Below are 57,110 nucleotides of genomic sequence, written 5' to 3'. Positions count from 1 at the left end.
TCCTCACCATTGGCGACCAGTTCCCCGCCTACAACATGACCGCCCTCATCGGCGGCGACCTCTCCGAGGTCGACGCCCAGCAGCCCGATGACTACTTCACCACCATCACCAGCGACGACTACGCTGGCAAGTGGCGCGTCGTGTTCTTCTGGCCGAAGGACTTCACCTTCGTGTGCCCCACCGAGATCGCCGCGTTCGGCAAGCTGAACGAGGAGTTCGCGGACCGCGACGCGCAGGTCCTGGGCGCCTCGGTCGACAACGAGTTCGTGCACTTCCAGTGGCGTGCGCAGCACGAGGAGCTCAAGACCCTCCCCTTCCCGATGCTCTCGGACCTCAAGCGCGAGCTGGCCACGGCCACCGGCGTGCTCAACGCCGACGGTGTCGCGGACCGCGCGACGTTCATCATCGACCCGAACAACGAGGTCCAGTTCGTGTCCGTCACCGCCGGCTCCGTGGGCCGCAACGTCGATGAGGTCCTCCGGGTCCTCGACGCGCTGCAGTCCGACGAGCTGTGCGCCTGCAACTGGAAGAAGGGCGACCCGACGATCAACGCCGGCGAGCTCCTCACCGCGGCGGTCTAAACATGAGCATCGAGAACCTGAAGAATTCTGTTCCCGAGTTCGCCAAGGACCTCAAGCTCAACCTGAGCACGCTCTCCCGGACCACCGAGCTCAACGAGCAGCAGCTGTGGGGCACGCTCCTCGCCTCCGCCGCCGCCACGAAGTCGGCCACCGTGCTGCGTGAGATCGCCGAGGAGGCCGCCGACACCCTGTCGGCCGAGGCCTACAACGCCGCGCTCGGCGCGGCCGCGATCATGGGCATGAACAATGTGTCCTACCGCGCGAAGAGCTACCTCGGCGACGAGTACACCCCGGTGCGCATGGGGCTGCGGATGAACATCATCGGCAACCCTGGCGTCGAGAAGGCGGACTTCGAGCTGTGGAGCCTGGCCGTGTCGACCATCAACGGTTGCCACGACTGCACCGCCGCGCACGACGCCGTCGTCCGCAAGGAGGGGCTCACCAAGGAGCAGGTGTGGGAGGCCGTCAAGGTCGCCGCCACCGTCCAGGGTGTGGCCCAGGCAATCTTCGCCGCCGAGACGCTGGCTGGCGCCAACGTCTAAGGCCGCGAGCCTGAAAACAATGCCGTGTGCGGGCACCGATTCGGTGCCCGCACACGGCATTTCGCCGTTCTGAGGGCGGCAGCTACTCCCCCAGCCGCACCGCGATCTCCGCGCCCAGCTCCACGCCATCTGCCAGCGGCAGCCGATCGCCACTCCAAAAGCGGCCTGGGTCATACCAATTGGGTTTGCGGGCGCCGTCGATCAGCCCCATCGACTCATACGTGACGCCGACGACCTCCGCGCAGTACGCGCTCTCGATGCCCGGCGCCGCCCGGTCCCCACCTCCTCGGCGCAGCCGCGGAACACGGCCGCCAAACCAGCGCGCCGTGAGCTTGGCCGTCGACGGGAACGGCGTGCCGTCGAGGCGGGCGATAGTGCGCAGCACCGCGTCCTCTTGCTCCGGGGTCACCGGCTCCGCCAGTTGCCGCAGCCACGCCCGCTGGCCATATTTGGCGCCCCACACCAGCACCGCGTCGCGCAGATCATGCAGCTGCACGCCGCGTTGGAAGCGCCCAGTCCACATGTCCTGCAGGGAATGCCCCAGCTCGGCATGCCACATCAGCGGCGGCAAGTCCTCGAGGACCACCGCCATGCCGACGTGGTTGACCGGGCTGTTGGTGAGGGTCTGGATCGCGCGATCTGGCCCGGACTGTCCGCGGAAGATCCAGATGTCGCCGGTTCGGGTGGTCTCGACGGCGCGGGCCAAGGTGATCTCAGACTCATGCGTGCGTGGACTCATCCGTCTACCCTAGAGCGATGCCCATCAACGCGAGCACCGTCTGGAAGCTTCTCGGCCTCGCCGGCGTCGTCGGCGTCGCGGCCACCGGCGCCGTCGCCGTGCGGGCGGAGCGCCAGCGCCGCGCGTACACCCCAGACGAGGTCCGCGACCGCCTGCATGAGCGCCATGCGCGGGCCGCGGCGGCCTCGGACCGGACAGTGGTGCCGCTCCAGCCGGAGCCGCGCACTGCCCGTGAGCGGGTAGGCCGCCAGCTACGGCGTCGGGTCCGGTCCCCACGCCGCTGAGGCCGGCTGCTCGTCGCGCTAGCGGCCGCGGCGCTTACTTCTCCGCCGAAGAGTCCGTGCCCAGTGCGAAGGCGACCGCTTCCTGAAGGTCGAGGTGATTTCCCTTTCGCAGAAGAGTCTCGAACTCTCTGTCTCCCAGCGCCTTCCGGGTCAACTGTTTGCATTTGTCGTGGTACTTCTGCAGATTGTGGAACAGGACCGACGAGGAGCTGCCCACTGCGCGTCCCAGCCCTTCGGCGGCGCCAGCCAACACCGCCGCACGGCTCATGCGGTTATCAGTGGCGGCTATCCACGCCAGGGCCTCCAGGCAAACAGAGGCAGCCAGCGGTTCATCCGCGATCCAGGTCAGTTGCAACCCCTGCTCGAGCAGCTGTCCGGCCTTGCTGGTGTTTCCCTGAACCAGCAAGGCCGGACAGACCTCACAGCGAATACGACCGGAAGACAGACTCGCCCCGCGATTCGGTCAGCGCGAGGACACGCTCGTGGCAGTCCATCGCTCGCGAGCTGTCGCCCTGCAACTCGTAAGCCAATCCGAGCATGACGAGGATCCAGGTCTGCTCGGTCAGATCATCGCAGGCCTCGAACGCGGAGAACGCGTGCTCGAGTTCGACCACAGCGACGGGCAGGTCGCCGCTGCAGAGTGCCAGCAGGCCCGCAGCATGAGCGATGCGCGCAGACACCACGGGATCGCCCCCGCCCCCGCCAATCTCGCGCGCCTCGTCCACTAATTCTCGTCCGCGCGCCAGGTCACCCTGAATTTCCGCGAGCACGCTGTCCGCGTACAGAGCTTTGACCCGATCCGCCAGCGGCTGGTCGCCGCGGCGCCGCAATGCGCGATCAAGCCGGTACCGGCCCTCGTTGAGCAAGCCGCGGGACAGCCAGAACGGAAATTGCGTGGACGCGATGCGCAGCGCCTGTCCAGATGCGTCATCGGGCGCGTCATCGGGCGCGTCGCGCAGGTTTGGTTGTTCGCGTGTCAAGCGCGCTGTCCACTCCAGCTGCCGCGCACTGATCCAGTCCGATTCCGCGTGCGCCACCAGTCGTTCGAACCAATCCGCATGACGTCGACGGAGACCGCGGTAGTTCTCGGAACGCTGCGCCTTCTCCTTGCCATAGTCCCGGATGGTCTCCAGCAGGCGAAATCGCACGACCCCCGCGTATTCGTCCCGGATCAGGATGGATTTGTCGACCAGGGATGTCAGCAGGTCCAGCACGTTGTGTGTCCCGGGCACCTCGCAGATGTCCTCCGCCGCGTCGAGCTCGAAACTGCCCGCGAAGACACACAGCTGGTGCCACATGAGCTTTTTCTGGTCGGTGCACAAGTCGTAGCTCCAGTCGATGCACAGGCGCAGAGTCTGCTGGCGTGACGGGGCTTCCCGGCTTCCCGTCGTCAGCAGCAGGTACCGATCGGCGAGCCTTTGCCGGATCTGTTCCGCGCTCAGCACGCGCATCCGGGCGGCGGCCAACTCGATTGCGAGGGGTAGCCCGTCGAGCTGGCGGCAGATACCCCGGTTTGACGTCGCGGTGCAGGATGACCATTCGGTGGGCAGTCTCCAGCGCGCCCGCCATCTTCACACCAAGCCGGAGGGTCTGCTCCACCGAGAGCGGTCCGCGCGTGCGGATCCAGGCGTCGAGCGAGTCCTGCGGGTGGTATCCCATCACGATGTAGGGACGGCCGCCGACGGTCTCCCCCACTTGGAAGATGTGGACTATATTCGGGTGCCCGGTGAGCCTGCCCATGGCGCGCTGTTCCCGAAAGAACCGGGCGCTGTTCTCCGGGTCCATATCGGCGGTGAGGACCTTCACCGCCACGGCGCGGTCCAATGCGGGCTGCCTGCAGCGATACACGACGCCGAACCCACCACGCCCAATCTCCTGCGGATCCTCGAAACCGGCCGCCTCGAGCTCCAACCGGACATCTTCGCCCACGTCACGCTGTGTCTGGAACGGGTCGACGTCAACCATGGGACAGCGGCAAACTAGTCGGGGGGTCGGCCATTCCACCCGACCCCAGGGACACGGACGAATCAACATGCCTCACTCCTAGCATGCCACCTCAGGATATCGCGGCCGATCACCGGAGCGCTCGGAAAGTTATCCACCCAGGAGCCGCGACGGCGCGGGACGGCCATAGCGCCACCGCGCCGCGATCCGCCCGGCCACGTTCACGGCCAGCGACATGAACACCATCGCGATAAGCAACACCACTAGCCCAATCGCCAGCTGCAGATAGCCGTCCTCCCGCGGATCGAGGAACGGGTATGGGTACCAATCCACGATGGGGCCGCGGACCAGCGTGTACGCGCCGTACAGCAGCGGGAACGCGAGGAAGGCCAGGCTCGATTTGTCGTCGATGGGCCGTCGGGGAGGTGCGATGAGCCAGTCCGCTAGGAGCACCAGCGGCAGGATTCGGTGCAGCAGCGCGTTGATCCACTCATCCTGGAGCATCACATCGACGTTGGCGAGCAGCACCGCGTAGATGATCCCGGTGATCACCATGTAGACCGTCGTCGCGCCTCGCAGCAGCTGCCAGGCCGTGGATCGGGGGTCCGCCAGCGCCCCGCCCGCCAGCACGATCACAGCCAGCACGTTGCTTAGTATCGTGAAGTAGCTGAAGTAGTTAGCCGTCGAGAACGCGTCCACGTCAAGGTTGCGCACGGGGATCCACGCGAGCGCCAGGATACCGAGCGCCGCGAACGCCAGCCGCAAGGCTCGGAGGACTATTCCCGCCCCGGGCGGCGCCGCGGGCTCCGTGATCTGGGTCATCGCAATATCGTCACACAGCACCGCTGGCGGTATCGGGAAAACAGGCAAGGGTTCGCAGATGTGCGGTCCGGGCCCGCCGTTGGATACCCTGGGGGAAGCATGTCGACCTCACCCTCCGCCGCCGCGGACTCCTCCGCCGCCCAGTCTCGCCCCCGGAACCAGTCCGGTCCCCGGCGCAGCGACCTCGCCCGGTCGCTCTCGGACCTGACCCTGCGCGACGAGTCCCGGCTGGGCCGACGCCTGGACAAGGCCCGCACGCCGGACGCGCTGACCGCGATCGCCGCCGAGATCGAGCGCGCGCAGTCGGCCGTGCAGGTCCGCCGCGCGAGCGTCCCACCGATCACCTACCCGGAATCGCTGCCCGTCACGGCGCGGCGCGAGGACATCGCCGCCGCGATCGACAAGCACCAGGTCGTGATCGTGGCCGGCGAGACCGGCTCCGGCAAGACCACCCAGATCCCCAAGATCTGCCTCGAGTTGGGCCGGGGCGTGCGCGGGCTGATCGGGCACACCCAGCCCCGCCGCCTCGCCGCCCGCACGGTCGCGGAGCGCATCGCCGAGGAGCTGGACCGCCCCCTGGGCGAGACCATCGGCTACACGGTGCGGTTCACGGACCACGTCTCGGACAAAACTCTCGTCAAGGTCATGACCGACGGCATCCTCCTCAACGAGATCCAGCGCGACCGCATGCTGTGGCGCTACGACACGCTGATCATCGACGAGGCCCACGAGCGCAGCCTGAACATCGACTTCATCCTGGGCTACCTCAAGCAGCTGCTGCCGCGCCGGCCGGACCTGAAGGTCATCATCACCTCCGCCACCATCGACCCGCAGCGCTTCGCTGAGCACTTCGGTGTCAACGGCGTCCCCGCACCGATCATCGAGGTCTCCGGCCGCACCTTCCCCGTCGAGATGCGGTACCGCCCGCTCACGGTCCAGCAGGGCGAGCAGACAATCGACCGCGACCCACTGGACGCCATCTGCGAGGCGGCCACGGAGCTGCTCAAGGCGGGCGACGGGGACATCCTGGTGTTTCTATCCGGCGAGCGCGAGATCCGCGACGCGGCAGACGCCTTGCGGGAGCGCAACTTCCGCAACACGGAGATCCTCTCGCTGTATGCCCGGCTCTCCGCCGCCGATCAGCACAAGGTCTTCCGCGGCCACGCCGGGCGGCGGATCGTGCTGTCCACCAACGTCGCGGAGACCTCGCTCACGGTCCCCGGCATCCGGTACGTGATCGACACCGGCCTCGCCCGCATCTCCCGGTACTCCGTGCGCACCAAGGTCCAGCGCCTGCCTATCGAGGACATCTCGCAGGCCTCCGCCAACCAGCGCTCCGGCCGGTGCGGCCGCGTCGCCGACGGCATCTGCATCCGCCTGTACTCCGAGGAGGACTACGACTCCAGGCCGGCGTTCACCGAGCCGGAGATCCTGCGCACCAACTTGGCGTCGGTCATCCTGCAGATGACCGCCCTGGGCCTGGGCGATATCGCCGCGTTCCCTTTTGTGGAGCCGCCGGACTCGCGCGCGGTGCGCGACGGCGTCAGCCTGCTCCAGGAGCTCGGGGCGATCGTGGCCGCCACGAAGCCCGGCGAGGTCAACACCCTCACCGACAACGGCAAAGCGCTCGCCCGGCTGCCCGTCGATCCACGCATGGGCCGGATGCTGCTCGAGGCGCACCGCCAGGGCTGCCTGCGGGAGATGCTCGTGATCGTCTCCGCCGTGTCCATGCAGGATGTCCGCGAGCGGCCCGCCGAGCACCAGCAGGCCGCGGACCAGCAGCATGCGCGATTCAATGTCGCGGGCTCGGACTTCCTGGCCTATCTGCGGCTGTGGGAGTACCTCGGCGAGCAGCGGCATGCCTTGTCCTCGAGCCAGTTCCGCAAGATGTGTCGGACCGAGTTTCTGCACTGGATGCGCATCCGCGAGTGGCAGGACCTGCATGGGCAGCTCAAGCAGATCACCCGCGAGCTCAACTGGGACCGCAACACCGTGGACGCCTCCGAGGACGCGATCCACCAGTCCCTGCTGTCCGGGCTGCTCTCCCACATCGGCCTGCGCGAGGGTGACAAAAAGGACTTCCTGGGAGCGCGCGGGGCCCGCTTCGCTGTCTTCCCCGGATCCTCGCTGTTCAAGAAGCCCCCGCGCTGGATCATGGCTGGCGAGCTGGTGGAGACCTCGCGCCTGTGGGCGCGGTCCGTCGCCCAGATCCAGCCGGAGTGGGCCGAGACGTTGGCGCCGCATCTGGTCAAGAGCTCCTACTCCGAGCCTCACTGGTCCAGCAAGCGCGCCGCCGCCATGGCCTACGAGAAGGTCACCCTCTACGGGGTTCCGCTCGTCGCCAGGAGACTGGTCCCGTATGGCCAGATCGACCAGGAGGCGTCCCGCGACCTGTTCATCCGGCATGCGCTGGTGCAGGGCGAGTGGCAGACCAATCACGATTTCTTCCACCACAATCGAGCCTTGCTCGAGTCCATGGAGGAACTCGAGCATCGGGCGCGCCGCCGCGACATCGTGGTCGAGGACGACGACCTATTCGATTTCTATGACAAGCGTGTCGGGGAGTCCGTCGTCTCCGCCCGCCACTTCGACTCGTGGTGGAAGAAGGCGCGCAAGGCCGACCCAGATCTGCTGAGCTTCCAGCAGCAGACCGTCACCAACGATGACGCCAACCGGGTCAACTCCGCCGACTACCCCGACGCCTGGCAGCAGGGCCAGCTCCGCTTCCCGCTGACCTATCATTTCGAGCCCGGCCACCCGGATGACGGAGTGACCGCGCGGATCCCGATCGAGCTCCTAGCCCAGATCCAACCTGTCGGCTTCGACTGGCTGGTCCCGGGGCTGCGTCTCGACCTCGCCACGGCCATGATCAAATCGCTCCCGAAGCCCGCCCGCCGGACCGTCGTGCCCGCACCCGACTTCGCGGCCGCCGCGATGGCCTCGATCAAGCCGCGCACCGAGCCGCTCAACACGGCGCTGGCGCGCGAGCTGTCGCGCCTGGGCAACTGCGCCATCTCGCCGCGGGAATTTGTCCCCGACGCCTTACCGCCGCACCTGCGCATGGGGTTCATCGCGACCGGAGCGGACGGCCACGAGCTGGGACGCTCAAAAGACCTTGCAGCCCTCAAGCACTCGCTGGCGAAGCAGATTCGCGCCGCCAGCGCGGCCCAGGGCCTGGACGCCGCCCGACCCGCCACCCTCGAGTGGACCTCGGAGACGCTGGGCGCAATCCCGGACCAGGTGACGCGGACCGTGGGCGGCCAGAAAGTTATCGGCTACCCCACGCTCGCCGTGGAACCGCAGAAGGCGTCTGCGTCCGGCAAGGCCAGCAAGGCCGGGGCCGCACCCGCTGCCCCAATCGCCGCCGCCGTGGGCGTCCGAGTGGTCGCCACCCAGGCGGAGCAGCGGCAACTCATGCGCGCCGGGACCCGCCAACTTCTGCTCAACGCCCTGCCGGGGCCACCCAAGATGCTGATCTCTGATTTCGACAACCGCTACCGGCTGTTGCTGAGCCAGTACCCGTTTGGCGGCCTGTCGGGGCTGCTCGCAGAGGCCCACGAGTGCGCGATCGACGAGCTGATGGGCATGGGCCCCGCGGTACGGGACGCCGCGGCATTCGAGGCCCTGCGCAAGTCGGTCGCCGCGGACCTCTATCCCCGCACCTCTGCCATTCTGCGCTCGGCAGCGCAGGTGGTCGAGCAGTGGGCACAGGTCCAGCGTCTGCTCCCCGCCGCGGATCCCGCCACCGCCGACGACGTCCGCGACCAGGTGGCGGACCTGGTCCACCAGGGATTCCTACTGGAGACCGGTGCCGCGCGCGTGGCGCATCTTCCCCGATACCTCGCAGCCGCGGCCCAACGATTGGAGGCGGCGCCGAAGGGCCTGGCACCCGCGGCGATGGCCCGCGAGAATTCAGGGATGCACACGTTGAACCGGGTCTACGGCGCCCTGCAGCACTACCTCGACACGTGTCCGCCGGCCAAGGCGAGCAGTCCGCAGGTGCTGGACGTCTACTGGCTGATCGAGGAACTGCGGGTGGGGCTGTTCGCCCAGCGGTTGGGCACGGCGCAACCGGTGAGCGAGAAGCGGATCATCAAGGCGATCGCCGCACTCGGATGATCTAAGCCTGTGGATGCCCCCACTGCGGCACACGACCTCGGCGACGCCGGGTGAACCAACACCCAGGAGTCCACCATGTCTGTACCAGCATTGCTCGCTCACGGTCTCGTCCGCACATTCGGGGCCAGACGAGTGCTCGACGGCGTCTCCCTCACCGCGGCGCCCGGCCACCGGATCGGCCTCATTGGCGAGAATGGCGTCGGTAAATCCACCTTGCTGAGGCTGCTCGCGGGCACGGACGAGCCCGACGCGGGCAGTGTGGAACGACCGAGCGGCCTCGGGTTCCTGCCACAGGAGATTTCCTTCGACCACGCCACCACCATCGGTGATGTCCTCGACGACGCGCTCCGGGACGCACGCGAGGTCCTTGCCGAACTCGACAGGCTCGCACAGGAACTCGGGGATGCTCCCGAGGATCCCCAAGTGCTCGGCGCATACGCGGAACGCCTCGAGCACGCGCAGCGACACGAGGTATGGGATGCGGACCGGCGGGCCGAGATAGTATTCACCGGGCTCGGTCTCGCAAACATTCCGCATCATCGCAATCTCACGTCAATATCTGGTGGGCAACGCAGCCGGCTGGCTCTGGCGGCGTTGTTGGTGCGGCGGCCGTCGACCCTGCTGCTCGACGAGCCGACCAATCATCTCGATGACGAGGCGGCGACATTCCTGTCCGAGCAGTTGCGCAGCCTCCCGGGTGTCGTCGTCGTGGCCAGCCACGACCGCGCCTTCCTCGACGCCGTCTGCACGGACCTGATCGATCTCGATCCGGCGGTGGACGGCCCCACCCGTTATGGCGGCAATTACACCGCCTACCTGGCGCACAAGACCTCTGAGCGGGCCCGCTGGCAGCGCCGTTTCATCGACGAGCAGGAGAAGTTGGAGTTGGCGCGCCACGCCGCGGCGGTGACCGCCTACGAGGTGGCGCCGAACAACATCAAACAGGACAACGAGAAAATGGGATACGGCCATGCCGGCGGCCGCGTGCAGACCCAGATCGCGCGCCGCGTGCGCAATGCCACCCGCCGGCTTGAGAAACTCGAACGCGACCAGGTCGCTGAGCCTCCCCAGCCCCTGCGGTTCAGCCCTGGCGCGTTCACCACCGGCCCGCCGGGCGAGCCAGTCGTGACCATGCGGGGCGTTCGGGTCCGGGGCCGGATGACGATGGACAGTCTCGACATCGGACCCACCGAACGACTTCTCGTCACGGGGACGAACGGCGCGGGCAAGTCCACTCTGCTCGCGGTGCTCGCCGGCGCGCTCAGTCACACGGGCACGATGGTGCGCCGTCCGGGGCTGACGACCGGCCTGTTGGCCCAGGACACCGCCTTTGATCGGAGTGACCGCACCGCACGCGAGATCTACGACCTGGCCCTCGGCACGGAACTCGCCGAATCCGTGCCCCTGCAGTCCCTCGGCCTGCTCTCGACCTGGGATCAAGACCGGGCGGTCGGCGAGTTGTCCGTCGGTCAGCGCCGTCGGCTGGAGTTGGCGCTGCTGATGGCCCAGCCACCCGAACTACTGCTTCTCGACGAGCCCACCAATCACCTCTCGCCGCGGCTGTGCGACGAGCTGGAAGAGGCACTGGGCACCGGCCCGGGGGCGATCGTGGTGGCAAGTCACGATCGGTGGCTGCGATCACGCTGGCAGGGCCGGGAGCTCCGTCTAGACGCGTCGACGGACTCAGCCGGGTAGGCCCCCGCAGTCATGTCGGGGGCAGCTGGCCGCGATTGTTCAGCTCGACGCGGAAACGGCCCCGTCGGCGGCCTTGGCGTTCTGGTACTCGCGCAAGTCGTGGATCTCGCTCTCGAAGTCGGCGGCAGAGCTGTAAGCCCGGTAGACGGACGCGAATCGGAGATAGGCGACCTCGTCAAGGTCACGCAACGGCCCCAGAATCGCGAGGCCGACGTCTTGGCTCGCGATCTCCGCCGAACCGGTCGCGCGTACCGCCTCTTCCACCCTCTGGGCCAGCACGTTCAGTGCATCGTCATCGACATGACGGCCTCGGCAGGCGCTTCGCACGCCCCGGATCACCTTGGACCGGCTGAAGGGCTCCTTGACACCGCTCCGCTTGACCACGGACAGCACTGCGGTCTCGACGGTGGTGAACCGTCGACCGCATTCCGGGCAGGATCGCCTGCGCCGGATCGCCTGCCCCTCCTCCGCCTCCCGCGAATCAACCACACGGGAATCAGGGTGGCGGCAGAACGGACAGTGCATAGCGACTCCTTCGTCGTAGCAGTCCGCATGCGCTAGGGGGTGGCACATCAACTGCTAGTCACAATCTTCTATAAAGAGTACAAGATGTTGTGATCGGACGACTACTCGCTCGGAGCGTCAAACTATGGGGCAACACTGGGAGTCATCGACCTGCGGTGACGGGAACCCGCAGGCTCTGACCGACGCGCACGTCGATGCCAGCAATGTTGTTCAGGGCACGAATCTGCCCCACGGCCTCGCCCACCGCAAGGCCTGGCGCGTTCTGGGCGGCGATGCTTCCCAGGGTGTCACCGGGCTCGACCTGCACGACCGCGATCGTCGTCGACGTGTCGATCACGCCCATGCCGCGCACTGCGACGGCCGCGCCGCCGACCAGGAGCAGCACCGCAATTGCGATGGCCACCACCCAGGTGTTCGACACCGCCGGAGCGGGGGGCGGTTGATGGCCGGCCCTGGAAACTCGAGCCGCAGTGCCGGTATAGCCCCCTCCGACGCCTACCGGCCGCCGCCATTCGACCGTCCGCGCCTCGTGCAGACTGTTGCGGCGAGACTGGTCGATGGATCGCTGGCGATCAACACCCTGCCCGGTCGCCGTTCGGACGTCGCCTCCCTGGCCTGCGGCGACGCGACGTATATTGCCGTTTCGCGAGATAGTGCTAGTACTCATGCTGGTCTCGACTTTCCTGTGTGGGATCGAATGTCCGGCCCGGCTGGCAGGCCAGCCACTCGACCAGCCATTCGATGAACGCCTGTTCGAAAGTTCTACCACACGCCTCTGACAAAGTCTGTAGCTCACGCGACATACGTCGAACAGATGTTTGGCCAACTGGGGTTTTAGCGCTACATTTAGGGCAACGGATTTTCGAGCAGCATCCGCGGCGTTCGATTCACTCCGGGCTCGCCCACCCTGCTGGGTTGTCCCAGAGTCGCCACGGCGGCCCGGCCCGATGGTCCGCATGCTCCACCGGAATGTGTCACCCCATAACGAGTCCCTCAGCGGGGGCTCCAGAGCCAGGAGGCCCACCCCATGTCATCGGCAGCGAAGCAGAACTCCGGCCATGCGAAAACTGAGGGCCGCCAGTCCATCGAGTCGCTCACCGCACGCCAGCGCAGCGTCCTCGAGGTAATTCAGCAGTCCATCGCCTCCCGCGGCTACCCGCCGAGCATTCGGGAGATCGGCGATGCTGTCGGCCTGGCGTCTACATCCTCTGTAGCCCATCAGCTGCAGTCGCTCGAGAAGAAGGGGTTCCTCCGGCGGGACCCGAATCGCCCACGCGCAGTGGATGTCCGCGGACTAGAGCCCATGCCCGGCACCGGCGCCTCCGTGGTCTCAGACCACCCGGGCGAGGTTGAGGAGGAGGAGTCGATGCCGACCCCGGCCTACGTTCCCGTCGTGGGGCGCATCGCCGCCGGCGGTCCGATCTTGGCCGAGCAGAACATCGACGAGATCTTCCCCCTGCCCCGCGAGCTGGTGGGCACGGGCTCGCTGTTCCTGCTCAAAGTCATCGGCGAGTCGATGGTCGACGCGGCGATCTGCGACGGCGACTGGGTTGTCGTGCGCCAGCAGAACGTGGCCGAGAACGGCGATATTGTGGCGGCGATGCTCGACGGCGAGGCCACCGTCAAGACCTTCAAGCGGGAGAAGGGCGAGGTATGGCTGCTGCCGCACAACCCCGTCTTCTCCCCCATTCCAGGCAACGAGGCGACAATCCTCGGCAAGGTCGTCACCGTGATGCGCAAGGTCTGACCCGGCAGGAACTCTCGTGTGGCCGCGCTAGGGGCGCAGGATGCCCAGCGCGGCCGCCCGGGCGGCGGCGGGAGATTCCGTGTCCAGTGCCGCCCGCGCGGCCGCCTGGCACTGGGCCAAGGTTACGGCGGCGAGTGCGGCGCCGACCGGTCTGATCGCCGTCGGGGCGGACGACAACGACGTCACACCCATCCCCACCAGAACACCGGCCAACAGTGGGTCAGCAGCTGCCTCCCCGCACACTCCCACCGGCTTGCCCGCCCGGCCGCCCGCCTCCGCGACCGCGGAGATTAGCGCCAGTACCGCCGGCTGCCACGGATCCGTCAGACTCGCCAACTCAGCGGACATCCGATCCGCGGCCATGGCGTATTGCGCCAGGTCATTCGTGCCGATCGAGACGAAGTCGACCTCCGCCAGGACCTTGTCCGCCAGCAACGCCACTGCCGGCACCTCCACCATGACACCTGCCACCAGGCCGCGTCCGCGCACCTGAGCCGCGAACTCCCGGGCCTCCGCGATGGTGGCGATCATCGGTGCCATCACCCACGGCGCGACGCTCGCGCCCTTAGCCGCCTCCACGATCGCGTCGAGCTGGCGCTCCAAGATGTGTGGCTCGGCAATGGCGATCCGCACCCCTCGAACGCCCAGAGCCGGATTCGCCTCGTCGGGGTGGGTGACGAACCGCAGCGGCTTGTCGGAACCGGCATCCAGGGTTCTGATCACCACCTTGAGACCGTCAAAAGCATGCAGCACCTGACCGTAGATCTCGGCCTGCTCGGCGATGGAGGGCTCGGCTTCCCGGTCAAGGAACGCGAGTTCCGTACGCAGCAACCCCACCCCCTCGGCCGGACTGCTCGTCGATGCCTGCGCCGACGGCCCGTCCTGGACATTGGCCAGCAACTGCACCGGATGCCCATCTGAGGTCCGGCCGGGACCCGTCCAGCCCTCCGCGGCGCGACGGTCTACCTCGGAGGCGGCCACCCGTACCCGCGCGACCTCTGGATCCGGGCCGTCGACGACCTCGCCCGTGTCCCCATCGATCAGCAGCCAGCTGCCCGCGACCACCCCGCCGAGCCCGGGCACCGCCACCACACAGGGAATACCGAGCTGTCGGGCGATGATCGCCGTGTGGCTCGTTGGTCCCCCGCGCTCGGTCGCGAGCCCGATGATCATTCCGGGCGGCAGGCCGGCAGTGTCTGCCGGTGCGAGATCATCCGCGACCAGCACTGAGGGCACCTCGGGCAGCGGCATCCCCGGCTCCGCCTCGCCGAGCAGCTCCGCGAGGACTCGATCCCGCACGTCCAGCAGGTCGGTCACCCGCTCGGCCATCATCCCGCCGAGCTTCTCGAACATGGCGGTGAACTGCGCCGTCGCCGCGACGACGGCATGCGTCGCCGGCATACCGCCTGCGATGCGGGCGGCGGCGGCACCGGCCCAGCCCCGATCCTCCGCCATCGCCGCGTTGGCGGAGAGGACCTCCGCCGCCACCCCGCTGGACCGGCTGGCGCGCTGGCGCAGCCGTTCCGCCACCGCGTTCGCGGCCAGCAGGAACCGCTCGGACTCCGGAGCCCGGTCAACTTCGGCCAGGTCCCCCTCGGCGCCGAGTTCTAGATTCGCCTTGGCTGGCCGGACTGCGGGCGCGTAGACCACGCCGGGCACCACAGGAGTCCCCTGCATTCGTACCGGAACAACTGCCCCTGCGGTGTCCACCATGCTCAGCACTCCTTCTTCTCGCCGTTGGGCGAATCCGTCCCTAGTTGTGACTCAGATTACGGGGATCCATTGACATGTCAACACATCTACGGGTAAAACAATACAAACACATACAAAGTACTGCCCTAACGCAACGAAACACAGAATACCTGCCCGTGCGGGCGCACCAGATCACACGACATGAATGGACGGCCACAGGAATGTACGCGGAGGAACGCCAACAGGCGATCGCGACGTTGATCGGCCGTCGGGTCCGGGTGTCTGTAGCCGAGTTGTCGGTGCTCTACGGCGTCACCACCGAGACCGTCCGGCGTGACCTCGCGGTGCTCGACCGCGCCGGGCTCATCCACCGAGTCCATGGCGGCGCGATGCCGGTAACCCTGCTCCCGGCCCCAGAGCAGGGGCTCGCCGACCGGGAGAAGTCGATGTCCGGCGCAAAGAACTCGATTGCCAAAGCCGCGCTGACTTACCTGCCACCCGTCGGCGGGTCCATCCTCATCGACGCCGGCACCACCACTGCCCGCATGGCCTCGCTGATCCCGCCGGACAGGCGCTTGACCATGATCACCAATAGCGTGCCGATCGCGGCGCGCCTCGCCGCTGCCCCCGAGGCCAATCTCCACCTGCTGGGCGGCCGGATCCGTGGGCTCACCCAGGCCGCGGTGGGGCCGGACGCGCTGAGCGCCGTCGAGCCACTTCTGGTGGACGTCGCGTTCATCGGCACCAACGCCCTGAGCTCAGGCCATGGGCTGTCCACCCCCGACCCCGAGGAGGCCGCCATCAAACGCGCGATGGTCAAACACGCCAACCATGTTGTGGTGCTGGCGGATTCATCCAAGATCGGCCGGGACAACCTGGTCCGTTTCGCCGCGTTGTCCGATATCGACGTGCTGGTGACGGACTCCGGCATCGACCCCGCCGAGGCCGCGGAACTGCTTGAGCGCGGAGTGGAGGTGATCCGGGCATGATCATCACCTTGACCGCCAACCCCAGCCTTGATCGCACCATCACTCTGCCCGGTCCCCTGCAGCGCGGCGGCGTTCTGCGATCCACCGGCACCCGGGTCGATCCTGGCGGCAAGGGCGTCAACGTCGCCCGAGTCGCCCATGCCGCGGGAGCGGCCGTGACGGCGATCCTCCCCGCTGACGCCGGCGACCCACTGCTGGCCGCGCTCGCCCGCACCGGCACGCCGTCCCGCCCCGTCGAGCGCGGCGCGCCCGCCCGCACCAATCTGACGCTCGCCGAGCCCGACGGCACCACCACCAAGATCAACGACGCCGGCTCCGCGGTCTCCGACCAGGTGCTGGCCAGGCTCTTGGCCGAGGTCATCGCAGCGGCCGCAGGCGCGGACTGGGTCGTCATGTCCGGATCGCTGCCCCCGGGCACCGACGACTCCTGGTACGCGGCGGCGGTGCTCGCCCTGCGGGCGCTGCCCTGCAAGATCGCCGTCGACACCTCGGACGGCCCTCTGTTGGGCCTCGCAGCAGGCTTCGGCCGCGCCGCACCGCACCTGATCAAGCCGAATGCCGAGGAGTTGGCCCAGCTCACGGGGCTGGACCCCGAAGGCTTGGAGGCCGCGGCCGCCCGCGGCGACCTCGGGCCCGTCGTCGAGGCCGGATTGCTCTTGCGCGGCCGCGGCGTCGAGCGTGCGCTGATCACCCTCGGTGGGGCCGGGGCGCTGTTGGTCGCGCCGGAGGGCGCCTACTGGGGCAAGGCCCCGCCCGTCGCTGTGCGCAGCACTGTCGGTGCCGGCGACTCCAGCCTGGCTGGCTACCTGCTGGCGGAGGTCCAGGGTTTGGCGCCCGCCGAATGCCTGCGCACCGCCATCGCGTACGGAACCGCCGCCGTCACCCTGCCCGGCACGGAACTGCCGACACCCCAACAAGTCACACCCCTCCGCGAGGCCACCACGGTGACCGCGCTCGATATCCGCCACGTGGAAACGAGGAACAGGCCATGACCGAAACACCGTCGGGCGCAGAGCCCGCCATCATCTCGCCTGAACTGGTGTCGCTCGACATCTCCCTGGGCGAGACACCCGCCGAGGTCATCCGGGCGCTCGCCGCCCGGCTCGCCGAGCACGGCCGCGCCGACGACGCGGACCAGCTCGCCGCCGCCGCACTGGAGCGCGAGGCCAAGTCCGCAACGGGCCTGCCGGGCGGCATCGCGATCCCGCACTGCCGCTCCCGCGCCGTGCGGACCGCCTCCCTCGGCTTCGCGCGCCTGCGCCCCGCCGTGGACTTCGGCGCCCCCGACGCCCCCGCGGACATCGTCTTCCTCATCGCAGCCCCCGAGAGCGGCGGCGCCGAGCACATGAAGCTGCTCTCGAGCCTGGCCCGCGCCCTGGTGCGGCCCGCCTTCGTCGCCTCGCTGCGGGAGGCCACATCGGCCCAGGAGATCGTCGCGCTGGTCACCGAGGTGCTCAACCCGGCCCCCGCGGCCGCCGCCACGGCAGCGCCCGTAGCCCCGCCGACGCCAGAGGCCACCCGCCCCCGCGTTGTCGCGATCACCGCCTGCCCAACTGGCATCGCGCACACCTACATGGCCGCGGACGCGTTGACCGCCGCCGCGGAGCGCGCGGACATCGATCTGCACGTGGAGACGCAGGGCTCCAGCGGCACCACCGCGCTCAGCAAGGAGGTCATCGCGGGCGCGGACGCCGTGATTTTCGCCACCGACGTCGGCGTCAAGGGCCGGGAGCGGTTCGCCGGCAAGCCCGTCATCGCGTCGGGGGTCAAGCGCGCCATCAACGAGCCCGACAAGATGCTGGCCGAGGCCGTCGCCGCGGCTTCCAATCCCCATGCCGCGACCGTCCATGGCGGTGGCGGTGCCCAGCCTGACCAGGAGGAGTCCGGCCAACTAGGCCTGGGCAGCAAGATCAAGCAGGTCCTGCTCACTGGCGTGAGCTACATGATCCCGTTCGTCGCGGCCGGCGGCCTGCTGATCGCGCTCGGCTTCCTCATTGGCGGCTACCAGATCTCAGAGCACGCCCAGGACATCGTCCTGAACAACTCGCTCGCGAACATGCCCGACGGCGGGCTGCGGATCTACTTGGGCTCGGTCCTGTTCACTCTCGGCAGCGTCGCCTTCGGTTTCCTGGTGCCCGCGCTGGCCGGCTATATCGCGTTCGGCATCGCGGACCGCCCTGGTATCGCGCCCGGCTTCACCGTCGGCGCAATCGCCGTGCTCACCGGCGCCGGGTTCATCGGCGGCCTGGTCGGCGGACTCGTCGCCGGCCTGGTCGCGCTGTGGATCAGCAGGTGGCCGGTGCCGGACTTCGTCCGCGGGCTCATGCCGGTGGCGATCATCCCGTTGCTGGCCACGATCGTCTCCGGCGGACTGATGCTGCTGGTCCTCGGCCGTCCCCTGGCCGCCGCGACCTCCGGCATGGAGAATTTCCTCAACGGGCTCACCGGCACGTCCGCCGCGTTGCTCGGCATCCTCCTCGGCCTCATGATGTGCTTCGACCTCGGCGGCCCGGTCAACAAGGCGGCGTATGCGTTCGCCGTCGCCGGGCTCAGCGTCACCGACATCGGCTCGCTGAAGATCATGGCGGCCGTCATGGCCGCGGGCATGGTCCCGCCGCTGGCCATGGCCCTCGCGTCGGCAGTGCGGCCCAAGCTGTTCAGCCCCGCGGAGCGCGAGAACGGCAAGGCGGCATGGCTGCTCGGCGCGTCGTTCATCTCCGAGGGCGCCATCCCGTTCGCCGCCGCCGACCCGCTGCGCGTGATCCCATCGATGATGTTCGGCGGCGCCATCACCGGCGCGCTGACGATGATGCTGGGCGTCACGTTGAAAGCCCCGCACGGCGGGATCTTCGTGCTCTTCGCCGTGGGCAACATCCTGGGCTTCGTCATCGCCCTCGCCGCCGGCACCATCGCCAGCGCGGCCGCGGTGATCGCCGCGAAGCAGTTCATCCACAAGCAGTCGCACGACGCCCCCGCGGACTCCGCCGCGCTCGCCGCCTAAATCTGTTCTGCTAGGCCTAGTCTCAAACCACCCACTGAAGGAGAACCCATGTCCAGCACCACCGCCATCGTCGGCTCGTCGATCGGCCTGCACGCCCGTCCCGCAGGCATCATCGCGGAGGCCGCGGCCGCCGCGGGCGTGCCTGTCACCTTGTCCGTGGACGGCGGCGAGCCGGTGGACGCCGGCTCCGCGCTGATGATCATGACGCTGGGCGCCGCCAATGGCGCTGTCGTCACCATCACGTGCGAGGACGACGCGACACTGTCGAAGATCGCCGCCCTCGTGGCCGAGGACCTCGACGCCTGAGCTGACCGGCCCGCCTCAGCGACGACGACGGGAGATGCCGAGCAGCCCGACGGCGACGACGGAGCCGAGCACGACGGCCGCCGCGACGCCGATCCCCCAGCTACGCGCGCTGGCTCCCGTCGTCTCGGCGCCGGCCGCGATCGGGCCGGCGGGCGGCTCGGCGGCTACGGGGGTGGCGGCAGTGCCGGCGAGATCCACCGCGCCGCGCAGGACCAGGATTGGCGGCAGCGGCCCCCCTGCGGACTCCGAGCCGGCCAGCAGATCGCCGTCCGCGGTGAAGGCGATGGCCTCCCCCTGCACCTGACCGGGCAGGGGCACCCGCACCGGCTCGCCCCGCAGCGCCTCGACGATCCCGCCAGCGCCGACGGGGTAGAGATACAGGTCGGTATAGGTGCGCAGTGCGACGACCTCGCCGGCAGCGGACACCGCGCCGCCGGTGATCGCGGGCAGGTTGACGCCCGCGATCGGGCCCCCTGGGGTGTCGGTGGGGTTGATCTTGACCGAGCCCACCTTGACGAGTGGGCCCGGGCCGGGCTCGGCCAACGTGCTGAGTCCGGCGCTGTCCGCGGGGATGTACACGCCGGCGGAACCGAGGATCTCCTTGGTCACGATCACCGGCACGCCGTCGGCGCCGAGCAGCAGTGCCTCGCCGTCATGCGGGCCGTCCGGATAGGTGAGGCGGTGCAGGGTCCCGTCCTCGCCGCCCAGCCCTAGACCGCCCAGCGCCATACCGATCAGCGCCACGGTCTCGCGCTGCCGGCCGTTGTCGCCCAGGTCGGCCAGCCACAACCGCCCGTCCGGACCCACCGCGAGGTCTTCCACATCGCGGGGGTCGATCGGCACCGGAAGCCACTGTTGGACAGCGCATTGTGCGTCCAATTCCGCGACCTTGTCGTCGTTTCCGCTATCGCCGATGGCGTAGATCAGCCCGTCCGCCACGGCCAGCCCCGACAGCTCGGCCAGCCCGGGGTCCGTGGGCGTGCAGAGCTCCTCGAAGGCCGGCGTGGCCCCGGCGGGGGCCGCCGCCAGCCCGGCCAGCAGCGCGCCCGCCGACGCGCCGGCTACGACCCTTTCCCGCCAGCGCATCTCAAGCGGGGTCGGCGTCACGCACCGGCGCTGGTGCGAAATCCGCGAGTGTCGTCGCCAGGCTGCTGGGTACCTTCGCCACGATCAGTGTGCCGGTCTCCTCGTGCGTCGACTCCAGAATGGTGCCGTCGCTGTGCACCTGTGCCATGAGGTCTCCGCGCGAGTATGGGACCAGCGCGGTGATCTCGACCTCGGGGCTCGGCAGCATCTCGCCGAGCCGCGTGCGCAGCTCGTCCATCCCCTCGCCGGTGTGGGCGGAGATGAAGGAGGCGTTGCGCAGGACGCCCCGGAGCTGGGTGAGCATCACCGGGTCCGCGACATCGATCTTGTTCACGACCAGCAGCTCCGGCGGCGCGTCGGCCTCGTTCTCCCGCAGCACCTCCGCGATGACGTCGTTGACGGCCTTGATCTGCTCAATCGGCGCGGGATCGGCGCCGTCGACCACGTGCAGCAACAGGTCCGCACTGGCAACCTCCTCCAGCGTCGAGCGGAACGCCTCGACCAACTGCGTGGGCAGGTGGCGGACGAAGCCGACGGTGTCGGTGAGGACCAGCTCGCGGCCGTCGTCGAACTCGGTGCGCCTCGTGGTGGGATCGAGAGTGGCGAACAGCGCGTTCTCCACCAGCACGCCCGAGCCGGTCAACGCATTGAGCACGCTGGACTTGCCCGCGTTCGTGTAGCCGACGATGACCACCGATGGCACGCCGGTGCGCAGCCGCTGACCCCGCTTGGTGTCACGCGACTTCTTCATCTCCTTGATCTCGCCCCGCAGCTTCGCCATGCGGTCACGGATCCGGCGACGGTCGGTCTCGATCTTCGTCTCGCCCGGGCCACGGGTGCCCACGCCGCCGCCGGAGCCGCCCGCGCCGCCGCCCTGCCGTGACAGCGACTCGCCCCAGCCGCGCAGCCGCGGCAGCATGTACTGCATCTGCGCGAACTCGACCTGCGCCTTGCCCTCGCGGGAGGACGCGTGCTGGGCGAAGATGTCGAGGATCAGCGCCGTGCGGTCGACGACCTTGACCTTGACGACCTTCTCCAGGGTGTTGAGCTGCGCCGGGCTGAGCTGGCCGTCGCAGATGACGGTGTCCGCGCCGGTGGCAAGGACCACCTCCCGCAATTCCTGCGCCTTGCCGGAGCCGATGTAGGTCGCGGGGTCGGGCTTGTCCCGGCGCTGGATCAGCGCGTCGAGCACGGTGGAACCGGCGGTCTCCGCCAGCGCGGCCAGTTCGGCCATGCTGATCTCGGCCTGCTCGGCGGTGCCGCTGGTCCACACTCCGACCAGGACGACCCGCTCCAGGCGCAGCTGGCGCTGCTCCACCTCGGTGACATCGGTCAGCTCGGTGGACAGCCCGGCGACGCGGCGCAGCGAGGCGCGTTCCTGCAGGGCCATCTCGCCGGAGGTGGGCTCAGCCCTGTCTGCGCCGGTTTGGCCTGCGTCGGGGTCCTCAATGATATTCAGGTCATCAGCCTCATGTGATTTCGTCATACACCTCTAGTCTCCCACGATATCCGCGCTCGCACACCTGCCCTACCTATCTGCCCGTCCACCAGTCGTCGTCGATCTGACCGCGGGCCACCAGGGCCGACGGCCCCCGCAGATAGGTGGTGTCGTCGCCGATCCGCACCCGGACGCGGCCGCCAGGCACGCGCACCTCCACCTCGCCGCTCGCCAACCCCTCGCACCGCAGCGCCGCATAGGCGGCGGCGACGGTGCCCGTGCCACAGGACCGGGTCTCCCCCACCCCGCGCTCGTGCACCCGCATGTCCACGCCTCGTCCGCCATCGAGCCTCGTGACAATCTCCACGTTGACCCCTCGGGGGAACAGCGCCGTGTCGAACTCCGGCAGCCCGGTCAGGTCCCAGCCGGCCAACGTCGCCGCGCCACCGTCCACCACACAGGCCAGGTGCGGATTGCCCACGTCGATGCCGAGGCCCTCGATCTCGCGGCCGCCGACGACGGCCCGCGAGGCGCCCAACTCCGCGACCGGCCCCATGTCCACGGTCACGTCGCCATGGACCGGCCCGGCGGAGTGCACGACGACGGACCGCGCCCCGGCCCGTGAGCCCACTACGAACTCATCGCGCTCCTCCATGCCCGACGCGCGCAGATAGTGCGCGAACACCCGCACGCCGTTCCCGCACATCTCGGCGATGGAGCCATCGGCGTTGCGGTAGTCCATAAACCAGTCGTCCGCGTCGAATCCGCGCACCGCGTCCGACGGCACGGCGCCGGCCGTGACCAACGCCCCGGCCCGCGCGACCCGCAGCACGCCGTCGGCCCCCAGGCCCCGCTGGCGGTCGCACAGCCGGGCCACACGGTCTGTGGACAGCTCGATCCGCGCGGCCAAATCGGGCAGCACGATGAAGTCGTTCTCGGTGCCGTGCCCCTTGCAGAAGTCCATCCGACCAGTGTAATTGCCGTGGTCGGCCACCCTAGTTTCCACTGCCTGTTGTCAGGCTTCAGACCCAATTGCGAGCTCAGCAATTCGGCCCAGATCCGGCCAGTTTGGCGTGTAGCGTTCAGGCGTATGTCACGTCCAGGATTTTTCCGCCGTGCTAACAATCCGCTCTCCGATGCTGACCAATCCGGCGATCCACCTCCGAACGACGCTCACCCCGCGGTCCTGAACAAGACCGTCTTCTTCACCTCGTCGTCGATAATCCTGGCGCTGGCGATCTGGGCGATGGCTGCCCCCACCATGGCCGAGGAGGTCATCGGCACCGTCGTCAGCTGGATCTCCAACGGCTTCGGCTGGTACTACTTCCTCGCCGCGACCATATTCCTGGTGTTCATCGTCTTCATCGCGTCCTCGAGCTTCGGCAAGATCCGACTCGGACCCGAGGAGTCCAAACCCGAGTACAGCCTGTTCACCTGGGGCTCGATGCTGTTCGCCGCCGGGATCGGCATCGACCTAATGTTCTTCTCCGTCGCGGAGCCTGTGACGCAGTACCTGCAGCCGCCAGAGGGCGCCGGCGAGACACACGCCGCGGCCCGCCAGGCGGTGACCTGGACTTTGTTCCACTACGGCATCACCGGGTGGGCCATGTACGCCCTGATGGGCGTGGCGCTCGCGTACTTCGCGTTCCGCCGGAACCTGCCCCTGACCATCCGCTCCGCCCTCTACCCGGTGATCGGCAAGCGGATCAACGGCCGCATCGGCGACGCCGTGGACACCGCCGCGGTGCTCGGCACGATCTTCGGGATCGCCACCTCCCTCGGCATCGGCGTGGTGCAGCTCAACTACGGCCTGAACTTCATGTTCGGCATCGCCCAGGGCACGGCCACCCAGATCGCGCTCATCGCGGTGGCGGTGTTCATGGCGACCGCCTCCGTGGTCTCCGGGGTGGACAAGGGCATCCGCAGACTCTCCGAGCTGAACGTCATACTGGCGATTCTGCTGATGCTGTTCATCCTGTTCGCCGGGGACACAGTGTTCCTGCTCAACGCGATCGTGCTCAATGTTGGCGACTACATCAGCCGCTTCCCCGGCATGACCCTCGACACCTTCGCCTTCGACCGCCCCACCGCCTGGCTCAACGCGTGGACGTTGTTCTTCTGGGCCTGGTGGATCGCGTGGGCGCCGTTCGTCGGGCTGTTCCTCGCGCGGATCTCCCGCGGCCGCACCATCCGCCAGTTCGTGGCCGGCACGATGATCATCCCGTTCCTGTTCATCCTGGTGTGGATCTCGATCTTCGGCAACAGCGCCCTAAAGGTGGTGATGAACGGCAACACGGAGTTCGGCGAGTCCGCGATGAATGCTCCCGAGACCGGGTTCTATTCCCTGCTCGACCAATACCCGTGGGTGCCGGTGACCGCGGGCATCGCGACGATCACGGGGCTGCTGTTCTACGTCACGTCCGCGGACTCCGGTTCGCTTGTCATGGCGAACTTCACCTCGAAGTTGAAAACACCCATGACCGACGCGGCCCCGTGGTTGCGGATCTTCTGGTCGGCGGCCATCGGCCTGCTCACCCTGTCGATGCTCATCGTCGGCGGTGTCCCGACTCTGCAGAACGCCACGATCATCATGGGCCTCCCGTTCTCGTTCGTGATGTTCCTGGTCATGTTCGGGCTGTATAAATCCCTGCGGCAGGAATCGTTCAAGGTCCAGAGCTTCCGGGGCGGACTGGCGGCCTCGCTGTCCAGCCGCACCGGCAGCGAGGCCCGCGGCACGACGCGCAATTGGCGCCAGCGATTGCAGCGGCTCGCCCTGTATCCCGGCCGCGCCCACACCGAGCGCTTCCTCGCGGAGGTCTGCGCTCCCGCGCTCCGGGACGTGTCCGCAGAGATCCGCGGCACCGGCGGGGAGGCCGAGTACGTCGAGGGCGTCATTGAGGAGAGCGGGATGGCCTATCTACACCTGACCGTGCCCTTCGGCGAGCAGCAGAGGTTCACCTACAAGATCTGGCCCACCGAGGCGCCGATGCCGGCGTTCGCCACCCGCTCGCAGCGCGGCACCGACACGTATTTCCGCGTGGAGGTATATCTGAACGAGGGCAGCCAGGGCTACAACGTCACGGGCTACACGAAGGACCAGATAATCGGGGATGTGCTGGACCAATACGAGCGGCACCTGCACTTCCTGCACCTGCAGCGATCCGACACCGAACCCAGCCACCCGCAGGAGACCGGCACGCCGGACATCGTCTCCGACGACACGTAAGGAATAGCAATGACTGCACCAGCCAGCATGTTCATCGATGGCCGATGGGTCCCGTCCAGCTCCGGGAACACCCGCGACATCCACTGCCCCGCCGACGGCAGCTTCGTCGCGACGGTGTCCGAGGGCACCAGCGCCGACGCAGAGGCCGCCATCGCCGCGGCCCGGCGGGCATTCGACGACGGACCATGGCGCGCGGTCCCCACCTCCCAGCGCGGCGACCTGCTGCTCGCCGTGGCCCGCGAGATCCGCGCCCGCAAGGCGGAGTTCGCCCGCGCCGAGACCCTCGACACGGGGAAGCGCCTCGTCGAGAGCGAGATCGACATGGAGGACATCGCGAACTGCTTCGACTACTTCGGCAAGCTCGCCGGGCAGGACGCGGGCCGCATCGTGGACGCCGGCGACCCGAACGTCGTCAGCCGCATCGTCTACGAGCCCATCGGGGTGTGCGGGCTGATCGGGCCCTGGAACTACCCGCTGCTGCAGGTGGCGTGGAAGGTCGCGCCGGCGCTGGCCGCCGGCAACACCTTCGTCCTCAAGCCCAGCGAGCTCAGCCCGCACACGGCCATGCTGCTGATGGACGTGCTGCACTCGCTGGACCTGCCCGCCGGGGTGGGCAACCTGGTCCTGGGCGCCGGCGCGGAGGTCGGCGCGCCGCTGTCCGGGCATCCGGACGTCGACCTGGTGTCCTTCACCGGCGGACTGGAGACGGGGAAGGTCATCGCCGCGTCCGCCGCCGGCACGGTCAAGAAGGTGGCGCTCGAGCTCGGTGGCAAGAACCCCAACATCATCTTCGCCGACGCCGACTTCGACGCGGCCCTCGACAACGCCCTCAACGGCGCGTTCGTGCACTCCGGTCAGGTTTGCTCGGCCGGCGCCCGCCTCATCGTCGAGGAATCCATCCGGGACCGCTTCGTCGACGAGTTGGTGCGCCGGGCCAAGAAGATCCGCCTCGGCGGCCCCTTCGACACGGACGCCGAGACGGGACCACTGATCTCCGCCGCGCACCGGGACAAGGTGCACAAGTACGTGCAGGACGGCATCGCGGAGGGCGCGGTGCTGCGCTGCGGTGGCGCGTTCGGCGCCGGTGACCTCGAGAGCGGCTACTACTACGAGCCCACCGTCCTGGACAACGCCCGCTCCGGCATGTCGATCGTCGTGGAGGAGGCGTTCGGCCCGGTCGTGACTGTCGAGTCGTTCACCACCGAGGACGAGGCCGTCGCGATCGGCAACGACACCCGCTATGGCCTTGCGGGCGGCGTGTGGACCCAGGACGCGGGCAAGGGGCAGCGCGTCGCGGGCCGCCTGCGCCACGGCACCATCTGGATCAACGACTTCCACCCGTATCTGCCGCAGGCGGAGTGGGGCGGATTCGGCCTCTCCGGCGTCGGGCGCGAACTCGGCCCCACCGGACTCGCCGAATACCAGGAGGCCAAGCACATCTACCAAAACCTCACCCCGGCCGTGACCGGCTGGTTCCCCGAACACTGAAAGGCCAGGACATGAGCGAAGACCGTTTTGACTATGTGGTTGTCGGTGGCGGATCGGCGGGCGCGGTAGTCGCCGCCCGACTCAGCGAGGACCCCGAGGTGACGGTGGCGCTGGTGGAGGCCGGCGCCAGCGATGTGGGGGACGACGCGATCCTGCAGTTGGACCGTTGGATGGCGCTGTTGGAGTCCGGCTATGACTGGGACTACCCGATCGAGCCCCAGGCGCACGGCAACTCGTTCATGCGGCATGCCCGCGCCAAGGTCCTCGGCGGCTGCTCCTCCCACAACTCGTGCATCGCGTTCTGGCCCCCGCGGGAGGACCTCGACGAGTGGTCCGCGAAGTTCGGGGCGCGCGGTTGGGAGTCCGCGAACACGTTCCCCCTGCTCACCCGGCTGGAGAACAACTCGGAGGAGGGCCCGCTGCACGGCCACGATGGTCCGGTCCGGATCCGCACCGTGCCGCCCGTGGACCCATGCGGTGTCGCCCTGCTGGACGCGTGCGAGCAGGCTGGCATCCCCCGGGCGAGGTTCAACACCGGCGAGACCGTCGTGAACGGGGCCAATTTCTTCCAGATCAACGCCCGCGAGGACGGCGTCCGGGCGTCCTCCTCCGTGTCCTACGTGCACCCGATCCTGGGGCGCGAGAACTTCACGTTGCTCACCGGTCTCCGCGCGAAGAAACTCAACTTCGACGCGGACAAGCGCTGCACCGGCGTCGACGTCCTCGACGCCGACCTGATCCACACCCGCACCATCCACGCCACCCGCGAAGTCGTCGTCTCCGCCGGCGTCATCGACTCGCCCAAGCTGTTGATGCTCTCCGGGATCGGCCCCACCGCCCACCTCCGCGAGCACAACATCGAGGTGCTCGTCGACTCCGGCGGCGTCGGCTCGTATCTGCAGGACCATCCCGAGGGCGTCATCCAGTGGTCGGCGAAGCAGCCGATGCCGACGACGTCCACGCAGTGGTGGGAGATCGGCATTTTCACCACCACCGAGGAGGGCCTGGACCGGCCGGATCTGATGTTCCACTACGGCTCGGTCCCGTTCGACATGCACACCGCCCGGCAGGGCTACCCCACCACCGAGAACGGCTTCTGCCTCACTCCCAACGTGACCCACGCCCGGTCGCGGGGCACCGTCCGGCTGCGCAGCATGGACTACCGCGACAAGCCCCTCGTCGACCCGCGGTACTTCACCGATCCCCATGACATGCGGGTGATGGTCCACGGCATCAAGCTCGCCCGCGAGATCGCCGCCCAGGACGCGCTGCGCAATTGGGTCGGCGAGGAGCTCTACCCCGGCCCCACCGTGCAGACGGACGCGGAGATCGAGGAGTACATCCGGCGCACGCACAACACGGTGTACCACCCGTCGGGCACGGTCCGCATGGGCCCGGAGGAGGACGCCATGTCACCGCTGGATCCCGAGTTGCGGGTCAAGGGCGTGCGCGGCCTCAGGGTGGCCGACGCGTCCGTGATGCCCGAGTTGACCACGGTCAACCCCAACATCACGACGATGATGATCGGCGAGCGCTGCGCCGACCTGATGAAGGCGGCGCGCGCCCAGGGGTAGACCCCTGATGCGGGTTGCCACACCAACGCGTAGAATTTCGCTAGACAGATCAAAGATTTCACATGGTGGAATCATCCCCGTTTGAGCTCCGGCCCGGCGGGGCGGATTTAGCCGACCCCGAGAGTGAGGAAGCACCGTGAGCGATCGCGAGACCGTCGACGGAATCCAGGTGGACCGGGTTCTCTACGATTTCATCAACAACGAGGCGCTGCCAGCGGCAGGCGTCGACCGCGAGAAGTTCTGGACCGGCGCTTCCGCGCTGTTCACGGACCTCGCGCCGCGCAACCGCGAGCTCCTCGCCAAGCGCCAGGAGCTGGCGGACCAGATCGAGGCGTTCCACACCGCGGCCCCCGGCCCGGTGGACGCCGCCGAATACAAGGCCTTCCTGACCGAGATCGGCTACCTCGTCCCCGAGCCCGCCGACTTCGCCGCCACCACCGAGAACGTCGACACCGAGATCGGCGCGACCGCAGGCCCGCAGCTCGTCGTCCCGGTCCTCAACGCTCGCTTCGCGCTCAACGCCGCGAACGCGCGCTGGGGCTCGCTCTACGACGCCCTCTACGGCACCAACGCCATCTCTGAGGCTGACGGTGCCGAGAAGGGGAAGGGCTACAACAAGGTCCGCGGCGACAAGGTCATCGCCTGGGCGCGTGAGTTCCTCGACGCCGCCGCGCCGCTGGCCGCCGGCAGCCACGCAGACTCCACGAAGTACGCCATCGTCGACGGCGCACTCGCCGTGACCCTGGCTGACGGCACCGTCACCGGACTGCGCGACGCGGACAAGCTCGTCGGCTACCTGGGCGAGCTCGCCGCCCCATCCTCGGTGCTGCTGCTCAACAACGGCCTGCACCTGGAGATCCAGATCGACGCCGCCTCCCCCATCGGCTCGACCGATGCCGCCGGAGTCAAGGATGTCGTGATGGAGTCCGCGATCACCACGATCGTCGACTTCGAGGACTCCGTCGCGGCCGTCGACGCCGAGGACAAGGTGCTCGGCTACCACAACTGGCTGGGCCTGAACGCCGGCACACTGACCGAGTCCGTCGCCAAGGGCGACAAGACCATCACCCGCAAGCTCAACGAGGACCGCGTCTACACCGCCATCGGCGGCGGCGAGCTCGCCCTGCACGGGCGCTCGCTGCTGTTCGTGCGCAACGTCGGCCACCTGATGACCAACCCGGCGGTGCTCGACACCGAGGGCAACGAGCAGCCCGAGGGCATCCTCGACGCGCTGGTCACCGGCCTCGGCGCCATCCCCGGCCTGGCGACGGACAACAAGCTGCGCAACAGCCGCACCGGCTCCATCTACATCGTCAAGCCGAAGCAGCACGGCCCCGAGGAGGTCGCTTTCACGCGCGAGCTGTTCGAGCGCGTCGAGCAGATCCTCGGCCTGCCGGAGAACACGCTCAAGATCGGCATCATGGACGAGGAGCGCCGCACCTCGGTGAACCTCAAGGCCTGCATCAACGAGGCCAGCGAGCGAGTCGTGTTCATCAACACCGGCTTCCTTGACCGCACCGGCGACGAGATCCACACCTCCACCGCCGCGGGCGCGATGATCCGCAAGGCCGAGATGAACCAGGCCCACTGGAAGACCTCCTACGAGGACTTCAACGTCGACGTCGGCCTCGCGACCGGGCTCCCCGGCCGCGCCCAGATCGGCAAGGGCATGTGGGCGATGACCGAGCTCATGGCCGAGATGCTGGAGCAGAAGATCGGCCAGCCTAAGGACGGCGCGAACACCGCGTGGGTGCCCTCGCCCACTGGCGCCACGCTGCACGCGACGCACTACCACCGCGTAGACGTCTTCGAGCGCCAGCGTGAGCTCGCCGCCGCCGGCCCTCGCGCCAGCGTCGACGACATCCTGCAGCTCCCCCTCGCCCCGTCCACCGACTGGACGGACGAGGAGAAGCGCAAGGAGGTCGACAACTCCTGCCAGTCGATCCTCGGCTACGTCGTGCGCTGGATCGATGCGGGTGTCGGCTGCTCGAAGGTGCCGGACATCAACGACATCGACCTGATGGAGGACCGCGCGACGCTGCGCATCTCCAGCCAGCTGCTCGCCAACTGGATCCGCCATGGCGTCGTGACCGCCGACTTCGTCGTCGACTCGCTCAAGCGCATGGCCCCCGTCGTGGACCGCCAGAATGCCGGCGACGCCGACTACCGGCCCCTTGCCCCCAACTTCGACGGCAACATCGCCTTCGAGGCCGCGAAGGAGCTCATCCTCGAGGGCACGGACCCCAACGGCTACACCGAGCCGATCCTGCACCGCCGCCGCCGCGAGTACAAGGCCGCGAACGGGCTGTGACCACCCGCTAGAGACCGGCCGGGCCCCGCACCTTCGACAGGCGCGGGGCCTGGCCCGTCTCTACCGCTTGCCCAGCACTACAGCTCGCCCAGTCCCGCCACGGCGCCGCGCATGAACGGGATCACCGCGTCGCGCTCGTCCGCCGAGAACCGGCTGGCGGGGCCAGAGACCGACAGTGCGATCTTCGCGGAGTCGCCCACCGTGGCCACCGCCGCGCAGCGGACCCCCAACTCCTGCTCCGCCTCATCCGTGGCGAACCCCACCTCGCGGACCAGCGCCAGGTGCGCAATGAACTCATCCGGGTCCACGATCGTGTTCATGGTGTGCCGCGTCATGCCCCGCCGCGATAAAATCCCACGCACGACGGCCTCCGGCAGGCCCGCGACCAGGGCCTTTCCCACCGCCGTGCAGTGCACGTCCACCCGCCGGCCCACCTCGGTGAACATTCGCATCGAGTGCTTCGAGGGCACCTGCGCGAGGTAGACCACCTGGTCGCCGTCGAGCATCGCCATGTTCGCTGTCTCCCCGGTCTCCTCGACGAGTGCGGACAGCGTGGGCTGCACCCACGAGCCGAGCAGCCGCCCGGCGGACTCCCCCAGCCCCACGAGCTTCGCGCCCAGCGCGTACCGACGGGAGCGCTCCTGGCGGACGAAGCCCTGATCCCGCAGCGTCGCCATCAACCGGTGGATGGTCGGCGCAGGCAGCCCGGACCGATCCGCCAGCTCGCTCAGCGTGGCAATGCCGCCCAGCTCCGCGAGCTGCTCCAATAGGCTCAGCGCGCGGTCCACCGATTGCACCCGCGGATGCGGCCTCGCTCCGTCGCCCGTTGACTCTGTGCTCATGGCTAAATGCTAGCGGCGATGACGCGCAGAGCCTGGCCAGCCAGGTCCTGGGCCGCGCCGTCGAGCCAGTGGATCCGGTTGTCCCGACGGAACCAGGAGCGCTGCCTGCGGACATAGCGACGAGTGCCGAAGAAGGTCAGCTCCTCAGCCTGCGCGCGGTCATACTCGCCGTCGAGCAGGCCCAAGACCTGCGCGTAGCCGATGGCCCGCGGCGCGGTGACGCCCTCCCGGAGCCCTTCCTCGACGAGGCGCTCGACCTCCTCGACGAGGCCCCCCTCGAACATCGCGCTGGTCCGGCTGGCGATCCGCTGGTCCAGCACTGCGGTGTCGCGGTCTATGCCGATGAGCCGGGCACCCCACCGAGGCACGCCGACCGTGGGCATCGACGCCGCATAGGGCTGGCCAGTCAACTCCACCACCTCGAGGGCGCGCACGACGCGGCGCCGGTCGGAGTCCAGGATGCTGGCCGCGGCGGCGGGATCGCGGCGGCCAAGCTCCTGGTGCAGCGCCCCGATGCCGATCCGGTCCAACTCTGCCTCCCAGCGTGCGCGGACGTGCGGATCGGTGGCCGGGAACTGCCAATCATCTATGAGCGCCTGCACGTACATCATCGAGCCGCCCACAATGATGGGTGTGCGACCCCGCGCCATGATCGCCTCGACATCGGCGCGCGCCGCGGCCTGATAGGTCGCCACCGTCGCAGTCGTCCGGACGTCGAGCACGTCAAATTGGTGATGCGCGATGCCGCGGCGCTCCGCCACCGGTGTCTTCGCGGTGCCAATATCCATGCCGCGGTAGAGCTGCATGGCGTCGACGTTGATGATCTCGCCCTCGAGGCGCTCCGCCAGATCAAGCGCCAGGTCGGACTTGCCCGTCGCTGTCGGCCCGATCACGGCCACCGGAACACGGCACCCGGCTCTCACGCCAACACCCCCGTCGAATCCTCGCCCGCGGGCAGCCATAGGCAGGCGTAGTAGCCCACCCCATATGGCGCGTCGGCGAACACCACAGCGTCCCGGACAGCACCGTCGCCGACCACGCCGGCGAGCACCTGCCACGGCGCACGACCCTCCACACCCAGCTCGGCGCACAGCACCTCATCCAGCGCTGCGAGGCATGACAGGTCCCCGGCTGCGAATGCTGCCCGCAATGCGGCGTCGAGACCCGCCGCCCGTGGGTCGAACGCGCCGGGGGCCTTCGCGGTCAGGGTCGTTGGGCCGTCTGCGACCACCAGGACTCCCTCGCGCAGCGGCGAGCCCGCGAGCTGGCCGGCCAACGCCCGGCCGGCTGCCGCGCAATCCGACGGATCGGCAGCGCCGTCGACGAGCTCCGCGGCCACCGCGCAGCCGGCGCCGACTGCCCCGCGCAGCCACCCGGCGATGAGCAGGGGCAGCGGCATCGCTGCATCGGTGACCGCCGGGGCGGGCGCGCCATCCAGCGACACCCGGACGTCGACGCCGAACCCGGCGAACGAACCCACCGGACTGCCGGCAAGGGACCGTGCGGCGGGCGTCTCCCGGGCTCCCTGCACGCCGAGCACCGTCCAGCGGTCGCAGCGGTCCGCCAGCCCCGCCGCGACAGCCACTGTGTGCTCGCGCAGGGCCGCCAACTCACCCGCCGCGGCACCCCCTAATTCGGGGACCAGGAGCGGGGTTGCGGGGACAATTCCAATGGCAGTGAGCACATAGACACGGTAGTCGACCCGCCAAAGTGTGCGCGCCACCCGCACTTGGAGCGGTCCGACCCCACGCTATTCCGGGGCCAATTGGGGGGTTTGCCTAGCCGTCGAATGCATCACCGGGTTGAATGGACGGCGGTACACACCTGAGCACCCGCTAAATAGGCAGCCGTGACGCGCGGCAGAGATGAGGAACCATGAGTGAGAACCCGACTCCCCCCAACCAGGAGCAGCCCTCGGACAAGGCACCCGAGGGAGCCGGATCCGCATCTTCGCCCGCCCCCACACCAGCGCCTGCGGCCGCAGCCCCCAGCCCCGCCGCCGCGGCCGCCAAACCCCGCATCCCGGGTCCGCGGCCGTCGCCTGGCAAGCCCGGCCCGGTTGCGGGCGCGCATCCGCCGGCCGCCCTGCACCACACCGCGAACAACCCCGCCAAATTCGGTCGCGTCGACGACGAGGGCAACGTATTCCTCAAGACCGCCGACGGCGAGAGGCAGATCGGGTCCTGGCAGGCAGGCGAGCCCAGCGAGGGTCTGGCGCATTTCGGCCGACGTTTTGAAGATCTCGCGACCGAGGTCGAGCTGCTCGAGGTTCGCCTCAGCTCTGGCACTGCAGATCTGCGGAAGACGCGCAGCGCCGCGTCCGCGCTGCTGGAGTCGCTGCCCACCGCCGCGGTGCTCGGCGATGTCGATGGACTGGACAAGCGCCTGCAGATCGTCCTCGCCGGGTGCGAGGAGGCAGTCGTCGAGGCCCGCCACCGTAAGGATGCCCAGCGCGTCGACCAGATCACCCGCAAGGAGGCACTGGCGGCCGAGGCCGAGGAGATCGCCGCCGAGGCCAGCCAGTGGAAGGTCGCGGGCGACCGGCTCCGGGAGATCTTGGACGAGTGGAAGACGCTGCGCGGCATCGACCGCAAGACCGACGACGTGCTGTGGAAGCGGTACTCGAAGGCCCGCGAGGCGTTCAACCGTCGCCGCGGCGCGCACTTCGCGGACCTGGACCGCCAGCGCGCTGGCGCGAAGCACCGCAAGGAGGACCTCGCGATCGAGGCGGAGAAGCTGGCGGCATCAACGGATTGGGGCCCCACCGCCGCGGCGTTCCGCGACCTGATGGCCGAGTGGAAGCTGGCCGGCCGTGCGCCCCGCGACACCGATGACGCACTGTGGGAGCGGTTCAAACAGGCGCAGGACACGTTCTTTGAGAATCGTAAGGTCGCCAACGCCGAGGTCGACAAGGAGTTCGCGGCCAACGCCACCGCCAAGGAGTCTCTGCTGGCCGAGGCGGAGCGCATCGACCCCGCGACGGGGCTCGACAGCGCGCGCGCCGCGCTCCGCAACCTCCAGGAGCGGTGGGAGGACATCGGCAAGGTCCCGCGCGAGCGAATGCATGACCTCGAGGGCCGGCTGCGGGCGGTCGAGACCAAGGTTCGCGAGGCCGCGGACCAGCAGTGGCGTCGCACCGACCCCGAGGCGCTCGCACGCGCTGCCCAGTTCCGCGACCGCGTGAACCAGTTCGAGGCGCAGGCCGCCAAGGCCGAGGCCGCGGGCAAGGCGAAGGACGCGGAGAAGGCTCGCGCCCAGGCCAAGCAGTGGCAGGAGTGGGCGGACGCCGCCGAGGGCGCCGTCAACGAGCGCTAGAGCAGGACGCGAGACGCCGCGGTGGTCCACTCGAATGAGTGGACCACCGCGGCGTTTACGTTGTGCCCGGCTGGGCCGAACTGGTGGAACTACTCGCGGGGTCGGTCCGGCCGGCCGAGACGCGACTGGTTGTAGAGCTCGTCGTCGTCGTCCGACGCGTGCTGACGCCGTTCCTGCTCGGCCGCGAACTGCAGCGAGGTCTTGGTCCAGACGACCCGCAGCCACATGTAAGTCAGCACTACCATCAGGATCAGCATCACGATCAGCCCGATGCCCGGTCCGGCCAGGTGCGCCGCGCCCTCCAGGGACTCTTTGCTGGAGTCCGGACCGGCCAGCTTCTGGCTGGTGGTCTGGCGCGACCAGATAGCGAGGACCCCGAACACGATCCCGATGGTGGTGCCCGCAGACACGACCCAGGCCAGAGCCCACCGGCGGGTCACGAGGGTGAGGATGCCCAGTAGGCCGCCGAAGATCAGCGCGATCCACAGGAAGATCTCCGAGGTGAAGGCGATCGCCTCCTTCTGCGCGGACGCGCTGCCGGAGATCACCTCCCAGCCGTTCGCCGCGCCGACGTGCGGCAGTGCGAACGAGCCCAGCAGAGCGACGATCAGCACCGCTAGCACCACGCCCCGCAGGCCGGGCTGGATCTCCCCGCTGACCTTCTTCTCCGCCCGCTCGAAGTCCTTGCGGAACGGTTCCAGCTCAGCTGGCATCTTCTCACTCATCTCCGGCACCTCATCTTGGCAAATCCTCGTCGTTTCGGGCGTGCGCCTATATTCCGCATCCGGCCTCCACCGGCAGAGCCTGGGGCGCACCGACCGTCGGCAACCCTAGTCCGATCTCGATCGGCGCGGTCCGCGGCGTGACGCCACTCTCATGGGCGTCGCCGGCGCGGGTGCGCCGATGGCTGAGCACGGCCGAGTCGGCGATCAAGAAATGCGGGGCGGCACCGGTGACCGTTGTGGTCACGACATCCCCTGGGCGCAGATCCGCCGCGGCCACCGGGCTCTCGGGCGTCCCGGCGGGTAGGAAGTGCACCAGCCGGCCGTCGCGTGCGCGGCCGCTGAGCCGTTCGGTCTGCGCGTTCTTGCGCCCCTCGCCCGTGGCGATGAGCAGTTCCACCTCGGTGCCGATCTGCTCACGGTTGGACTGCAGGCTCATCTCCTCCTGCAGCGCGACGAGCCGCTCATAGCGTTCTTGGACGACGGCCTTGGGGATCTGATCGGGCATCGTGGCGGCCGGGGTGCCGGGCCGGATCGAGTATTGGAATGTGTAGGCGCTGGTGAACCGGGCGCGCCGGACGACGTCGAGGGTCTCTTGGAAGTCCTCCTCTGTCTCGCCGGGGAAGCCGACGATGATATCGGTGGTGATCGCGGCGTGCGGCATCACCGACCGGACCTTCTCGATGATCCCGAGGAACTTCTCCTTGCGGTAGGAGCGCCGCATCGCGCGCAGGACCCGATCCGAGCCGGACTGCAACGGCATGTGCAGCTGCGGGCACACGTTGGGGGTCTCGGCCATCGCATAGATGACGTCGTCGGTGAACTCGGCCGGGTGCGGGGAGGTGAAGCGGACCCGCTCCAGCCCCTCGACCTGCCCACAGGCACGCAGCAGGGCCGCAAAGGCGCCGCGGTCGCGGGTTTGGCCGGGGTCCGCGAACGACGCGCCATAGGCGTTGACGTTCTGTCCCAGCAGGGTGACCTCCAGCACGCCCTCGGCGACGAGCGCCTGCACCTCGGCCAGCACGTCCCCGGGCCGCCGGTCGACCTCCTTGCCCCGCAGGGCCGGCACGATGCAGAAGGTGCAGGTGTTGTTGCAGCCGACCGAAATCGACACCCAGCCCGCATACGTCGAGTCCCGACGCGCCGGCAGGGTCGACGGGAACGCCTCCAGGGACTCGAGGATCTCCACCTCGGCGGATTTGTTGTGCCGGGCGCGCTCGAGGAGCACGGGCAGCGAGCCGAGGTTGTGCGTCCCGAAGACGACGTCCACGTGGGGGGCCCGCTCGGTGATGATTGCGCGGTCCTTCTGCGCGAGACAGCCGCCGATCGCGATCTGCATGTCGGGGTTGGCCAACTTGGCCGGACGCAGCTGACCGAGGTTGCCGTAGAGCTTATTATCCGCGTTCTCGCGCACCGCGCACGTGTTGAACACCACAAGGTCCGCGGCAGCTCCCGCCGCAGCCCGCACATATCCCGACTCCTCCAGCAAGCCAGACAGGCGCTCGGAGTCATGAATGTTCATTTGACAGCCATAAGTGCGGATCTCATAGCTCCGCTCGCGGCCAAGCCCACCCTCCTGGCCACCGGGGCGGACGGATGTCGCTGTCATCTCTGACATCAACTGAAGTTCCTCGATTCCTGCGCTATCAAAAAATTACAATGGCTCTCACACTGCGCTCAACAGCCACTAGGATACTGCTGATCGCCGCCGCAACCCAGCCGCCGGGTTCAGGGCTGGACGCCGCCCCCGCGCATAGAATCAGAATACGTTGGTCAACTGGTGGTGCCGGGCAATAGTCTGATCACCATGACTACGCGAGAGTCCGCCGGCGTACCTGCCGGCGGCGCCATATCAACGTCGATGATCTCGATCCGATCCGTCGACAAGCACTTCGGTGACCTGCATGTTCTCAAAGACATCAACCTGGAGGTCCCGACTGGCCAGGTCGTCGTGATGCTCGGCCCGTCCGGCTCCGGCAAGTCGACACTGTGCCGAACGATCAACCGCCTCGAGCCCGTCGATTCGGGGACCATCGCCATTGACGGCTCTGTGCTGCCCGATGAGGGCCGTGCCCTCGCGAAGCTGCGGTCCGAGGTGGGCATGGTCTTCCAGCAGTTCAACCTCTTCGCGCACAAGACGGTGCTGGAGAACGTGATGCTTGCGCCGATCAAGGTCCACAAGATGAAGAAGGACGACGCCCGCAAGCGCGCCAGCGAGCTGCTCGAGCGCGTCGGCATCGCCAACCAGGCGGACAAATATCCCGCCCAGCTCTCCGGCGGCCAGCAGCAGCGCGTGGCGATCGCCCGCTCGCTCGCGATGGACCCGAAGGTGATGCTCTTCGACGAGCCAACCTCCGCCCTCGACCCCGAGATGGTCAACGAGGTCCTCGAAGTGATGGTCGAGCTCGCCCGCGAGGGCATGACGATGATCGTCGTCACCCACGAGATGGGTTTCGCCAGCAAGGCCGCCGACCGCATCATCTTCATGGCCGACGGCTGCATCATCGAGGACTCCGAGCCTAAGAAATTCTTCAGCGAGCCGGAGACTGCGCGTGCCCGCGACTTCCTCGGCAAGATCCACGGACACTGAGCGAGAACTGACAATGCGAATATTCCCCTCTTTCCTCCGGCCCCCCCGCCGGCGCAGAACACTGGCACTGGCCGCCGCGGCCACGGTGGCCATGCTCGCACTCACCGCCTGCGGCAGCACCGAGCCCCGTGATCCCCTGACCGACGCGGCCGAAGGCAGCCTCATCATCGGCGTCAAATACGACCAGCCCGGCCTTGGCCTCCGCAACCCGAACAAGGCCATGACCGGCTTCGACATCGACGTCGCCCGATACATCGCGAACTACCTCGGCGTGCAGCCGGACCAGATCACGTGGAAGGAGGCGCCGTCCGCGCAGCGCGAGACGCTGATCAAGAACGGCGAGGTCGATTTCATCGTCGGCACCTATTCCATCAACGAGAGTCGGCTCAAGGCCGTGGACTTCGCCGGCCCCTACTACACCGCTGGCCAGTCCTTCCTCGTCCGCGCGGACGATGATCGCATCAGCGACGAGCACCCGCTCCAGGACGGTATGCGCCTGTGCTCAGTGTCCGGATCGACCTCGGCCGTGAACGCGCAGAAGTACTTCCCCGGCGTCCAGCTCCAGCAGTTCGATAGCTACTCGTCCTGTGTCGAGGCTCTCGCCCGCGGGAAGGTGGATGCGCTGACCACCGACGACATCATTCTCGCCGGCTATGCCGCCCAATACCCCGGCGAGTTCAAGGTTGTGGGCACGCCCATCACCACCGAGGAGTACGGGGTGGGCCTGGCCAAGGGCATGGACGCCGCGCGCAGCAAGATCAACGACGCCATCGAGCAGATGATCGCCGACGGCTCGTGGGAGCGCGCGCTCCAGGGCGCCCTGGGTTCCTCTGGCTTCCCCCTGCCCGATCCGCCCCAGGTCAACAGGTACTGACCCCTACCCGAGGAGGTGAACTATGGATCTCATCAACACTTATGGCAGCCAGATGCTCAGCGCGTTCTGGGTCACCATCAAGCTCACATTCTGGTCGGCGATCGGTGCCACAATCCTGGGCACCGTGCTGACCGCCATGCGCGTCTCGCCGGTGCCCATCATGCGGCTGGCCGCGACCTGTTACGTCAATATCTTCCGCAACGCCCCGCTGACCCTGATCATCTTGTTCTGCTCGATCGGGCTCTACCAGAACCTCGGTGTGCACTTCGCCCCCGAGGGCTCGCCAACCTTCATCGATGACAACAACTTCTGGCTCGCCGTCTTCGGATTCACGATCTACACGGCCGCCTTCGTCTGCGAGTCGCTGCGCTCGGGCATCAACACTGTGCCCATCGGCCAGGCCGAGGCCGCTCGGTCCCTGGGTCTGCGCTTCGACCAGACGTTGTCGGTGATCGTGTTGCCGCAGGCGATGCGCGCGGTCATCGCGCCATTGGGCAGCGTGCTTATCGCGTTGACCAAGAACACCACCATCGCGTCGGTCATCGGTGTGGCGGAGGCAGCGCTGCTGATGAAGACGATGATCGAGTTCAACGCCAATGAGCTGTTCCTCGTGTTCGGCCTGTTCGCCGTGGGCTTCATGATCCTGACGCTGCCCATCGGATTCCTCTTCGGCTATGTCGGCAATCGATGGGCGGTCAAACGATGAGTACCAGTGCGAGCGTTCTCTTCGACGCTCCCGGTCCCCGGGCTCGGATCAAACACCGCCTCATCGCGGTCCTGTTCGGCGTCGTCCTCATCGGCGCCATCATCATTGTGCTGCGGATCCTCGGGGACAACGGTCAGTTGACGGCCTCCAAGTGGGAGCCGTTCACAGAGCAGGACATGTGGACTACGTATCTCCTGCCCGGCCTGTGGGGCACCCTCCTCGCCGCCGGCATCTCGATCGTCCTAGCGCTGGCGCTCGGCGCGGTGCTCGGCATTGGTCGACTGTCCGTGCACCGTCCTGTCCGCTGGATCAGCGGCGCCATTGTGGAGCTGTTCCGCGCGATCCCGGTGCTGATCCTGATGATCTTCGCCTACCAGGCCTTCGCCCACTACGGGATCTTCCCGTCCGGCCAGCTGGCCTTGGCCGCCGTCGTCGTCGGGCTTACTCTGTACAACGGCTCCGTCATGGCGGAGATCCTGCGCGCCGGCATCCTGTCGCTCCCGCGCGGGCAGAACGAGGCCGCGGTCTCCCTCGGCCTCCGCAAGAGCCAGTCCATGCGCATCGTGCTCCTGCCGCAGGCGGTGACGGTGATGCTGCCAGCACTGGTCTCCCAGATGGTGATCGCTCTGAAGGACTCTGCGCTCGGCTACCAGATCGGCTATATCGAACTGGTGCGGAGCGGCCAGCAGGCGGGCTCCTCCTACCGCAACTTCTTCGCCGCACTGGTGGTGGTCGGCGTGATCATGATCATCATCAACTTCGCCCTGACCAGCCTGGCGACGTGGATCGAGAAGCGGTTGCGCACGCGTGGCGCGGGCAAGGGACGCCCGGGCCAGCTCGAGACGGGCCTGCCCGACATCGACGCCGATATGATCGACGGGGTTCCCGGCATAGACGAGATCGGCCCGATGGGCGGCGCGGCGCGGCGCATCTGACCCGGCTGGAATCTCCACCGAGCAATGGCTACGGCCCCACCCAATCATTCCGGGTGGGGCCGTAGCCATTGCTCGGTCCGCCGTGCTCGACGGGCGATCGTCAGCCCGGATAGCGCCGCGAGCGGACCGTGGAAGGTGATGTCGTCGTGGGTGACCAATTCCAGCGAGTGGCTCAGTCTGCGCTTTCAGCGCGCGCCGCCCAGGCTTCCTTCACCACGCGGTAGGCGAGTCCCGCGGAATAGCCCTTGCGGGCCAGCATCCCGACGAGCCGGCGCATCTCCTTCTCTCGCTGCGCAGTCTCCAGGTTCGGGTCCACGGCTTTGCGGGAGAGCTTTCTGCGCACCAGCTCGGCCGCGCGCTCCGCCTCGTCCCCCGCGGAGATCTGCTCCAGCGCTATCGCCGCCACATCGTCCGCGACACCCTTGTGCCGCAGCTCCTGGGCCAACGCACGCTTCGCCTTGCCGCCGTCCCGATGCCGGAAGTGCACCCACTGGTCGGCGAAGTCCGCGTCGTCGATGAGCTGCTCGCGCTCAAGCCGCCCGGTCACCTCTGCCACGACGTCCTCTGAGAAACCGCGCTGCGTGAGCCGGTCTACCAGCTCTCCGCGGCTGCGCGCGCGAGCGCCGAGCAACCGCAAGCAGGAGTCGTAGGCCTTGGCTGGATCGTCTTCCCCTGTGGGAGCCTCGCGGCCCGCCCGGCTGTCGCGTCCGGGCCGGGGCGAGCCGATCTGCGTGTCGTCGGCTTCGCGGTAGTCGGCGTCCCCCTCGCCGGGACGCCGTCGGCGGGCCGCGGATCGACCCGACTGTGAGCCTCGGGGCAAGGTCTTGGCAGAGCCCAGCTCCGCATCGCCCGGCAGGGGTCCAGGCTGCTCGCGCTCCCCCGTGCCGGTCTTGGCTACGGTCCCGGTCGACTGCCTCGGCGCGGAGCCGACCGGCCTAGCCCACTCTGGCATTGCCGGGTCGTCGATGGTCCCCGCCACGTCAGCGCGCGAAGCGAGACTGTCTGGCGTGGTCCTGCCCGGGGAGCGCGTGTGCTTGGCCCGTGGGCGCTCCCTCGGCGAGAGGGCAGGCCCCTGCGGTTGGGCACTATCGCCGAAGATCCGCTCCAGCCTTGACCAGGCCAGCGCGGCTTGTTCCGGACCGAGCGAATTCACCCCCGGATCAGAGCTGACGGGTTCAGGTCCCATTGCTCCGATCCGATCCTCAGAACTCGACGGGCGCGGCGTCTGCGGTTGCGATTGTGGCATCGTCGGTCAGTACGGCGCCGATGCCGAGCTTCTCCTTAATCTTCTTCTCGATCTCGTCACGCACGTCGATGTGCTCCAGCAGGTACTTGCGGGCGTTGTCCTTGCCCTGCCCCAGCTGATCGCCCTCGTAGGTGTACCAGGACCCGGACTTGCGGACGAAGCCCTGCTCCACGCCCATGTCCACCAGCGAGCCCTCTTTGCTGATGCCCTGGCCGTACAGAATGTCGAACTCGGCCTGCTTGAACGGGGGCGCGACCTTGTTCTTGACGACCTTGACCCGTGTGCGGTTGCCGATCGCGTCGGTGCCGTCCTTGAGCGTCTCGATCCGTCGGACGTCCAGGCGGACGGAGGCGTAGAACTTCAGCGCCTTGCCGCCGGTGGTGGTCTCCGGGGAGCCGAACATCACGCCGATCTTCTCGCGCAGCTGGTTGATGAAGATCGCGGTGGTGCCCGAGTTGTTGATGGCGCCCGCCATCTTTCGCAGCGCCTGGCTCATCAGCCGAGCCTGCAGTCCCACGTGGCTATCGCCCATCTCGCCCTCGATCTCCGCACGCGGCACCAGGGCCGCCACGGAGTCGATCACGAGGATGTCGATGGCACCCGAGCGGATCAGCATGTCCGCGATCTCCAGGGCCTGCTCGCCGGTGTCCGGCTGCGAGACCAGCAGGGCGTCGGTGTCCACGCCGAGATTGCGCGCGTACTCGGGATCCAGGGCATGCTCCGCATCGATGAAGGCGGCGATCCCGCCGGCCTTCTGCGCCTCGGCCACCGCGTGCAGCGCCACCGTCGTCTTACCAGAGGACTCCGGGCCGTAGATCTCGACGACCCGGCCGCGGGGGAACCCGCCAATGCCCAGCGCCACATCCAGGGCGATCGACCCCGTCGGGATCACCGCGATCGGCTGGTGCGACTCCTCGCCCAGTCGCATCACCGAGCCCTTGCCGAAGTTCTTGTCGATCTGCGCCAGCGCCAGCTCCAGCGCCTTATTGCGGTCGTTACTTACCTTCGCCATGATGTCTCCGTTCTTGGCGTGTGCGCCGCGGCCATGAGATTGCGCCCCATTGCTGTTGCCGTCTGCCTAGGTCTGTGGAATTCGTGCAGTGCCGTCAGAGTAGATGCGGGCACTGACAATTTTCAGTTCTGCGGCCCTCGAAGGCCTCGGTTGTGGATACAGCCCCGCCTGTGGAGACTTCCGCCGAGGAAATCCCACGGCACCGGATCGCCGCCTACGCACCAGCATAGACGAACGCGTGTTCGACGGCGACGACACGCCGAACATGTTCGCGAAGATAATTCATAGAAAGGCTCTCACCAGCGGGTTTTGGGGACCTCGAAGTCCCGGCACAGCGCCCGCCAGATATCCCGGGGCTCCACCCCGGCCTCTAGAGCCTGCTTCGCGGTCTGGCCATTGAGATCGGTGAGCACATGGTCCACCAGCATCGAGCCGCCGCGGATCCGGCCGAACTCCTCGTCGATCAACTCTTGGAACTGTGTTAGTCGCACCGGCCAACGGTAGCGCGTGCGGGCTCAGGCGACACCGGCGGCACGGCGGCACACCGCCACCGCGTCGACCACCGCATCCGCGCCGCGCTGTGCCCGCACGGCGGCGGCGCTGTAGCGCTCGTAGTCCGCCAGGATCGTGCGTACAGCGGCGGTGAGCGCCTCCTCCGTCAGTGGCTTGACCAACACCGCGTATCCGGCCCGCTCCGCCCGGCGCGCGAGCTCCCACTGGTCCCCGCCCCCCGGCACCGCCACCACCGGGGCGCCGGCGAGCAGCGCCTTGGCCAGCATTCCGTGGCCGGCCCCGCACACGACGACCGCTGCCTCTTTAAGCGCCTGCTCCTGGCGGCTCCGGCCCGCACGCGCCCACTCCGGCACCGCGGAAGGGATCGGCCCGAACGTGGTGATGGCGACCCGCACCGGGTGCTCCCCCATCAGCTCCGGCGCGAGTGCGCCGAGCGCGGCCTCGGCGAGGGGCTTGTCGTCGTTCGTGGCGGTCGATGGGGCCACGAGGATCAGCGGCTCCGATCCGGGCGGCAGGTCCATCTCCTCGGTCGTCGGATCCCAGACCAGCGGGCCCACCACATAGGCGTTGTCCGGCCAGTCCGGGCGCGGCACCTCGAGCGCGGGCAGAGTCGCGATCAGCCGCGCGACGGGCCCGCGGCCGGCGGCGGGCAAGCCCACACTCAGCCGTGCTGCCCGCTGCGCTTTGGCGCCGCGGCGCATCGAGGCATCGGTCATCGCGCGCAGCACGACGTCGCGGATCCGGCCCCGGACGCCCACGCCGGGCGCGAGTCCGCTGCCGAGGGGAGGCAACCCCTTCGAGGGCAGGTAGAGCGGATGCGGCACCAGCTCCACCCAGGGGATGCCGAGGCGCTCAGCCGCGAGGCCGCCGCCGACGGTGATCGTGTCGGAGACAACCAGGTCCGGCGCGATGGCCCGCAGGTCCGCCAGGATCTCGGTGGACACGTGCGCCGCCCGGCCATGCAGTTTCGCGCCTTCGTCGGCGTCGTCATCCCCCGGCCGCGGGGCCAAGCCCTTGAGCTCGATGAACTCGAAGCCCTCCGTGGCGGCCGCGTCCGCCCACCGTGTTCCGGACAGCAGCACCGCCGAGTCCCCCGCCGCGACCAGCCTCCTGCACAGTTCAATCGCGGGGATCGCATGCCCCGCCTCTGGTCCGGCCACCACCGCTACTCGCATCGGGCAACCATCCCACATCCGGTAAAGGCCGCCACCTATCTGCGGGCCTTTTGGTAAGCGTCGGCGCTGGCGACCGTGGCGATCTGACCCAGCAGGAGCCGCTGCGGCAGCCAGGAGCTCGCCCGGAAGAGCGCGCTGGCGGCCGCGTGCGGGCGGAGCCCGATCATCGTCCCCAAAAACCAGGATTGGCGCGCCACTCCGACCACCCGGCGTCGCCGGAGCCGGGTGAACTCCGCGCACGCTGCGGTCGGGTCTGCCGCGCCGACCAGCAGCCGGCTCAGCACCGCCGCGTCCTCGACGCCCTGGCAGCCGCCCTGGCCCAGGTTCGGCCGCATTGGGTGGGCCGCATCCCCGATCAGCACGACGGAGCCAGCGTGCCAGCGCTTCGCGAGCGGCCGGTCGGGGAGGTCATGGCGGGCGAGGCCGTCCGGGGCCGTGGCGGCGATCAGGTCTGCGGCCGGACCGTCCCAGTGCCCGAAATCATGGTGGAGCCGGGCCAACTCCGCCGCCGGGCCCAGATCCTGGCCCTCGGGCGCGCGGCGCGCGGCGAACCAGTAGGTCTGTCCCTGTGCCAGCGGCACCCACCCGAACTCCGCGCCATTGCCCCAGACCTGGCCGCCGCCGTCGAGTTCCACCGCCGCCACGCCGCGCCACGCGGTGAAGCCGCTGTGTGCCATCGCCAGCCCAGGATTCAGAGTCCTCGCGATGGCGGAGCGGATGCCGTCCGCGCCCACCACCGCCGAGGCCGCCAACTCGGTTCCGTCCGCGAGTTCGACCAACGTCCGGCCGCCTGCCACGTGCACCCCGGCGACTGGAGCGCTCCAGCGGATAGTGCCCGGCCGGAGGTGGGCGACGAGCAGATCCATGAGCGTCTGCCGATGGATCGCGATGACCGGCTCACCCAGCGCAGCGGCCAGATCCGCCTCATCGAGCTCCCGGATGCGGCGGCCCCGCGGGGTCGCCACCGTGCCCGCGCTGACCTGCCGGCCCGTCCGGCGGACCTGCGCGCCCAGCCCAAGATCGTCGAGGGCCGCCAGCGCGTTGGGCCACAGCGTGATGCCTGCACCGCCGTCGAGGTGCTCCCGCTCCTCCACGACGGTGACGGGAACACCCGCGCGCTGTAGGCCGACGGCGAGGCTCAGTCCGGCGATGCCCGCGCCCACAATGATTATCGCCACTCCGCTAGCCCCCGACGGGGAACAGCTCGAAGGCGATGGCCGGCCCGTCACCGAATCCCGGCCGCGGCGCAGTCACCCTCTCGACCTGCGCGCGGGCCTGCGCCTCCACCGGCGCGTCCGAGAGCGCCTCGAGGTAGCGCCGGTGCTCCGCCAGGGAGTCGACGGCGATCTCGACGAACTTGTCGTCCACCGGCAGGGCGTGCGTCGGCGACGTCGTGACGACCGCGATCCACCGCACGCCGGCCCATGGGCGCGAGCCGTCGGCGGCGAGCTCCGGGAAGATCCACTCGTTCGCCGCATCGGCGGTCGCGTCGAAGACCGACCTGCCCAGGATCCGGTGATCGGCGGTGTTGATGCGCCCGCCCGCGCCGTGATCGCGGTGATTGAGGGTCAGGATCAGCTCGGGCTCGTGCCGACGGATCGCGGCCGCCAGGTCCTGGCGCAGCGCCAGGCCCTCCTCCAGCCTGCCGTCGGGGTGGCCGAGGAACTCGACCACGTCCACACCGACCACCGCCGCCGAGCGGATCTGCTCCGCCTCGCGCACCGGGCCCGACTCGTGCGGGGGCAGCCCGGCGATGCCCGCCTCGCCGCGGGTGGCCAGCACGTACCGCACGTCCTTGCCGGCGGCCGTCCATTTCGCGACGGCGGGCGCGATCCCGTACTCCGCGTCGTCCGGATGCGCTACGAGCACCAGCGCGCGGCTCCAGTCCTCTGGGAATGGCGTCAATCCACTATCGCTCAAGGCAACCCTTCCACCGCTCATCACCGATGCTGTGACTCCTTCGAGTCCGAGGTCATCGCCTTATAGAGGATGTAGATGCCCACGGCGATCACCCCAATCGTGATCATCCAGAACAGCCCCTTGATGATCCACCCCAACAGGACGAACACTAGCCATACCAGCACTATCGCGCCAAGAACCTTCCAGAACATGCCAATCCCCATTTGCCGTGCCGGCCGGACCTGCTGTCCTCGCCGCTTCTTCCCTCGAGCATGCCTGCCTTCCCCGTCCGGCGCCGCCGCCGACGGCCAAGATCCGGGAAAGATCGGGGCAAACCCCTACCCAGGACCGTCGGTGTGTCCGGCATCGCAATAAGCTGATAGCCAATCTCGCCGGTTCTCCGGCGACCGCACGACGCCAGGAGCCCACCACCGTGATCGCCTTTCCCTCCGCAGTCCGACTGTCTGCGCGCGATCTTGCGCAGATTGCGGTCTTCGCGGCCCTCATCGTCGCTCTCGGACTCCCGGGCCAGCTGAACATCGGCACGTCGGGTGTCCCGATCACCTTGCAGAGCATGGGCATCATGCTGGCCGGCGCCATCCTGGGCGCGCGCAAGGGCTGCCTGTCGGTCCTCGTCGTCATCGCGCTGTCTATGGCCGGCCTGCCGATCCTGGCGGGCGGCCGCAGCGGCCTCACTGCCATCGTCTCGCCCACCGCGGGCTACCTGATCGGCTGGATCCCGGCCGTGATCGTGATCGGGCTACTCACGAAGGTGCTGATGCCGCGCTACAACGTGGTCGCGGGCATTGGCATCAACATCATCGGCGGCCTCGTGGTGATGTACGCCTGCGGCGTCGTCGGCCTCGTCTGGCGCGCGGATCTCAGCCTCAACGCCGCGATCGCCACCAACTTCCTCTATCTTCCGGGCGACCTCGTCAAGGCCGTGGTCACCGCGCTCGTCGCCGCGCAGGTCCATCGGTCCTACCCGGGATTGATCACGCCCTTCCGCAGCAAACGCGTCCCCTTCGCGGAGCCCGCCGGCCAGCCCGCTTGAGCTATAGCGACCACGGTAGACAGGGCCCACGTTGACAACGATCGAGTTCGAGGATGTCCACCACCATTTCGGCGAGCGAGTGGTGCTGCGCGGGATCGACCTGTCCCTCACCGAGCACCGAGTAGGCATCATCGGCGGCAACGGCAGCGGCAAGTCGACCCTCGCGCGGATGATCAACGGCCTACACCTGCCGGAGCGTGGCCGGGTCCTCGTCGACGGCGAGGACACCCGTAAGCGCGCCGCCGCCATCCGCCGACGGGTGGGCTTCGTCTTCACCGATCCCGACCACCAGATCGTGATGCCCACCGTCGCCGAGGACATCGGCTTCTCGCTGCGCCGCGCGAAGATGAGCAAGGCCGAGCGTGCCGCGCGGGTCGCCGAGGTGCTGGCCCAGTTCGACCTCGCCGGCCACGCCGACCACCCCTGCCACCTGCTCTCTGGTGGCCAGAAGCAGCTCCTCGCCCTCGCCGCGGTCCTCGTCACGGAGCCCGACATCCTGGTGGCCGACGAGCCGACCACGCTGCTCGACCTGCGTAATGCCCGGCGATTCGCCGAGATCCTGCGCCGTCTTCCCCAACAGGTCGTCGTCGTCACCCACAGCCTGGAGCTGGTTGCTGACTTCGACCGGGTGCTCGTGATCGACGACGGCAAGGTGGCCGCCGACGACGCCCCGGCGCCGGCCATCGAGTTCTATCGGAAGCTCATCGGGTGAGCACCCTCGGGCTCTTCCAGCCCGGACACTCCCTAGTGCATCGCACGCCGGCCGGGGTAAAGATCGTCCTCCTGGCGGTGGGCATCGTCGCGATGAGCATCCTGGTCCGCGAGCCCTGGCAGTTGCTGCCCGCGGCCGCCACCGTGCTCCTGGTGATCGCGACCGCCCGTCTGCGTCTCAGCCTGGTGTTGAGGCAAGTGCGGCCGCTGCTCTGGATGCTGGTGATCATCGGCGTCTTCCAAGTCTTCTTGACGTCGTGGCAGCGCGCGGTCGTGATCTGCGGCGTGCTGCTGCTCTCCGTGGTGGCTGCCACCCTCATCACGCTGACGACGCAGGTGACGGAGATGCTCGATGTCACCACCCGGATGTTGGGGCCACTACGGCGCTTCGGTGTCGATCCCGACCGGGTGGGGCTGGTCTTCGCCATGACGATCCGCTCGATCCCCATGCTCGGCGACCTCGTCGGCACCGTCACCCAGGCCCGCAAGGCCCGCGGCCTCGGCTTCTCCGTGCGCGCGCTCGTGGTGCCGGTGATCGTCGGTGCACTGCGCCGCGCCGACGCCCTCGGCGACGCCCTCATCGCCCGCGGCCTGGACGACCCCGAGCTCCCCGAGGACTAACCCCGACAGCCAGCGAGGGCGCCACCACGATCGTCATGATCGGCAGTGGCGCCCTCGGCGCTGCGCTGTTGTGGAGAACGCGTTGTTACTGCGTCGGCTCGGCCTCGCCGGTGGCGGCAGTTTCGCCCTTGGTGACCGCGACCTGCTCTGTCTTGCCCGGTAGCTGCGGCTGCATCGACGCACGGATCTCCTGCAGGCGGCTGTGGCCGGCCATCTGGACGGAGGCCTGCTGGATCTCAGCCATCCGGCCCTGCATCGAGCCCTGTGCGAGCTCGGAGGAGCCCAGCGCGTCGGCGTAGCGGCGCTCGATCTTGTCCCGCACGTCATCGAGCGAGGGCGTGTTGCCGGGTGCGGAGATCTCCGACATCGACCGGATCGACGCGCTGACCTGCTCCTGCATCTTGGCCTGCTCCAGCTGGCTGAGCAGCTTGGTGCGCTCGGCGACCTTCTCCTGCAGGCGCATCGCGTTCTGCTCGACGGCCTTCTTCGCCTCGCCAGCGGCCTGCAGCGAACGGTCGTGGAGGTTCTTCATGTCCTCGACGTTCTGCTCGGCGGTCACCAGCTGGGCGGCGAACGCCTCGGCCGCGTTCTCATACTCCGTGGCCTTCGCGGTGTCTCCACCAGCGTTGGACTGGTCCGCGAGCATCAGTGCCTGGCGGGTGTTGGCCTGCAGCTTCTCGACGTCCGAGAGTTGGCGGCTCAGCTTCATCTCCAGCTGCCGCTGGTTGCCGATCACCGAGGCAGCCTGCTGGGACAGGGCCTGGTGCTGCCGCTGCGCCTCCTCGATCGCCTGCTGGATCTGCACCTTCGGATCGGCCTTCTCGTCGATCTTCGAGTTGAACAAGGCCATCAAGTACTTCCAGCCCTTGACGAATGGGTTGGCCATTGGGTGAATCCCCGTCTGTAGTGTCCGTCCGCCACACACCACGCGTGGCACCGGCCCCTCATCGGTGGCGCCGGGCAGGTCGATCCCAGGGTGGCCCAGAATCTCTCACATGCCAATCTAGCGGTCCGCACGTCGCAACACATCACAGCGAAGCGTGTCAGGCCGCGAAGACCCCGACCTTCGGTTGTGGAATCACCAATCGCGGGCTGTCCGACGGGTCAAGTCCGGCCCGCGGATCCGCAATCGCAGCGGTGTTGACGGCGACGTCCATGCCCGCGCTGACGGCCAGCGTCGCGCTCACATCGAACAGGACCTCGGCGATGGGCACCTCCAGGGCTCGGCAAATGGCGGCGAGCAGTTCGCTCGACGCCTCCTTCCGGCCTCGTTCGACCTCAGACAGGTAGCCCAGGCTCACCTGCGCCGACGTGGACACCTCGCGCAGCGTACGACTCTGGGACGTACGCGTGCGACGGAGGCTGTCGCCGATGGCCTCACGCAGTAGTAGTGTCATCTCGACCTCCAGTTCACGCTCATTATCTCGTTCAACGTCCCAGCAGTGAAGACAGTTCCCACCACGGTAGCGGACTGGCCCTGGGCCGTCAGCACTGCCGCCGAACAGCCTCGAGCAGGTCCCGTAGCGCTGCCACCACCGCGCCCGAGCGGATCTCCCAGCGTGAGCCGTCCAGACGAAGCTCTGTTGTCCACGCCACCCTATCCCCAGTTGGCCCGATACCGGCGAAACCGACGAATACCGTGCCTACCGCCTTGCCGTCCTGGCGATCAGGACCGGCCACACCGGTCAGGCCGACTCCCCAGGTCGCCCCACAACGCTCGGCCGCGCCCGCCGCCAAGAATTGGGCCGTGGTGGCGGCGACTGGACCGTCGGCGGCGAGGACGTCGGCGGGGACCCCGGCGAGAGTGTGCTTGAGTTCGGTCGCGTACACGATGACTCCGCCGCGCAGCACCGCGCTGGCCCCGGGCACGCCAGCGACAGTCGCCGCGACGAGCCCCCCGGTCAGCGACTCCGCCGTCGCCAGGCTCTGCCCGCGCGCGGCCAGTTCGGCGACCAACTCTGCGGCGCAGGTGCCGGCGACGAGCGGATCTGCCGACATCACGGCGTGCTGGTGTCGTCGCCCGAGGCTTCCTGGCGGCGGCTGCGGCGCAGGGTGAACGCCTGCGCCACGTAGTCGAGGCCGGTCGCCACCGTCAGCGCAACGGCGATCCAGATCAGCGCGGTCACCGCCGTCCCGAAGGCCGCGGGCAGGGGCAAGATCAGCAGCAAGATGGCGGCCACCTGCACGAGGGTCTTGAGCTTCCCGCCGCGACTTGCGGGGATCACCCCGTGCCGGATCACCACGAACCGCAGCGCCGTCACGCCGAGCTCGCGGAAGGCGATGATCCCGGTCACCCACCAGCTCAAATCCCCCAGGATCGACAGCCCGACCAGCGCAGCCCCGATGAGAGCCTTGTCCGCGATGGGGTCGGCAAGCTTCCCGAAGTCCGTGATCAGGCCGAGCTTGCGCGCGAGCTGGCCATCGATGCGGTCGGTCAACGCGGCGATGCCGAACACCGCAGCAGCGGCGATGCGCCAGGCCGGCTCGTGTCCATCGCCGACGAACAGCACCACAAGGAACACGGGGACGAGCGCGATCCGCAGCATCGTCAGAATATTGGCGATGTTGAGGATCGGCACCTCGTGGGCCGTGGAGGCAGGAGAGTTGACCGCGCCGGGATCGGCGTGGATCGAATCCTGGTTCTTGCTGTCGGCGCTCACCACGTGGCACCCCCACGCAGATCCGGCACGCACAGCTCAAAGGCACGCATAACAAGGGAGACCGGCACGTCACAAAGCCTATCGGTAACCAGATCGCTACGCTTCACGGCATGACCACCAGCCAACCCCCCACTCCGGCAACCCCTCCTTCGGGAGCGTCGGATCCACGATTCCTGGTGCGGCGGGCCAAGACCTCAGACGTGCCGGAGATCAAACGGCTAATTGACATCTACGCCGGCCGCATCCTCCTAGAGAAGAACCTCGTCACCCTCTATGAGGCGGTCCAGGAGTTTTGGGTGATCGAGTACGGCAACGAGGTCGTCGGCTGCGGCGCCCTGCATGTGATGTGGACCGACCTCGGCGAGGTGCGCACCGTTGCCGTCGACCCCCGGGTGAAGGGGCTCGGCGCCGGCCACCATCTGGTGGCGAAACTGCTCGATGTGGCCCGCGAGCTGGAGCTGGAGCGCGTGTTCGTTCTCACCTTCGAGGTGGATTTCTTCGCCCGGCACGGCTTCCTCGAGATCGAGGGCGCCCCGGTGCCGCCCGATGTCTACGCGGAGATGTGCCGCTCGTATGACACGGGCGTCGCCGAGTTCCTGGACCTGAGCTACGTCAAGCCGAACACCCTCGGCAACACCCGCATGCTCACCAATCTGACCTGACCTGGTGTGCGCGGATCACGGGTCAGGGGCGCTTGCGATGCGGCACGAACTCCAATGTCAGGAACACGATCAGCACCAGCGCCACGTTGTGCCAGTTGTACAGCGCATAGCGACGCTCGCCCAACGCATTGAACTTCTTCAGGAACTGGTAGAGCGACGCCACGGCGATCATCGGGTCGAGCAGGCGCACGGCGCGGTAGGCCAGCGACTGGAGCGGGGTTCGCTCCGTCATCTCGAACAGCTCGGGGAACGGCGCGAACGCGAGCGAGAGGCTCTTGCCGCCCGTCTGCCGCGCGTACTCCACCATGTCGATCGTCAGCCGCTCGTCCACCCCGCTGGGCGCGTCTGGCCGACGCCATGGGACATCCATCGTGATCATGCGACCACCGTCGGCCACCCCGTACCGCTGGAAGCCGAGAGCCCGCCCGGCGGGGTCGCGACAGATCGCCACGAGCAGCCCTGGATGTCGGCCGTCTAGCAGGTGGTCGAGGATCATGGAGAAGCCGCGGTCCTGCTCTCCGCCGTGCGCCTCGGCGACGATGCCCATCAGCTCGGCGCGCTGCTCCGCCGTCAGATCTGCCTCCGCGCGCACCTCGGTGGTCAGCTGGTAGTTGTGCGAGCGGCTGACCGCCTGCCGCAGGTTGCGGTTCTTCCGGCCGACCAAGGTGAAGGTGTCCACGTCGAGCACCACATCACGGCCGATGGCCAACGCGCGCATGCCCACCGTCCGCCAGTGCGCCACCATCGCCTCGCCCGCGCCGAGCACCGCGACACTCCAGCCCTGTCCGCGGCAGTACCCGACGAACTCGTCGATGGCCGCGGCGAACCGGGCGGGATCCCCGATCGGGTCGCCGCCGACCGCCGCGATGCCCAGCCGAGCCCGATAGCCCAGGGCCACCGTCCCGGTCGAGTCGAAGAAATAGCTCTTGGCCGAGTGCATCGTGAACGGCGCGAGCGGATCATTGGGGGTGCGCTCGACCAACTCCGCGATCCGCGGCATCATCCTCGGCTCGGGGCTGCTCCCCCGCGGCGCCACCAGGGTCACTCCCGCCGCCACCAGGGCGAGCAGCAGCACATTCTGATGCCCGCTCTGGTGGGCCAGGAATGCAATGCCGACGAAGAACAGCGCGCCCAGCGTGTGGACCGCCGTGAGTGGACGATTGCGGCACACGCCGCGAGCGACGATGAGCGTTGCCAACCCTGCAGCCGCCAGCCACAGCGAGGACCGCGCCACCGCGAGCGCGAACACCATCGCCGCCACCACGAGGACCAGGACCCGGACAGCAAGCGGGTAGCGCCGAGCGAGGGACAACTGGCCACTGCCCGCAATCACCGTGGAGACCCACCTTCTGCTGCCTGCGCCACCCTGCGGACGGTACCGACGGCGGATCCCGGCTGCGAATCGAAGCTGGGAATCGAAGCTGGGAATCATATTGTGGCAGAAGACGCCGGGCTACACCTTGCGCGCTAGACCTTGCGTGCAACGCTGCGCGAGCGCAGCAGGCTTGCAATGGTGGTCACCACCAACGTGCCGCCGATCACCACGAGCGAGAGCCCGGTGGAGATCTCCGGCACGGCCACCGGCTCGCCGCTGTTGATGAAGCCCAGCGTGTTCTCGTGGAGGGCGTGCAGCACCAGTTTGACACCGATGAACGCCAACACCAGAGACAGACCGTAGGACAGGTAGACCAGGCGGTCCAGCAGGCCCCCGACGAGGAAGTACAGCTGGCGCAGGCCCATCAGCGCCAACGCGTTCGCCATGAAGACCAGGTAGGGCTCCTGGGTCAGGCCGAAGATCGCGGGGATGGAGTCGAGGGCGAAGAGCACGTCGGTGAGGCCGATGACGACCAGCGCCATGAGCATCGGGGTGACCATGCGCTTGCCGTCGACGCGGGTGATCAGCTTGTCGCCGTCGTACTCGTCGGTCGTCGGCAGGATCTTGCGGATCAGCGCGGCGAGACGGCCGCCCTCCGCAGACTCGGCGGGATCACCGTCGGCGTCCTTGGACTTGGCCTCCTCGACGGCGTCCTTGATGAGCTTGATCGCGGTGAGCACTAGGAACAGGCCAAAGAGGTAGAAGACCCAGCTGTAGGCGCTGATCGCGGCGCTGCCGGCGGCGATGAAGAGCCCGCGGAGCACCAACGCGATCACGATGCCGAGCAGCAGCACCTTCTGCTGATACTCCCGAGGCACCGCGAACTTCGACATGATGATGATGAAGACGAACAGGTTGTCCACGGACAGGGACTTCTCCGTGACATAGCCTGCGAAGAACTCGCCGGCATAGGTGCCGCCCGAAACCCACCAGACGCCCAGGCCGAACACCACAGCCAGTGCCACGTACACGGCGGACCAGGTCCCCGCCTCGCGCAGGCTTGGGGCGTGCGGAGTCTTGACGTGGGAGTAGAAATCGAAGACGAATAGGCCGAGCACCACTACACAGGTGATGATCCAGACCAAGGGTGTGACGTGCATGGGTATCTAACCTCCGGTAATCCAGCATTGGACTCCGGAGGTCTCTCCCGCTGCGGCAGGCGAACCAGCCGCAACCAATGGCACCGGCTCTACCAACGCGGATACGGGCGCGGCGAACGTGTTGACGAGGCCATTGCAGAAGTGGGGATACTCCCCTCCATCAATCGATGGACACTACACGATCACGACATCGGCAGCTCATCGGAGTCGGCCGGGGCGCCCTCGGGGTCCCCGCCACGGATCGACCACAGCAGCCCGTCGAGTTCCTCCGGCTTCATGAGCACCTCACGGGCCTTGGAGCCCTCGCTGGGCCCCACGACGCCGCGCGTCTCCATCAGGTCGATCAGGCGGCCCGCCTTGGCGAAGCCGATCCGCAGCTTGCGCTGCAGCATGGAGGTCGAGCCGAACTGGCTGGTGACCACGAGCTCGACCGCCTGCAGCAGCTCGTCCATATCGTCGCCGATGTCCGGGTCGACATCCTTCTTCTCCCCGACCTTCTGCGCGGTGACGCCCTCCTGGTAGTCCGGCTCCGCCTGGTTCTTGGCGAAGTCGACTACCGCCTCGATCTCCTCGTCGCTGATGTACGCGCCCTGCAATCGAGTCGGTTTGCCCGCGCCCATCGGCAGGAACAACGCGTCGCCCATGCCGATCAGCTTCTCCGCGCCGGGCTGGTCCAGGATGACTCGCGAGTCCGTCAGCGAGGACGTGGCGAACGACAGCCGCGACGGCACATTCGTCTTGATCAAGCCCGTCACGACGTCCACGGAGGGCCGCTGGGTGGCGAGTACCAGGTGGATGCCCGCCGCACGCGCCTTCTGCGTGATCCGGACGATGGCCTCCTCGACATCGCGAGGGGCGGTCATCATCAGGTCGGCGAGCTCGTCGACGATCGCCACGATATACGGGTAGGGCTTATAGACCCGCTCCGAGCCCAGCGGCGTCGTGATCTCGCCGGACTTCACCTTCGCGTTGAAGTCGTCGACATGGCGGACCTTGCTGGCCTGCATGTCCTGGTAACGCTGCTCCATCTCCTCCACCAGCCACGCCAGCGCCGCCGCCGCCTTCTTCGGCTGCGTGATGATGGGCGTGATCAAGTGCGGGATGCCCTCGTAGGGGGTGAGCTCGACCATCTTCGGGTCGATGAGGATCATCCGCACCTCCTCCGGCGTCGCCCGGGCCAGCAGCGAGACCAGCATCGAGTTCACGAAGCTGGACTTTCCGGAGCCGGTGGAGCCAGCGACCAACAGGTGCGGCATCTTCGCCAGGTTGGCGCCGACGAAGTTGCCCTCGATGTCCTTGCCCAGGCCGATGACGAGGGGGTGGCGGTCCTTGCGCGCGGACGGCGCGCCCAGCACGTCGAAGAGCCGGACGATCTCGCGGTCGGTGTTGGGCACCTCGATGCCCACGGCGGACTTGCCGGGGATCGGGGCGAGCAGCCGCACGTTGTCGGTGGCCACGGCGTACGCGATATTGCGGTGCAGCGCGGTGATCTTCTCGACCTTGACGCCGGGGCCGAGCTCCACCTCGTAGCGGGTCACGGTCGGCCCGCGCGTGAACCCCGTGACGGCGGCGTCGATCTTGAATTGCTCCAGCACGCCGGAGATCGCCTCGATCATCACGTCGTTGGCCTTGCTGCGGGTGGTCGGCGGGTCGCCGGCGACGAGCAGGTTCGCGGGCGGCAGCTTATAGTCGCCCTCGCGGATCGGCGTCGCGACCAGCGGCTCGTCCTCCTCGAGGACGGGCTGGGGCGTGCGCTCTGGAACCCGTGACGCGATGATCGGCACGGCTGCCGCCACCATGGGCGCGGCGGCAGCAGCAGCCACCTCGCCCGCACTGGGCGTGGCCGACGCGCCCGGACGGCGACGGGCGGGTGTCGGCGGGGCATCGGGCGCGCGGACACCTGCGTCCACCTCGAACTCCCCATCCTCACCGCCACGCTCGATCTGCGTGGTCAACTGGTCGGGGTCCACTGGCGGGCGGCTGGGCCGGCGCCGGCTGCGCTTGATCGGCGTGAACTCGGCGCGGTCAAACTCGTCCAGCGGATAGTTGTCGTGCGGCGAGGCGCCATAGGAGGAGAGCGCGTCGTCGAAGTCGTAGGAAGCATCGGCGTCCTGGCCGTCGTAATCCCCGTAGCCCGGGTCGTCGTAGTCGGCGCCGAAGTCGCCAGCAGTGCCGCGGCGACCGGCGGCCAGGCCCCCGACGTACTCGACGACGTCCCGGACCGTCTTGCCGGCCACCAGCAGGATGCCGAAACCGCCGGCGATGACCAGTAGCGGGATCGCGATCCAGGCGGTGAGCCCGGCCTCAAGCGGCCCGCCGGAAATGAATCCCAGGTAGCCGCCCGCGGTGGAGCGGCCAGCATTGTCCATCGGCTGTCCGGCGATGATGTGCCAGATGCCCAGCACAGACACGGTGAGCAGCAGCGCACCTATCACCAGCCGCGGCCGCGAGTCCACGGCCGGGGCCGAGCGCATGAGGATCACCGCGACGCCGACCAGCAGTACGGGCAGCAGCATCCCGGCGGCGCCGATCACCGCGCGCACCGCGGTGTCGATTCCATCCCCCACCGGCCCGGCGGCCTGCAGCCAGGTGCCACCGGCGAAGACCACAGCCAGCGCGACCAGGGCCAGCGCGATGCCGTCGCGCCGGTGTCCAGCGTCGATGTCCTTGGCACGGCTGGCCGCACGTGTCGTCGCTCCGACGCCTCGCGCCACAAACCCCCAGCCGGCGCCGAGGCCGTGGCCGATCGAGGAGAAGGCCGAGCCGCTCTTCTGCACGGCAGGCCTGGGGCGCGCCGCGCCCGTGGACCGCCCCTGCGCCGCTGTGCCCTTACCCGCGGCACCCTTGCCACTGGCTTTGCTCTGGGTGGTGCGGGATTGGGTGCCACTGCGGGGCCTCGGCGCGGCCTTCTTGGCCGTGCTTGCACGGCCGGTCGCGCCGGTCGTGGACGTGCGCTTTGCCGGACTCCGAGTGCTCCCCTTGCCTGCCA

The 57,110-nt window shown here is 68.4% G+C and carries 51 protein-coding genes and 2 pseudogenes (1 of these 53 running past the window's edge); 23 read left to right on the top strand and 30 right to left on the bottom strand.

Annotation, left to right across the window (positions count from 1 at the left end; all coding sequences use genetic code 11):
• Positions 1–581, top strand: partial view of a peroxiredoxin gene (locus TBIF_RS21590; RefSeq protein ID WP_024796820.1) — the 3' portion only. 7 nt of this gene lie to the left of the window's left edge; only the last 581 of its 588 coding nucleotides appear in the window; its start codon lies beyond the left edge, outside the window; its stop codon occupies positions 579–581.
• A gap of 2 nt (positions 582–583) precedes the next feature.
• Positions 584–1,123 carry an alkylhydroperoxidase, AhpD family gene (gene ahpD / locus TBIF_RS21585; protein WP_024796819.1) on the top strand — a complete coding sequence of 180 codons (540 nt, stop codon included), beginning with the start codon at positions 584–586 and terminating at the stop codon, positions 1,121–1,123.
• A gap of 82 nt (positions 1,124–1,205) precedes the next feature.
• On the opposite strand, the gene TBIF_RS21580 is transcribed toward ahpD, so the two are convergent.
• Positions 1,206–1,862 carry a hypothetical protein gene (locus TBIF_RS21580; protein WP_024796818.1) on the bottom strand — a complete coding sequence of 219 codons (657 nt, stop codon included), beginning with the start codon at positions 1,860–1,862 and terminating at the stop codon, positions 1,206–1,208.
• Between the two features lie 17 nt (positions 1,863–1,879).
• Between TBIF_RS21580 and TBIF_RS21575 the strand changes: the two genes are divergently transcribed.
• Positions 1,880–2,146: a hypothetical protein gene (locus tag TBIF_RS21575; protein WP_024796817.1), complete on the top strand. Its 267-nt coding sequence runs from the start codon at positions 1,880–1,882 to the stop codon at positions 2,144–2,146.
• A 34-nt stretch (positions 2,147–2,180) separates the two neighbouring features.
• On the opposite strand, the gene TBIF_RS26025 is transcribed toward TBIF_RS21575, so the two are convergent.
• From TBIF_RS26025 to TBIF_RS21555, 4 genes and pseudogenes are all read right to left on the bottom strand, one after another.
• Complete coding sequence (locus TBIF_RS26025) at positions 2,181–2,552, bottom strand: hypothetical protein (protein ID WP_024796816.1); 372 nt, start codon at positions 2,550–2,552, stop codon at positions 2,181–2,183.
• Between the two features lie 13 nt (positions 2,553–2,565).
• Complete coding sequence (locus TBIF_RS26380) at positions 2,566–3,597, bottom strand: ATP-binding protein (protein ID WP_024796815.1); 1,032 nt, start codon at positions 3,595–3,597, stop codon at positions 2,566–2,568.
• Between the two features lie 55 nt (positions 3,598–3,652).
• Positions 3,653–4,111, bottom strand: a pseudogene (locus TBIF_RS26375) (serine/threonine-protein kinase); the annotation flags it as partial.
• A gap of 129 nt (positions 4,112–4,240) precedes the next feature.
• Complete coding sequence (locus TBIF_RS21555) at positions 4,241–4,912, bottom strand: Pr6Pr family membrane protein (protein ID WP_024796813.1); 672 nt, start codon at positions 4,910–4,912, stop codon at positions 4,241–4,243.
• A gap of 99 nt (positions 4,913–5,011) precedes the next feature.
• Between TBIF_RS21555 and hrpA the strand changes: the two genes are divergently transcribed.
• Complete coding sequence (gene hrpA, locus TBIF_RS21550) at positions 5,012–9,031, top strand: ATP-dependent RNA helicase HrpA (RefSeq protein WP_024796812.1); 4,020 nt, start codon at positions 5,012–5,014, stop codon at positions 9,029–9,031.
• 75 nt (positions 9,032–9,106) lie between these two features.
• Positions 9,107–10,726, top strand: coding sequence for an ABC-F family ATP-binding cassette domain-containing protein (locus tag TBIF_RS21545; protein ID WP_024796811.1), 1,620 nt, complete (start codon positions 9,107–9,109; stop codon positions 10,724–10,726).
• A gap of 39 nt (positions 10,727–10,765) precedes the next feature.
• Here TBIF_RS21545 and nrdR read toward each other — a convergent pair whose 3' ends face one another.
• Both nrdR and TBIF_RS25815 read right to left on the bottom strand, forming a co-directional pair.
• Entirely contained in the window at positions 10,766–11,251 is a 486-nt protein-coding gene (gene nrdR, locus TBIF_RS21540; RefSeq protein ID WP_024796810.1) for a transcriptional regulator NrdR, read from the bottom strand.
• Between the two features lie 142 nt (positions 11,252–11,393).
• Complete coding sequence (locus tag TBIF_RS25815; protein WP_158506382.1) at positions 11,394–11,672, bottom strand: LysM peptidoglycan-binding domain-containing protein; 279 nt, start codon at positions 11,670–11,672, stop codon at positions 11,394–11,396.
• A 606-nt stretch (positions 11,673–12,278) separates the two neighbouring features.
• Here TBIF_RS25815 and lexA point away from each other — a divergent pair.
• Entirely contained in the window at positions 12,279–12,998 is a 720-nt protein-coding gene (gene lexA / locus TBIF_RS21530; protein WP_024796808.1) for a transcriptional repressor LexA, read from the top strand.
• Positions 12,999–13,025: 27 nt separating this feature from the next.
• Here the strand turns inward: lexA and TBIF_RS21525 are convergent, their stop codons facing one another.
• The gene (locus TBIF_RS21525; RefSeq protein ID WP_084611841.1) at positions 13,026–14,711 is read right to left on the bottom strand and encodes a phosphoenolpyruvate--protein phosphotransferase; all 1,686 of its coding nucleotides are present in this window, start codon (positions 14,709–14,711) and stop codon (positions 13,026–13,028) included.
• Positions 14,712–14,911: 200 nt separating this feature from the next.
• Between TBIF_RS21525 and TBIF_RS21520 the strand changes: the two genes are divergently transcribed.
• The 4 genes from TBIF_RS21520 to TBIF_RS21505 are packed head-to-tail and all read left to right on the top strand — an operon-like array spanning position 14,912 to position 18,986.
• Positions 14,912–15,679 carry a DeoR/GlpR family DNA-binding transcription regulator gene (locus tag TBIF_RS21520; RefSeq protein WP_024796806.1) on the top strand — a complete coding sequence of 256 codons (768 nt, stop codon included), beginning with the start codon at positions 14,912–14,914 and terminating at the stop codon, positions 15,677–15,679.
• The gene (locus TBIF_RS21515) at positions 15,676–16,671 is read left to right on the top strand and encodes a 1-phosphofructokinase family hexose kinase (RefSeq protein ID WP_024796805.1); all 996 of its coding nucleotides are present in this window, start codon (positions 15,676–15,678) and stop codon (positions 16,669–16,671) included. Before TBIF_RS21520 ends, TBIF_RS21515 begins: the two co-directional genes overlap by 4 nt.
• Positions 16,668–18,680 (top strand): PTS fructose transporter subunit IIABC, encoded by a 2,013-nt coding sequence (locus TBIF_RS21510; RefSeq protein ID WP_024796804.1) that lies wholly within the window; start codon positions 16,668–16,670, stop codon positions 18,678–18,680. The genes TBIF_RS21515 and TBIF_RS21510 overlap by 4 nt, the downstream gene beginning before the upstream one ends.
• A 48-nt stretch (positions 18,681–18,728) precedes the next feature.
• Positions 18,729–18,986, top strand: coding sequence for an HPr family phosphocarrier protein (locus tag TBIF_RS21505; protein ID WP_024796803.1), 258 nt, complete (start codon positions 18,729–18,731; stop codon positions 18,984–18,986).
• 15 nt (positions 18,987–19,001) lie between these two features.
• On the opposite strand, the gene TBIF_RS21500 is transcribed toward TBIF_RS21505, so the two are convergent.
• The 3 genes from TBIF_RS21500 to dapF are packed head-to-tail and all read right to left on the bottom strand — an operon-like array spanning position 19,002 to position 22,474.
• On the bottom strand, positions 19,002–20,093 hold the full coding sequence (locus TBIF_RS21500; RefSeq protein ID WP_024796802.1) for a hypothetical protein: 1,092 nt from the start codon (positions 20,091–20,093) through the stop codon (positions 19,002–19,004).
• Positions 20,074–21,558 (bottom strand): GTPase HflX, encoded by a 1,485-nt coding sequence (hflX, locus tag TBIF_RS21495; RefSeq protein WP_024796801.1) that lies wholly within the window; start codon positions 21,556–21,558, stop codon positions 20,074–20,076. Before hflX ends, TBIF_RS21500 begins: the two co-directional genes overlap by 20 nt.
• Before the next feature lie 46 nt (positions 21,559–21,604).
• Positions 21,605–22,474, bottom strand: coding sequence for a diaminopimelate epimerase (gene dapF, locus TBIF_RS21490; protein WP_024796800.1), 870 nt, complete (start codon positions 22,472–22,474; stop codon positions 21,605–21,607).
• 126 nt (positions 22,475–22,600) lie between these two features.
• Here dapF and betT point away from each other — a divergent pair, with 126 nt between their 5' ends.
• The 4 genes from betT to TBIF_RS21470 all read left to right on the top strand — a co-directional run bounded on the left by betT (position 22,601) and on the right by TBIF_RS21470 (position 30,109).
• On the top strand, positions 22,601–24,736 hold the full coding sequence (gene betT / locus TBIF_RS21485) for a choline BCCT transporter BetT (RefSeq protein WP_024796799.1): 2,136 nt from the start codon (positions 22,601–22,603) through the stop codon (positions 24,734–24,736).
• A gap of 9 nt (positions 24,737–24,745) precedes the next feature.
• Complete coding sequence (locus TBIF_RS21480; RefSeq protein ID WP_024796798.1) at positions 24,746–26,224, top strand: aldehyde dehydrogenase family protein; 1,479 nt, start codon at positions 24,746–24,748, stop codon at positions 26,222–26,224.
• An 11-nt stretch (positions 26,225–26,235) separates the two neighbouring features.
• Positions 26,236–27,798: a GMC family oxidoreductase gene (locus TBIF_RS21475; RefSeq protein WP_024796797.1), complete on the top strand. Its 1,563-nt coding sequence runs from the start codon at positions 26,236–26,238 to the stop codon at positions 27,796–27,798.
• 136 nt (positions 27,799–27,934) lie between these two features.
• The gene (locus tag TBIF_RS21470; protein ID WP_024796796.1) at positions 27,935–30,109 is read left to right on the top strand and encodes a malate synthase G; all 2,175 of its coding nucleotides are present in this window, start codon (positions 27,935–27,937) and stop codon (positions 30,107–30,109) included.
• A 77-nt stretch (positions 30,110–30,186) separates the two neighbouring features.
• Here TBIF_RS21470 and TBIF_RS24180 read toward each other — a convergent pair whose 3' ends face one another.
• Genes TBIF_RS24180 through TBIF_RS21455 form a run of 3 tightly spaced genes read right to left on the bottom strand, consistent with a single transcriptional unit; the run spans position 30,187 to position 32,635 of the window.
• Positions 30,187–30,951 (bottom strand): IclR family transcriptional regulator, encoded by a 765-nt coding sequence (locus tag TBIF_RS24180; protein WP_038172305.1) that lies wholly within the window; start codon positions 30,949–30,951, stop codon positions 30,187–30,189.
• Positions 30,952–30,953: 2 nt separating this feature from the next.
• On the bottom strand, positions 30,954–31,913 hold the full coding sequence (gene miaA, locus TBIF_RS21460) for a tRNA (adenosine(37)-N6)-dimethylallyltransferase MiaA (RefSeq protein WP_051461708.1): 960 nt from the start codon (positions 31,911–31,913) through the stop codon (positions 30,954–30,956).
• The gene (locus TBIF_RS21455) at positions 31,871–32,635 is read right to left on the bottom strand and encodes a class III extradiol ring-cleavage dioxygenase family protein (protein WP_024796794.1); all 765 of its coding nucleotides are present in this window, start codon (positions 32,633–32,635) and stop codon (positions 31,871–31,873) included. The genes miaA and TBIF_RS21455 overlap by 43 nt, the downstream gene beginning before the upstream one ends.
• 191 nt (positions 32,636–32,826) lie before the next feature.
• Here TBIF_RS21455 and TBIF_RS21450 point away from each other — a divergent pair, with 191 nt between their 5' ends.
• A complete protein-coding gene (locus tag TBIF_RS21450; protein WP_024796793.1) occupies positions 32,827–34,266 on the top strand; it encodes a DUF349 domain-containing protein in 1,440 nt (479 codons plus the stop codon).
• A gap of 89 nt (positions 34,267–34,355) precedes the next feature.
• On the opposite strand, the gene TBIF_RS21445 is transcribed toward TBIF_RS21450, so the two are convergent.
• Both TBIF_RS21445 and miaB read right to left on the bottom strand, forming a co-directional pair.
• Entirely contained in the window at positions 34,356–34,991 is a 636-nt protein-coding gene (locus TBIF_RS21445; protein ID WP_024796792.1) for an Rv2732c family membrane protein, read from the bottom strand.
• A 46-nt stretch (positions 34,992–35,037) separates the two neighbouring features.
• A complete protein-coding gene (gene miaB / locus TBIF_RS21440; protein ID WP_024796791.1) occupies positions 35,038–36,597 on the bottom strand; it encodes a tRNA (N6-isopentenyl adenosine(37)-C2)-methylthiotransferase MiaB in 1,560 nt (519 codons plus the stop codon).
• Between the two features lie 252 nt (positions 36,598–36,849).
• Between miaB and TBIF_RS21435 the strand changes: the two genes are divergently transcribed.
• From TBIF_RS21435 to TBIF_RS21420, 4 genes are all read left to right on the top strand, one after another.
• Positions 36,850–37,578 (top strand): amino acid ABC transporter ATP-binding protein, encoded by a 729-nt coding sequence (locus TBIF_RS21435; RefSeq protein WP_024796790.1) that lies wholly within the window; start codon positions 36,850–36,852, stop codon positions 37,576–37,578.
• Positions 37,579–37,669: 91 nt separating this feature from the next.
• A complete protein-coding gene (locus TBIF_RS21430; protein WP_024796789.1) occupies positions 37,670–38,452 on the top strand; it encodes a glutamate ABC transporter substrate-binding protein in 783 nt (260 codons plus the stop codon).
• Between the two features lie 22 nt (positions 38,453–38,474).
• On the top strand, positions 38,475–39,158 hold the full coding sequence (locus TBIF_RS21425) for an amino acid ABC transporter permease (RefSeq protein ID WP_024796788.1): 684 nt from the start codon (positions 38,475–38,477) through the stop codon (positions 39,156–39,158).
• Positions 39,155–40,093: an amino acid ABC transporter permease gene (locus TBIF_RS21420; protein ID WP_024796787.1), complete on the top strand. Its 939-nt coding sequence runs from the start codon at positions 39,155–39,157 to the stop codon at positions 40,091–40,093. The genes TBIF_RS21425 and TBIF_RS21420 overlap by 4 nt, the downstream gene beginning before the upstream one ends.
• A 172-nt stretch (positions 40,094–40,265) precedes the next feature.
• Here the strand turns inward: TBIF_RS21420 and TBIF_RS24175 are convergent, their stop codons facing one another.
• The 7 genes from TBIF_RS24175 to TBIF_RS25930 form a co-directional block, all read right to left on the bottom strand.
• Entirely contained in the window at positions 40,266–41,072 is an 807-nt protein-coding gene (locus TBIF_RS24175; RefSeq protein WP_024796786.1) for a regulatory protein RecX, read from the bottom strand.
• Positions 41,073–41,295: 223 nt separating this feature from the next.
• Positions 41,296–42,351: a recombinase RecA gene (gene recA / locus TBIF_RS21410; protein WP_024796785.1), complete on the bottom strand. Its 1,056-nt coding sequence runs from the start codon at positions 42,349–42,351 to the stop codon at positions 41,296–41,298.
• Between the two features lie 296 nt (positions 42,352–42,647).
• Positions 42,648–42,842, bottom strand: coding sequence for a DUF3046 domain-containing protein (locus TBIF_RS21405; protein WP_024796784.1), 195 nt, complete (start codon positions 42,840–42,842; stop codon positions 42,648–42,650).
• 24 nt (positions 42,843–42,866) lie between these two features.
• Positions 42,867–44,039, bottom strand: a complete 1,173-nt coding sequence (locus TBIF_RS21400) for a glycosyltransferase (protein ID WP_024796783.1) — start codon at positions 44,037–44,039, stop codon at positions 42,867–42,869.
• Between the two features lie 35 nt (positions 44,040–44,074).
• Positions 44,075–45,217, bottom strand: coding sequence for an FAD-dependent monooxygenase (locus tag TBIF_RS21395; RefSeq protein WP_024796782.1), 1,143 nt, complete (start codon positions 45,215–45,217; stop codon positions 44,075–44,077).
• 4 nt (positions 45,218–45,221) lie between these two features.
• Positions 45,222–45,944, bottom strand: coding sequence for a PIG-L deacetylase family protein (locus TBIF_RS21390; protein ID WP_024796781.1), 723 nt, complete (start codon positions 45,942–45,944; stop codon positions 45,222–45,224).
• Between the two features lie 35 nt (positions 45,945–45,979).
• Positions 45,980–46,150, bottom strand: coding sequence for a hypothetical protein (locus tag TBIF_RS25930; protein WP_024796780.1), 171 nt, complete (start codon positions 46,148–46,150; stop codon positions 45,980–45,982).
• Between the two features lie 221 nt (positions 46,151–46,371).
• On the opposite strand from TBIF_RS25930, the gene TBIF_RS21380 reads away from it, so the two are divergent.
• From TBIF_RS21380 to TBIF_RS21370, 3 genes are read left to right on the top strand one after another with little or no spacing between them, the layout of a single operon-like run.
• Entirely contained in the window at positions 46,372–46,992 is a 621-nt protein-coding gene (locus TBIF_RS21380; protein WP_024796779.1) for a biotin transporter BioY, read from the top strand.
• Between the two features lie 31 nt (positions 46,993–47,023).
• Positions 47,024–47,704 carry an energy-coupling factor ABC transporter ATP-binding protein gene (locus tag TBIF_RS21375; RefSeq protein ID WP_024796778.1) on the top strand — a complete coding sequence of 227 codons (681 nt, stop codon included), beginning with the start codon at positions 47,024–47,026 and terminating at the stop codon, positions 47,702–47,704.
• Entirely contained in the window at positions 47,701–48,324 is a 624-nt protein-coding gene (locus TBIF_RS21370) for an energy-coupling factor transporter transmembrane component T family protein (protein ID WP_024796777.1), read from the top strand. The genes TBIF_RS21375 and TBIF_RS21370 overlap by 4 nt, the downstream gene beginning before the upstream one ends.
• 168 nt (positions 48,325–48,492) lie before the next feature.
• Here TBIF_RS21370 and TBIF_RS21365 read toward each other — a convergent pair.
• The 4 genes and pseudogenes from TBIF_RS21365 to pgsA all read right to left on the bottom strand — a co-directional run.
• Positions 48,493–49,210, bottom strand: a pseudogene (locus tag TBIF_RS21365) (PspA/IM30 family protein); the annotation flags it as partial.
• Positions 49,211–49,367: 157 nt separating this feature from the next.
• A complete protein-coding gene (locus TBIF_RS26540) occupies positions 49,368–49,721 on the bottom strand; it encodes a helix-turn-helix domain-containing protein (protein ID WP_024796775.1) in 354 nt (117 codons plus the stop codon).
• A gap of 88 nt (positions 49,722–49,809) precedes the next feature.
• Complete coding sequence (locus tag TBIF_RS21355; protein ID WP_024796774.1) at positions 49,810–50,322, bottom strand: CinA family protein; 513 nt, start codon at positions 50,320–50,322, stop codon at positions 49,810–49,812.
• Positions 50,322–50,984 carry a CDP-diacylglycerol--glycerol-3-phosphate 3-phosphatidyltransferase gene (gene pgsA, locus TBIF_RS21350; RefSeq protein ID WP_372435111.1) on the bottom strand — a complete coding sequence of 221 codons (663 nt, stop codon included), beginning with the start codon at positions 50,982–50,984 and terminating at the stop codon, positions 50,322–50,324. The genes TBIF_RS21355 and pgsA overlap by 1 nt, the downstream gene beginning before the upstream one ends.
• A 110-nt stretch (positions 50,985–51,094) precedes the next feature.
• Here pgsA and TBIF_RS21345 point away from each other — a divergent pair, with 110 nt between their 5' ends.
• On the top strand, positions 51,095–51,646 hold the full coding sequence (locus TBIF_RS21345) for an amino-acid N-acetyltransferase (protein ID WP_084611838.1): 552 nt from the start codon (positions 51,095–51,097) through the stop codon (positions 51,644–51,646).
• A gap of 22 nt (positions 51,647–51,668) precedes the next feature.
• Here the strand turns inward: TBIF_RS21345 and TBIF_RS21340 are convergent, their stop codons facing one another.
• The 3 genes from TBIF_RS21340 to TBIF_RS21330 all read right to left on the bottom strand — a co-directional run bounded on the left by TBIF_RS21340 (position 51,669) and on the right by TBIF_RS21330 (position 56,898).
• On the bottom strand, positions 51,669–52,979 hold the full coding sequence (locus TBIF_RS21340; protein WP_158506381.1) for a bifunctional lysylphosphatidylglycerol flippase/synthetase MprF: 1,311 nt from the start codon (positions 52,977–52,979) through the stop codon (positions 51,669–51,671).
• A gap of 134 nt (positions 52,980–53,113) precedes the next feature.
• Positions 53,114–54,121, bottom strand: coding sequence for a TerC family protein (locus tag TBIF_RS21335; RefSeq protein WP_024796770.1), 1,008 nt, complete (start codon positions 54,119–54,121; stop codon positions 53,114–53,116).
• A 182-nt stretch (positions 54,122–54,303) separates the two neighbouring features.
• Positions 54,304–56,898, bottom strand: a complete 2,595-nt coding sequence (locus tag TBIF_RS21330; protein ID WP_235174928.1) for an FtsK/SpoIIIE family DNA translocase — start codon at positions 56,896–56,898, stop codon at positions 54,304–54,306.
• Between the last annotated feature and the right edge of the window lie 212 nt (positions 56,899–57,110).

The sequence above is a fragment of the Tomitella biformata AHU 1821 genome (genome assembly GCF_000524475.1).
Classification (GTDB): Bacteria; Actinomycetota; Actinomycetes; order Mycobacteriales; family Mycobacteriaceae; genus Tomitella; species Tomitella biformata.
The sequence above is the reverse complement of the archived record's forward strand: the minus strand, read 5'-3'. Positions and strand labels throughout refer to the sequence as shown.

Excerpts from the sequence above, each read along its gene's own strand:
- TBIF_RS21515 (WP_024796805.1), top strand. The coding sequence starts at position 15,676 with ATGATCATCACCTTGACCGCCAACCCCAGCCTTGATCGCACCATCACT.
- hflX (WP_024796801.1), bottom strand. The coding sequence starts at position 21,558 with ATGACGAAATCACATGAGGCTGATGACCTGAATATCATTGAGGACCCC.
- TBIF_RS21520 (WP_024796806.1), top strand. The coding sequence starts at position 14,912 with ATGTACGCGGAGGAACGCCAACAGGCGATCGCGACGTTGATCGGCCGT.
- TBIF_RS21575 (WP_024796817.1), top strand. The coding sequence starts at position 1,880 with ATGCCCATCAACGCGAGCACCGTCTGGAAGCTTCTCGGCCTCGCCGGC.
- TBIF_RS21420 (WP_024796787.1), top strand. The coding sequence starts at position 39,155 with ATGAGTACCAGTGCGAGCGTTCTCTTCGACGCTCCCGGTCCCCGGGCT.
- TBIF_RS26540 (WP_024796775.1), bottom strand. The coding sequence starts at position 49,721 with ATGACACTACTACTGCGTGAGGCCATCGGCGACAGCCTCCGTCGCACG.
- TBIF_RS21545 (WP_024796811.1), top strand. The coding sequence starts at position 9,107 with ATGTCTGTACCAGCATTGCTCGCTCACGGTCTCGTCCGCACATTCGGG.
- TBIF_RS21450 (WP_024796793.1), top strand. The coding sequence starts at position 32,827 with ATGAGTGAGAACCCGACTCCCCCCAACCAGGAGCAGCCCTCGGACAAG.
- miaA (WP_051461708.1), bottom strand. The coding sequence starts at position 31,913 with ATGGCTGCCCGCGGGCGAGGATTCGACGGGGGTGTTGGCGTGAGAGCC.
- lexA (WP_024796808.1), top strand. The coding sequence starts at position 12,279 with ATGTCATCGGCAGCGAAGCAGAACTCCGGCCATGCGAAAACTGAGGGC.
- TBIF_RS25930 (WP_024796780.1), bottom strand. The coding sequence starts at position 46,150 with ATGTTCTGGAAGGTTCTTGGCGCGATAGTGCTGGTATGGCTAGTGTTC.
- TBIF_RS21505 (WP_024796803.1), top strand. The coding sequence starts at position 18,729 with ATGTCCAGCACCACCGCCATCGTCGGCTCGTCGATCGGCCTGCACGCC.
- TBIF_RS24180 (WP_038172305.1), bottom strand. The coding sequence starts at position 30,951 with ATGAGCACAGAGTCAACGGGCGACGGAGCGAGGCCGCATCCGCGGGTG.
- TBIF_RS21400 (WP_024796783.1), bottom strand. The coding sequence starts at position 44,039 with ATGCGAGTAGCGGTGGTGGCCGGACCAGAGGCGGGGCATGCGATCCCC.
- TBIF_RS21345 (WP_084611838.1), top strand. The coding sequence starts at position 51,095 with ATGACCACCAGCCAACCCCCCACTCCGGCAACCCCTCCTTCGGGAGCG.
- betT (WP_024796799.1), top strand. The coding sequence starts at position 22,601 with ATGTCACGTCCAGGATTTTTCCGCCGTGCTAACAATCCGCTCTCCGAT.
- dapF (WP_024796800.1), bottom strand. The coding sequence starts at position 22,474 with ATGGACTTCTGCAAGGGGCACGGCACCGAGAACGACTTCATCGTGCTG.
- ahpD (WP_024796819.1), top strand. The coding sequence starts at position 584 with ATGAGCATCGAGAACCTGAAGAATTCTGTTCCCGAGTTCGCCAAGGAC.
- TBIF_RS21435 (WP_024796790.1), top strand. The coding sequence starts at position 36,850 with ATGATCTCGATCCGATCCGTCGACAAGCACTTCGGTGACCTGCATGTT.
- TBIF_RS21430 (WP_024796789.1), top strand. The coding sequence starts at position 37,670 with ATGCTCGCACTCACCGCCTGCGGCAGCACCGAGCCCCGTGATCCCCTG.
- TBIF_RS21510 (WP_024796804.1), top strand. The coding sequence starts at position 16,668 with ATGACCGAAACACCGTCGGGCGCAGAGCCCGCCATCATCTCGCCTGAA.
- TBIF_RS21475 (WP_024796797.1), top strand. The coding sequence starts at position 26,236 with ATGAGCGAAGACCGTTTTGACTATGTGGTTGTCGGTGGCGGATCGGCG.
- nrdR (WP_024796810.1), bottom strand. The coding sequence starts at position 11,251 with ATGCACTGTCCGTTCTGCCGCCACCCTGATTCCCGTGTGGTTGATTCG.
- TBIF_RS26380 (WP_024796815.1), bottom strand. The coding sequence starts at position 3,597 with ATGCGCGTGCTGAGCGCGGAACAGATCCGGCAAAGGCTCGCCGATCGG.
- TBIF_RS21480 (WP_024796798.1), top strand. The coding sequence starts at position 24,746 with ATGACTGCACCAGCCAGCATGTTCATCGATGGCCGATGGGTCCCGTCC.
- TBIF_RS21355 (WP_024796774.1), bottom strand. The coding sequence starts at position 50,322 with ATGTCGGCAGATCCGCTCGTCGCCGGCACCTGCGCCGCAGAGTTGGTC.
- TBIF_RS21580 (WP_024796818.1), bottom strand. The coding sequence starts at position 1,862 with ATGAGTCCACGCACGCATGAGTCTGAGATCACCTTGGCCCGCGCCGTC.
- TBIF_RS21555 (WP_024796813.1), bottom strand. The coding sequence starts at position 4,912 with ATGACCCAGATCACGGAGCCCGCGGCGCCGCCCGGGGCGGGAATAGTC.
- TBIF_RS21445 (WP_024796792.1), bottom strand. The coding sequence starts at position 34,991 with ATGAGTGAGAAGATGCCAGCTGAGCTGGAACCGTTCCGCAAGGACTTC.
- miaB (WP_024796791.1), bottom strand. The coding sequence starts at position 36,597 with ATGACAGCGACATCCGTCCGCCCCGGTGGCCAGGAGGGTGGGCTTGGC.
- TBIF_RS21335 (WP_024796770.1), bottom strand. The coding sequence starts at position 54,121 with ATGCACGTCACACCCTTGGTCTGGATCATCACCTGTGTAGTGGTGCTC.
- hrpA (WP_024796812.1), top strand. The coding sequence starts at position 5,012 with ATGTCGACCTCACCCTCCGCCGCCGCGGACTCCTCCGCCGCCCAGTCT.
- TBIF_RS21425 (WP_024796788.1), top strand. The coding sequence starts at position 38,475 with ATGGATCTCATCAACACTTATGGCAGCCAGATGCTCAGCGCGTTCTGG.
- TBIF_RS21525 (WP_084611841.1), bottom strand. The coding sequence starts at position 14,711 with ATGGTGGACACCGCAGGGGCAGTTGTTCCGGTACGAATGCAGGGGACT.
- recA (WP_024796785.1), bottom strand. The coding sequence starts at position 42,351 with ATGGCGAAGGTAAGTAACGACCGCAATAAGGCGCTGGAGCTGGCGCTG.